The organism is Yersinia sp. 1652 StPb PI, from assembly GCF_041538345.1.
In the GTDB taxonomy this organism is placed as follows: domain Bacteria; phylum Pseudomonadota; class Gammaproteobacteria; order Enterobacterales; family Enterobacteriaceae; genus Yersinia; species Yersinia enterocolitica_E.
Genome location: NZ_JAULSM010000001.1, coordinates 2,877,466 through 2,935,136, shown reverse-complemented (window position 1 = coordinate 2,935,136; position 57,671 = coordinate 2,877,466). Strand labels below are relative to the sequence as shown.

Below are 57,671 nucleotides of genomic sequence, written 5' to 3'. Positions count from 1 at the left end.
AACTGGACGGCGATACTTTCACATTGCAGCAATTCCATTTCCATACCCCAAGTGAAAATGAGATTGATGGCAAACAGTTCCCGTTAGAAGCTCATTTTGTTTATAAAGATAAAGATGGGGCACTGGCAGTGCTCGCACTCATGTTCCAGCAGGGGGATGCAAATCCACAACTGGCACAGGCTTGGCAGCAAATGCCAACGGCGATTGACCAAATGGCGATATTAAATAAGCCTCTTGATATCAAAGCATTGCTACCCAAAAAGTTTGATTTTTATCGCTTTAGTGGCTCACTAACCACACCACCTTGCTCTGAAGGTGTCAGTTGGATGGTGCTTGAGCAGCCTGCGAGCGCTTCTGCTGAACAAATTAATCAATTCCGCTCTGTGGTTCATCATACGAATAATCGCCCTGTACAGCCACTGAATGGCCGAGTCATTATCGATTAAAACTACGTATGAGTCGCACTATCCTGTCTTCTGGCAGGTAGTGCGCGTGGCTTTTTGCCGCCTGGCCATTTTACACCATAGCCACATCAGTCAAATCCCACAAACAAAAAAACCAACCCTAACGGATTGGTTTTCTTAAGGTATTTTGGTCGGCATGAGAGGATTTGAACCTCCGACCCCCGACACCCCATGACGGTGCGCTACCAAGCTGCGCTACATGCCGATGCTATGACGGTTATACTACATTTTACCGTTATTAATGCAAGACTTGGCAAAACGTTCGCTTGTTTTTTGAGCGCACCAATGCCTGTTTTTAGAGCTAGTTCGCAATAAAACGTTTTATATCCGTCAACACTTGCAGCAGTAATGGAAGTTGAGGCTTTTCATTTTTGATTTCATTGCCTTGCTCATCATAGGTGCGGTATTCACCGTTATTATCTAATACAACGGTTTGTGTTGGCGTAGTAATAACTAACATGCCATTGTCACCGGTTGCCACCCAGTTATTATTGCGCTGTGCGGCGAACAAATCTTCCCCTTGCGAATAATCCTCAGGCGCTGTTTTGACGTGTAACAAACGTTGCATTAGCGTTGTCATGATATCTTCATGATTGGTCAGTTTATTCACGGCCTGCGCTGGCGTGCCTGGCCAATGAACCACTAATGGCACTTGCAGTTGTTGGCGATTAAAGCTGCTGCCTGCACCCCAGGTATCATTGCCGCTGTCATTAAATTCAACACCATGGGCCGCAGTAATAATAACTACGGTTTTATCGAGCTGACCGCGCTGTTTCAGTGTATCCAGAATAGTCGCAATCTGTTGATCTACATCTTTTGCGCCTGCCTGGTAGTGACGGATAAAGTCAGTCGGTAACGCAACCTTCTGCCCGATTACCGGGTCTTGTGCTTCAACTGCCCCGTTGAGGTTAATGTATGAGAACCATGGTGCATTATTGTTGAGCGTGGACAGCCATTGCTGCCACTGTGCCGTGGTTTCGCTATCCGGTTGCACTGCAGGAGTTGGTAATGTGAAATCAGCTAACAGTGCCTGGCGGTAGAGTGGTGACTCAAAACCATCGGATGAGAACAGACCAAACTGATAACCCTGCGCGCTTAATGCTGTAACAAACGCTGAGGGTTCGCGCGCGGAGAGAATACCGTCTAAATAAGTAGGCGAAATGCCATAAAACAGGCCAAATAAGCCCGTATCCTGACGGTTGCCTGAACTGTAGTGGCTGTCAAACTGAATGTTTGAACGGCCAAATTCGGCTAGGGCAGGCATGTCTTTTTGCAGGCTACTGGCACGAATACCATCAACCACAATGAGCAACAAATTATAACCACTGCCTTTATCGCTGAAGGTAATCGGGTTGAGTGGATATTCAACCGCCAGTGCATCTGGATTACCTTGTTCCACCAGGCGACGCTGATATTCCTGCTGATCGAGCAGGCCGTGTTTCTCAAGGAACTTACGGGCGGTCATCGGGTAAGAGAGTGGCAGGTTTGCGCGTTGCATACTGATTGGGCGATAAAAATTGGCATCGGCCCAAATATAAATCAGATGAGAGGCAAAGAACGCAGAAATAAACACCGCCACCAACGGCTTAACAAAGCGTTGCCGGTTAAGGCTGCGTAGTTTTTGCCAGGCCCAAGTGCCGAAAAGCATCTCGACCAGGAAAATGACTGGCACGGCAATAAACATTAATTGCCAATCACGCGCCAGCTCGGTCTGGTCTGGGTTAACCACCAATTCCCATACCACCGAGTTAAGGTGTAAATGGAAACGGGTGAAAACTTCGGTATCAACCAACAGCAGAGTCAGGCCCGCAGTGGCAAAGGCGGCGGAAAGGAAACGGAGTAGTCGCTGCGACATCACCACAAAGGTGAGTGGGAAGATCACCAACAAATAAGCAGCAAAAACGATAAAACTAAAGTGCCCGAGCCAACTGACGAGGGCATAGATACGGCCAACCAGCGATGAGGGCCAATCGGAGACAAACAGATAGCGGCTACCCAGCACCAGGCTAAACAGAATATTAAACAGGGCGAACCAGTGCCCCCAGCTGATCATCTGGGAGACTTTTTCACGATAGCGCTGACGATTTGTCACCATATTGAGATTGCAGTCTTGGCCGATAAATTAATGAGCTTTATCTTCACTTATCGAAGCTTGAAGAGCTTCAGCGAAAGAACGTGCCAATACTTTGCGCTGCGCTGGGGCCACGCTGGTATTGATCAAATTTGTTACCATATTCCCCAACACCATCAAAGAAAGATTGGTGGGAGTACGGTTTTTTTCCATTACGCTGACCAATTCTGACAGCAGTTTTTCGACTTGTTCGTCGCTATAACGGGATGATTGTGCCATAAAAAGTGTGCTCAATACCTGACAAAGTCCCACATCTTACCGTATAGAGACACGCTTTTCCGCTATTTTATAGCATTAAGAATCATTAGCCATTAATTGAGGGGCGCGAATGCTTTAGGGTTGCAGCTCTCAGGCATCAGTGATTGAATACGCCCCTAGCCAAAAGGAGTATTTATCATGAGTCTGGATATTGACCAGATAGCCTTACATCAGCTTATCAAGCGTGATGAACAAACGCTTGATGTGGTGTTGCGCGATTCTCTGTTACCTGCCAATGCTGTAGTTGAAGAAATGATGGCCGAACTGCATCGTGTTTACAGCGCCAAAAGCAAAGCTTACGGGCTGTTTAATGAGCAAAGCGAGCTGGCTGAAGCGCTGAAACGAAGCCGTAAGGGTGATGAAGACTTCCTCAGTTTTAGCCGTGCTGCCACCGGGCGTTTACGTGATGAGTTAGCCAAATATCCGTTTGCCGAAGGCGGTGTGGTGCTGTTTTGCCAATATCGTTATCTGGCGGTGGAGTATCTGCTTATCTCGGTGCTGAGCAGTTGTAATAGTATGCGAGTGAATGAGCAACTTGATCTCAGTACCACCCATTATCTCGATATTAACCGTGCTGATATTGTCGCCCGTATCGATTTAACTGAATGGGAAAATAATCCAGAATCCACGCGTTACCTTACGTTCTTGAAAGGGCGGGTAGGGCGCAAAGTATCCGACTTCTTTATGGATTTCCTCTCTGCAGCAGAGGGGCTGGATACCAAAGCACAAAATCGGGGCTTATTACAGGCGGTTGATGATTACTGCGCGGATGCTGAACTTGGCAAAAATGAGCGTCAGGCATACCGTCAGCAGGTTTATAGCTATTGTAATGAGCAGTTACAAGCCGGTGAAGAGATTGCGTTGCAGGCGCTTTCTCAAGAGCTGCCAACGCTGGGTGAGAAAGATTTTCAGCAATTCTCGACTGAACAGGGTTATGCGTTAGAAGAGAGTTTCCCGGCAGATCGCGGTACCTTGCGTCAGTTAACCAAATTTGCTGGCAGTGGGGGTGGGTTGAGTATCAATTTTGATGCATTGTTGCTGGGTGAGCGTATTTTCTGGGATGCCGCGACAGATACGTTGACTATTAAAGGCACGCCACCCAATCTGCGTGATCAGTTACAGCGTAATTCAGGCAAAAAGTAACGGTTACCACCGTGACGATAGCCAATAAAAAACGCCGCATAAGCGGCGTTTTTTATTTCGGCGTCCCGAATATCGAAAGCGACGCGATTAAACGCGAACGAAGTCGATATGAGTCAGTTTTGGCTTGAAAGCGTGACGCTGAACAGCCTGTACTTTAACTTTGGTTTCTTTACCGTCAACAACCAGAGTCAGTACGGAATCATAAAAGCCCGGTTTCAATTCAAGGTTCTTGGTGGTGTCATGGTCAAGAGCAATAGAGATAGCTGCTTCAGAACCACCGTAAATGATTGCCGGAAATTTATTTGCTGCACGCAGGCGGCGGCTCGCACCCTTACCCTGGTCGTTACGTACTTCTACATTGATAGTGGTCATTTTGTTTTCTCTTAAAGAAAATTTACCCTGCTACAGGCGACCCAGCAACAGGTTCGATACTCGGCTTTGATTGGGTAAACCCAGAGCAAAGCGGGCGGCATTCTAGCGAAATATCGGCCAGACAGCAAATAAAACTGCGAAAATCTCAGGCTAAATGCGGCTCAGGCAAGGGAGTCAGCCCGCCGGAAACGGCCCTGATAATCAAATATCTTTTCTCTAATTTGCCACCATTGCCCACGACGGCGGGCCACGACAAAATCGGGATAACGTAACAGGGCTTGTTGCGCGATGATATCGGCCGCCGTTTGCCATTTCAGTGCCACACCGGGTGCCCGTTGGTGTGGGCGCAGGAAAATTTGTTCAAATGCCATACGTTGCGCGGCGGTGGTTAAGCGAAAACGTTCGCTGGTATCAGTGCCGTCTTCGTCGTAGTAGGTGATTTTCAGCCACTCACCCTTTGCGTCATGGCCCGTCTCCAGACTCATACCGCCACAACGCAGCACCAGGGCATCTTTTAATTTTAACGCGGCTTTCAGCATATCATCGGGATCGACCAGAACTTCCTGGCACTGGTGACAACGGCGGGCGGCAATGTCATTTTCCGCCCCACAATGCGGGCAGCACTTAAAGCGAAAGCGATAATCACATTGCGCCCGCACGCCTTGTTGGTCCTCAAACCACCCCTGACAGCGGCGACCATAGTGTTCAATAATGTCACCCGACTCGGTACATTTTCCCCAGAAGATATTGGCAAAGCCGCAATCTGGGCAAAATACCTGAACCGGCTGACTGCCACTATGCGGTTTGCTGGTACCCACTTCAGGGGTAAAAAGGTCATGGGGATTGCCAGCGTAATCCAGAATCAGGCAATCTTCTTTACCCGGTGATAACCGCAAGCCTCGGCCGACTATCTGTTGATACAAACTGACCGATTCCGTGGGGCGAAGAATGGCAATCAGATCAACATGGGGGGCATCAAAGCCAGTGGTTAACACCGCCACATTAACCAAATAGCGCAGTTGCTGCTGCTTAAAGGCAGTGATTAACGCATCGCGCTCATTAGGCGGAGTAGTGGCGCTCACCAGTGCAGCCTCGTCTTTTGGCAGCAAGCCATACACCTCTTTGGCGTGTTCAACGGTCGCGGCAAAAATCATTACCCCGCGACGTTGAGCGGCATATTCAATTATCTGGTTAACAATATGCGGAGTAATTCGTTGCTGCTGCTTAAGTTCACGGTCTAAATCCGCCTCTCGGAACAGGCCGCTACTGTTGCTGGTCAGGCGACTGAAATCATACTGCACCACGGGCATATCCAACCGCTCTGGGGGGACCAGAAAACCGTGCTTGATCATGTAGCGCAAGGGTAATTCATAAATACAGTCGCGAAAAAGGGACTTTTCATCACCACGGGTAATACCGTGATAATGGAATTGATAAATCCAGCCTTTTCCCAATCGGTAAGGTGTGGCGGTCAATCCCAGCAAGCGCAGGCGGGGGTTGGTGGTACGTAAATGCTGAATAATTTGCTGATACTGGCTGTCATCGTCATCACTGATACGATGGCATTCATCAATAATCAGTAGTGAAAAGGCACTATCAAATAGGGGCAGGTTTCGTGCCACTGACTGCACACTGCCAAACACCACTTTTCCTGCGCTTTGGCGTTGCTGCAAGCCAGCGGCGAAAATATCAGCCTCTAAGTCGTAGGCGCAATATTTGGCGTGATTCTGTGCTACCAACTCTTTGACATGAGCCAGCACCAGAACGCGCCCGCGAGCCAGTTTCGCCAATTCGGCGATCACCAGACTTTTGCCTGCCCCGGTGGGTAGAACAATCAAAGCAGGCTCACTGTGGCGGCGAAAATGGGCAAGAGTGGCATCGACAGCCTCTTGCTGATAGGGGCGCAGTGTAAATGCCATTAGTGCACCTGCCCGATGGCTTTCAACCCATTCTCCCCGCAACCCTTTTCCGCGCGTATGCGTGACATTTCTCTCTCTTTATAATGAAAAACTTTTGACTATTATGCCTGTCGGAGGCGGTTGGCGCGAGGCCCCAAGTTAGCACTGATGGGGTGGCGTGATAGACGCGGCGCACTCTGGGGGTAAGTTGTTTCTCAATAACAACTTTTTACGTAACTGTTTCTAGGATGATATGGCAACCGCCGCTATACTGATGAGTCTGGTAGGCAGCAAATGATTTTCTCCCAACTGCTTCATTCATTTCACACCGTATCATGAGCATCCTGCTGTCGTTGGCGGGTGTGATTGCGGGTATCGTGCCCGTCAGCGGTACGACAAGACAACAGGCAAAGTAGATTCAATGCGATTGGACAAGTTTTTATCTCAGCAATTAGGTGTCAGCCGGGCGTTAGTCGCGCGCGAGCTGCGGGCAAAACGAGTCACTATTGATGGCGAAGTGGTCAAAAGTGGTGCGATTAAGCTGACACCGGAACAAGACGTGAGATTTGATGGCAACCCATTACAACAAACCGTTGGCCCACGTTATTTCATGCTGAACAAACCGCAGGGTTATGTGTGTTCGACAGAAGACCCAGATCACCCGACCGTGCTGTATTTCCTTGATGAGCCAGTGGCATACAAACTCCATGCCGCCGGGCGTTTGGACATCGATACCACCGGATTGGTACTGATGACCGACGATGGTCAGTGGTCGCATCGGATCACCTCACCGCGTCATCATTGTGAAAAGACCTATCTGGTGACGCTGGAACACCCATTGGCCGATGATACCGCGCAACAGTTTACTGATGGCGTACAGTTGCATAATGAAAAGTCTCTCACCAAACCGGCTCAACTTGAGGTTATAGAGCCTCAGTTGGTGCGTTTAACCCTCAGTGAAGGGCGTTATCATCAGGTAAAACGGATGTTTGCGGCGGTGGGAAATCGGGTTATAGAGCTGCATCGTGAGCGAATTGGCGACATTAAACTTGATGACGATTTGGCACCAGGCGAGTACCGCCCGTTAACCGCAGAAGAGATTGCCAGTGTCGGCGCGCCTCATCTGTAATTGATTTTCTATTACAGCGCGGGCTGTCTTGCCGTTGATATTACACTAAATAATTCGAGTTGCAGGAAGGCGGCAAGCGATAGAGTCCCAATGAGTTGACGGGAGTCAATGATTTGGGTGAAAGAGCGTAGCCAACGCACATGCGGCTTGAAGTATGACGGGTATAACCCACGGTAGGTTATTGAAGGAGTTGTTGAACGTGCATGCCAGTACCCAAAATGAAGAGAAGAACCGGACATCCCACGTTGGCTTGATCTTTATCCTCGGTTTGCTATCGATGCTGATGCCTTTGGCAATTGATATGTATCTGCCGAGTATGCCGATTATTGCACAGGAGTTTGGCGTAGAGAGTGGTGCGGTGCAGATGACTCTAAGCGCCTATGTGCTGGGGTTTGCCATCGGACAAATGTTCTATGGGCCAATGGCTGATAGCCTCGGGCGCAAGCCGGTTATCTTTTGGGGTACGCTAATATTTGCGCTCGCGGGTATGGCTTGTGCCATGGCGCAATCAATCGAACAATTGATTAACTTGCGTTTCCTGCATGGTTTGTCTGCCGCTGCCGCGAGTGTGGTGATTAATGCATTGATGCGCGATATGTTCACTAAAGATGACTTCTCTCGCATGATGTCTTTTGTGGTGTTGGTGATGACCATCGCACCCTTGCTGGCACCGATTATCGGTGGTGCATTGTTAGTATGGTTTAGCTGGCACGCCATCTTCTGGACCATGGCGGGTGCTGCATTGGTCGGCGCGATTTTGGTTGCACTGTTTATTAAAGAAAGCTTGCCACGAGAGAAACGGCAACGATTCCATTTGCGCACCACTATTGGCAATTTTGCCACGTTATTCCGCCATAAGCGGGTACTGAGCTATATGTTAGCGAGCGGCTTCTCTTTTGCTGGGATGTTCTCATTCCTCAGTGCCGGTCCCTTTGTTTATATCGATTTAAACGGCGTCTCTCCACAAAACTTTGGCTATTACTTTGCGCTGAATATCGTCTTCTTGTTCTTGATGACATTGATTAATAGCCGCAATGTACGCCGCTTCGGAGCGCTTAAAATGTTCCGATTTGGCATGCTAGTGCAATTTGTTATGGGGATCTGGTTGCTGGTGGTTTGCGCCACCGGGATGGGGTTCTGGGCGTTGGTATTGGGTGTCGCGGCTTATGTCGGTTGCATCGCCATGATCACCTCGAATGCGATGGCGGTTATTTTGGATGATTTCCCACATATGGCCGGTACTGCGTCTTCTCTGGCAGGGACCCTACGCTTTGGTATTGGTGCGGTGGTAGGAACGCTGTTGTCGATGGCGCCATCCCGCAGTGCCTGGCCAATGGTAAGCTCAATGGCATTTTGTATTATTGTGGCCATGTTGTTGTATCTTTATGCCAGTCGCCCACATAAGGATGCGGTGAAATAACTATCGTCGTAATAACTATCGTCGTAATAACTATCGTCGTAATAACTATCGTCGTAATAACTATCGCCGCAATCATTATCAAGGCTAAGTTGCTGGGGCTTATCAGTTAATGGTTATTGCAAGAAGGTGAGGGGCGTCTTAGGGCGTTCCCTTCATTCACATTATTTATCGTCAATGTACTCATTATTTATTCAATTATTTTCCTCGTCGACTCATTTACTCCCGTCAATATCGCCCGAATTGCCACTTAAAAATGCGTGGTTCTTGCGTTCAATCAATATAGTAAGCATGCATATCATTATTTATTGCATAGTTATGATTGGCACCATATTGTTAACTTTTTGAGCGAACATATAAAAAATCGCAAATTGTTATTGAAGCGTTTTTATCAGATATTTCTGTCAGTTGAATAGTTACGTATGTTAGTAAATTTATATATTTATCAATTAATTAATTTAATTTTGAGCTATAGAGATAACATGTGATTGTTCATTAAATGTAAAAATTTAGCGGGCAATAAGTAATGGGTTTGCAAGAAAAATGGTTGAGATGGTCGCCATAAAGGTATAAATATAACGAAAAATGGGATCTAAATCTCAAACCGGTAGTTTCAGTCTGGATATGCAGGGCTGACACACGATTAAAAAAACAACACAAAAATGGCTTTGTTGGTTTTAAGTTTCTAAATTGTTATCAATGTTGTGTTTTGATGAGGGGTGAATCAGGCACAATGCCAAGTTAGCGGCTATAACTTTAGTGAGTGTGAGTCATTGTGGTGCTTTTGTAATTTTTGAATTTTTATTTTTACTAGGAAAAACACGTGAATAATATCCAACTTTCGGTAGTACATCGTCTGCCGCAAAGTTACCGTTGGTTATCAGGCTTTATCGGGGTCAAAGTTGAACCGATACCACTGACGGCGATAGACGATAGCAATAATGATCTTATGGGGCTGAAGTTACTCAGCCACGATGGCAGCCATGCGCAGATTATCATGCAGCGGCTCCACCTCTCTCTACAAGAGATACAAGTGGATTCCGCGATAGTCGAATGGGAAGGCGAGCCTTGTCTATTTGTTCACACTCAGGATGAGAGTGCCACTATGTGTCGCCTGAAAGATGTCGGTGTCGCCATTGCCGAAACCCTGACCGCCTTGTACCCCTTCTAATTCGCTATTGCGCGTTGGTCGGTGTCATGGCGCTTGGGTATGCCCCGCACCAGACCTCAATCTGACGTATCCGCAAATTGTAACAACTGCTGTGTATACTGCTGTTGGGGCGCGGCAAATATGGCCTGACAGTCACCTTGTTCTACTACCTCGCCTTGTCTTAATACAATCACCTGATGGCAGAGTGATCGCACTACCTGCAAGTCATGACTGATAAACAGATAGCTGAGCTGATAACGCTGCTGAAGGGATTTCAGCAAAGCCAGAATTTGGGCCTGTACCGACTTATCCAATGAAGAGGTCGGTTCATCAAGAATCAGTAACTGCGGTTGCAAGATCAACGCACGGGCAATGGCAATGCGTTGGCGCTGGCCACCAGAAAACTCGGTTGGATAACGATAACGGGTGACCGGATCTAATCCCACTTCTTCCATCGCTTTAATCACCCGTTGTTCACGATGTACCGCACTGAGTCTTTGATGAACTTCCAGCCCTTCGGCGATTATCTGCTGCACATTCAGGCGTGGGTTTAGCGCTGAGTAGGGATCCTGGAATACCACCTGAATTCGGCTGCGATAGGGCAGCATCTGTTTAGGGGTAAACTTGTGTAATGGCTGCCCGCTAAACCAAATCTCACCTTTTGAGGGTAACAAGCGCAGCAACGCCAGCCCTGAGGTGCTTTTCCCTGAGCCTGATTCGCCCACCAAACCAAGGCTCTCACCGGGATTCAGGGTGAAATTAAGATCGTGCAAAGCATAATGGTAATCAACGGTGCGTCGTAATAAACCACGTTTAATAGGAAACGCCACCTGTAGACCTTTTACTTCAAGCAGGGGTTTTAGACCCGGCGTGAGGGGCAGTGGGTCACCTTGTGGTTCGGCGTCTAATAATTGGCGGGTGTAGGGGTGCTGTGGGGTACTAAACAGCGCCTGACGGCTATTTTGCTCCACCTTGCGGCCTTCGCGCATCACTGCCACGTTATCTGCCAACCGGCGCACGATATTCAGGTTATGGGTGATAAATAGCAAGCTCATGCCCATCTCTTGCTTTAACTCTTTCAGCAAACTCAAAATCTGGGCTTGCACCGAAACATCCAGCGCTGTGGTAGGTTCATCGGCAATCAGTAATTTAGGTTGGGTCAATACCGCCATCGCAATCATCACCCGCTGGCGTTCTCCGCCGGAAAGTTGATGAGGGAAATCGCCCAAACGCCCTTTGGCATTACGAATACCCACCCGGTCGAGACATTGAATAATCTCAACTCTGGCCGCTTCCCGGCGCATACCGCGGTGCAGTGACAACACTTCTGCCAACTGTTTTTCAATGGTATGCAGTGGGTTTAGTGACACCATAGGTTCTTGGAAAATCATTGAAATCTGATTGCCGCGCACTTTTCGCAGCGTCGGTTCATCGGCATGCAGCAGAGATTGCCCGGCAAACAGAATATCACCGCCCGGGTAGACCACCGGTGGTGAAGGCAGTAAACGCAATATTGATAAAGCGGTGACACTCTTGCCCGAACCCGATTCCCCGACCAGTGCCAGTGTTTCACCGGCATTGATTTGCAATGACAGTTCGCTGACCACCTCGCGATCAATATTCGCCTGGCGAAATGCAACACTGAGATTTTGAATATCCAGAAGTGGTGAAGTCGCCATATCAGTACACCTTACTTGGGTCAAAGGCGTCACGTATTGCTTCGCCGATAAAGATCAACAGAGATAACAGCACTGCCAATACCAGGAATGCGGTGATGCCAAGCCAGGGAGCCTGAAGGTTATTTTTACCTTCTAATAACAGACCGCCTAATGACGGTGACCCCATCGGCAGGCCAAAACCGAGAAAATCCAGTGAAGTTAGCGTGGTTATCGAACCGCACAGGATAAAGGGCAGGAAGGTTAGTGTTGCCACCATGGCATTGGGCAACATATGGCGCGACATAATAACTCGATCACCCACTCCCATAGCTCGCGCTGCGCGGATGTAGTCATAATTTCGGGTACGTAGAAATTCTGCCCGCACCACACCCACTAATCCCATCCAGCCAAACAGCACGGTGATGGCTAACAGCCACCAGAAGTTGGGTTGGACGATGCTGGACAGTAGAATCACTAAAAATAGTGTTGGCATCCCCGACCACACCTCGATAAATCGTTGCCCCCACAAATCAATTTTGCCGCCGTAATAACCTTGTACCGCGCCAGCACAGATACCAATTACGCTGGAGAACAGGGTTAATGTCAGGCCGAATAACAGCGAGATACGGAAACCATAGATGACTTTGGCTAAGACATCGCCGCCAGTACTGTCGGTGCCCAGCAAGTTGGTCCGGCTAGGTGGCGAAGGGAAAGGGACATCAGTCGCAAAATTGATGGTGTTATTGCTAAAACGTATGGGTGCCCAGATGGCCCAGCCATTGTCATTAATCCGGCCAATCACATAAGGGTCTTGATAATCTGCCGCCGTGGTTAAAATCCCACCAAAAGTGGATTCGCTGTAATTAGTCATAAAAGGCATATAAATTCGGCCCTGATAGTTTACCAGCAGCGGTTTGTCATTGGCGATCAGTTCGGCAAACAGACTGATAATAAACAGTGTCAGGAAGATCCACAGTGACCAGTAGCCACGGCGATTATTGCGAAAACGCGCCCAGCGGGCCTGATTAATAGCACTTAGCCGTATCATTATTGGCGGCCCTCAAAATCAATCCGTGGATCAACCAGGGTGTAGGTGATATCACTGAGGATATTCAGCAGTAAACCAATCAGGGTGAAAATATAAAGAGTGCCAAACATCACAGGGTAATCACGCTGCAAAGTGGCGTCATAACCCAATAGCCCTAAACCATTGAGTGAAAACATCACTTCAATCAACAGCGACCCGGTGAAAAACATGCTGATAAAGGTGGCAGGGAAGCCAGCGATAACCAACAACATGGCGTTGCGAAAGACATGGCGATACAGAATTTTTTCTTCGGGTAACCCTTTGGCGCGCGCAGTCACCACATATTGCTTGCGGATTTCGTCAAGGAACGAGTTCTTGGTCAGCATCGTCAGTGTGGCGAAGCCGCCAATGACGGTAGCCAATACCGGTAAAGTGATATGCCACAAATAGTCGGTTATTTTGCCGTACCACGGCAGGGTATCAAAGTTACTGGAAACCAGCCCCCGCAGTGGGAATAGATCGAAATAACTGCCGCCGGAAAACAACACCACCAGTAAAATCGCAAACAGAAACGAAGGAATGGCATACCCGATTATAATGAGAGTACTGCTCCAGGTATCAAAAGCTGAGCCATTGCGCACCGCCTTTTTAATGCCTAATGGAATAGAAACCAGATAAATAATCAGCGTGCTCCATAGCCCAAGTGAAATAGAGACCGGCAGGCTATGTTTCACTAACGACATTACCGATTCACCCCGGAACAGGCTGTCGCCAAAATCAAAGCGGACATAGCTCCATAGCATATCGAAATAGCGCTGGTGCAGCGGCTTGTCAAAACCAAAGCGTTGTTTGATTTCGGCAATAACTTCTGGGTCTAACCCGCGTGAACCGCGATAGTTGCTATCACCCACTTGTGCCGCATTGAGGCCGACTTTAGCCCCCCCCAGCCCGCCATCACCGCCACCGGCGGTAAATCCATTGGAGTGACCCAATTCAATATTGGCAATCGCCTGATCAACTGGCCCACCCGGTGCAATTTGCACAATAAAAAAGTTGATGGTAATGATTGCCCACAGCGTGGGAATAACCAGCAATAGTCGCCGTAATAGATATCCACCCACAGCAGCCCCCTAGTGACGTTCTGTTGGCAGACGAGCTGCCTTGTTGACATCAAACCACCAGCTATCAAACCCAAGCGAATAGGTGGGGCGGTCTGCCGGCATCGAGAATTTATCCCAATAGGCAAAGCGGGCATGGTTGGAGTACCACATCGGAATCATCAGATAGTTCCAGGTCAATACCCTATCAAGTGCCCGGCCAAGGGACTGTAATGCCTCTGGCTGGTCCTGATGTTTGATAATCTCTGCGATCAATTGGTCAATAGCCGGATCTTTAATCCCGGAGGAGTTATAACTGGAATCGACATAAGCCGAGCTCCACCAAATTTGCAGATTTGGGCTAGGGTAGGGGAAGGCACTGTAAACCGTCGGGATCATATCGTAATCCCGACTGCGCAGGCGGTTAACAAACTGAGAGCTGTCAACCTCGCGGATATTCATGGTAATGCCCAAACGTTGCAAATTATGTTTAAACGGTTGAACATATTGGAAGTTACTGCCACTGAGTAACAGTAATTCAAACACAAAAGGCTTACCGGTTTTACTGTTAACCAATTGCTGATTTTTCACTTCCCAGCCTGCTTCGCTGAGTAATTCCCGTGCTTTTAACAGATTATCCCGTGAATCGCCGCTGCCATCAGTTTGTGGTGGCTGATAAATCTGCGTGAACACCTCTGGTGGTACTTTGCCCTTCAACGGACCCAGCCAAGCCAGTTCGGCACTATCGGGATAACCTTTTGCGGCATATTCAGTATTTTGGAAGAAACTATTGGTGCGTTGATAACTATTGAAATAGAAGGCTTTATTCATCCAGTCAAAGTCAAAAGCTAACGTCAGTGCCTGGCGAACTCGCCGATCGCTAAAAATCGGGCGCTGAACGTTAAATGCCAACCATCGGGTATTTTGTGCCGAGTTGTCGACAATATCCTGCTTGGCGATATAGTTTTTCGCAAAATTGCCCCCGACATATTGTGTCGCCCAGCTCTTCGGTGAGGTTTCCTCACGGAAATCGAATGCACCGGCTTTAAAGGCTTCCAAGGCGACTTTATCATCCAGATAGTAGTCGTAGCGGATGGTATCAAAATTATATTGGCCGCGGTTAACCGGCAGATTGGCTGCCCAGTAATCTCTCACCCGTTCATAGGTAATAAACTGGCCCATCTTATATTTGCCGATGCGATAAGGGCCGCTGCCAACCGGGGGCTTGCTCAGCGGATCACTCAGTTTATGGTTTTGCCAGAAATGAGCAGGCATCACCGGTAAGCCAAACAAACCTAACATTTTATCTTTATTCGGTTCCGGGAATTCAAAACGCACTGTCAGCCGGGAAATGGCTTTTACCTGTACGCCTTTATAAATAATGCGAAATTGTGGCACACCTTCGGTCATAAATTTATTGAAGGTGAAGGCGACATCCTGTGCGGTAATAGGGGTATCATCATGAAAACGGGCACGTGGATTTATATCGACTTCAATCCAGTGTAAGTCAGGCGCAAAACGTGCGGACTCGGCAATTAATGGATAGTAGCTGCCAATCTCATCGTCAGAGGTACCAAATAGTGAGTCATACAGCCGTTCAGTGCGTATCGCCGGATTACCGCGCAATGCATAACGGTTAAAGTTATCAAAGGTACCAATGGCCGATAGCGTGATATCCCCACCCTTTGGGGCGGCTGGATTGACGTAATCAAAATGGCTGAAATCGGATGAATACTTAGGTTCACCCAGTATGGCAAAAGAGACGCCTTCTTTGATGGTTTCAGCCTGTAGGCCAAAACTCAGGGCTGAAAGTACCAAGGCAGCAAATAGGCGTGGCAACATATTGGCGGTAAGCTCCTGCGTTTCATTCTGATAATAATAATCTTAAACGAAATTACCAGTTTGCAGGGGATTAAAGCAAACATTAAGCCAAATAACTTACTCGAATCAGCTCATTCGAGCTGTGTATGCGCAGTCAGACCGCAACGTCAATTACTTTGAATATGGTTTTTTGTTACTATTTTTTATTATAAAATACGACGAGATCTTTAACAGATAATGGTTTGCTGAGTAAGTAACCTTGTAAGTAGTTTACGCCATGATGTGCCAAATACTGGAGCTGTTGCTCTGTTTCAACGCCTTCAGCGACGGTTTCAATATTGAGTTTATTTGCCAGCATCAGTACTGCGTCTAATACCGGTGCTGCTACGGTATTAATGCCGATGGTGCTGACAAAACCACGATCAATTTTAATATAATCTAAAGTAAAACGTTCTAAATAGATCAGGGCGCTATGACCGGTACCAAAATCATCGACAGCAATTTGTATCCCCTGAGAACGCAGCCAGGCAAATTGTTTAATAGCGAGCTCTTCTTCAACCATACCACGCTCGGTAATCTCGAATACTGGTGCCAAGATATCCGTATTTAATTGCTTTAACATCTGAGAAACATCTTTGCGGAAGTTATCATCAGCAAGATGGACAGGGGAAATATTAAAGGCCAGTTTAGTCCCAGCCGGAAGGTGGTCTGCCATTAATTCACTGTCTTTGATGATTAACTCAAATAGATGCCGGGTTAATGGCTGAATCAGATGTTGAGCTTCCGCATAGGGAATAAAAAGATCCGGGGATATGCGCCCTTCAATAGGATGGTGCCAACGAATAAGCGCTTCAAGGCCAGATAATGAACGATCATGTGAACGAAATACTGGTTGATATTCAACGAAGAATTCGCCGCGTCGAATACCGCGCAAAATTTCAGCTTCAGCACTCTGGCTGGCAATTAAAATATAATAAGCAAGGATTCCGACCAGACCGGCAAGTAATAGCCCTCCTAATAGGGTCATGCGAATGTCATCAGCTGTCAGGCTAGTATGATAAATCAATATTTTAATCGGGTAGCCCGGTAGCTGGATCTCACGCGAGGCGCGTGCCGGTAGCTGGCTGATAGGTAAGACTTTAGAGTCAAAAGTTGTTACCGCTAATTCATCAATAATAATGGCTAAGCCGTTGACTTGATTATCTGAATAATTCAGCAATAAATAAGGGTGTAAGGTTAATTCTAATGTCGCCAATACACCGGTATTGCCGCGCCCAGCTTCACGCAACCACACCCCGACCGCCGGTTTACTGGGCATCATGGGGGTGCCTTGCTGAATTTTAAAGTCCAACGGCTGATGTAAGTTTATTTTAGGATATAGCGCACTGACAGCGACTTGCATATCACCTGTTGCTGAAGAGCAATAAGCGATACTGTCTCTAACCAATAAAAATGCTCTGACACCATTAGTAAATGCAGCCCGATAGTGGAGTGCCGGGCTGGCTTGCTCACAACTTTTGTCACTTAGCGGGATAAGTTGAGACATAGTGGTAGTCAGTTCATTTAGAAACTGGGAGGCGTAGGAGATAATATGATCACTTTGTGTTGTTAATTTACGTTCACTACTGCGATAAAGTAATGACAAAGTAATAACGACAAAGCAAATAAAAAAACAGAGTGCGAGGATGACACTTTTTTTTACAAGATGGCGTCTGGATAAAATATTGCGGGAGAACGCACTGTTTGAACCCATGTTACGCCGCTCCTCAGCATGATCGATAAAGTGTTATGAGTATAAGTTAAGTTAGCAACGCAACGCTACCAGTTTGCCAATGCGCAGGGTTAACAGTAATTAGCCGATCCAATTGAATCTCGATTCAATATAAATAAAAGATGCGGTTTAAATGCATCAAATAACTGAAACAAGCAGCGTTCATTTATACCGATATATTTTTGGCAATATGCTTCGATAAAACAAATCCCCAGCTTATTAACACGACCTATATAATTTTATAAGGATAAATCGTTGGTAAAGATCTCTGATCGCCAGAAAAGTCTCAACTAAGCGGGAATTATCTTACACAGAAAATTCTTGGATTTCGCGCCCCCCAGCCAAAAAAGGAGGTTTCCTACAAATTGACCGGAAATTGGGCTGGTAGCGGAGGGATAAGGAGGTATGTTCAGACAATAAAAAACGCTGCCAATGGCAGCGTTTTACAGTTTCGTTTGGTATCTCGGACAACAGGAATAAAAATCAGCTAACTGCGCGAACCGCTACTTAGGACACGACGGCCATCGCGATAACGCTTATTCCAATAATCTTCATTTAGGCTCGATATCGTCACACCGACACTGGTCGATGCATGCACAAATTTATCGTTACCTAAGTAGATACCTACATGGCGGCCAGTCGAACCTGCACGGAACAGCACCAAATCACCGGGGCGCAATTTAGTTCGTTGGATTGTTTTGCCAAGATCCTGCTGCTCAGAGGTTGAGCGTGGCAAATCCATACCAAATTGTTCACGGAAAGTGGTTTGTACAAATGCGGAGCAATCAATACCGCGTTTGCTGCTACCGCCTAAACGATAACGAACCCCCTTCCACCCTGCATACTGTTCTAAAATCTTCGACTTGACGTCAACGTTGCGTACCATCGCTTCGAATTCATCCTGAGAGGCTTGCAGTAAAAGCCCATCTTTGTCATTAACTGCACGCATCTCAGTTTGCGCATTATGTAAGTTCGAAGTCTGTGATGAACTACACGCGGATAACATTACCGCTGCTGCAACCGCAGGAATTACCCGCAGAATATATCTCATAATAGGTTGAGACTTGACCATTGTTGTTGTTTTCCCTTGCTGTCCTTACGACGGATGTCGCTACCAAAAAAACCAAACGAATCGAGATTATTGATTGAGATCCGATTAGACAATCACTTAACTGAATAACTGTGCTAGAACGCACAATATTAATCATGCAAGAGGCGAATGACCCAAATCCGAACACAAACGTTTTCGAGATTACCGTAATGATTAATAAAAGGCGAGACCTTTTACATCCATTATTATAGCTAAAGGTTATGTAACATAATGTAAAATTTCAGATTAAAAGTGGATAGCTGGATTTGTAGCCGTTTGGTAACAATAAATGAAGGAAAAGGTTAAGGTAAGAGAAAGGCAAAAAATGGACTTTTTTGCCTTAATATAAAGCCAATAACGCTATTGGCTTTTTGCCCCTGGCAGATTCCGGTTAATTACATCAATTATCTTGTCACTTAATGGCGTCAGCAATACCCAGCTTATCCCAACCAGCACTATCGACAGTGAGCCGACCGCAATGTCAGTAAACCAATGCGCGCCAATCATCACCCGTGGCATTGAAAAAATAACGACGATCAGTAGGGCAATGGCAAAAGCACTGCGGGAAAAATAGCGCAGCATAAAGCAGGCAAAGATCATCAGCATCATGCCATGGTCGCCAGGGAAACTATCACTGGAGGCATCTTTGGTTGGAATACCGGTTAATTCACTGACGCGATTTATATTTTCAAACGTTAGTGTCGGGCTGGGATGCGAAACAGGCAGCAGATGGCCTAGTTGATTGAGGACCACCGCAGTTAATAGCATAACAAATCCGGTGACTATCAGGCGGCGACGACCCGCGGGGGTTTCCTTCATATAGAAGTACAAATAAAGCAGCCCCATAGATATAAGGGAAATAACATCGAAAATCCGGTTGTTGGTGATAGCCACCCAATGCAGAAATGACGTGCTGGACAGCAAGTGCTGGTTAAAATAGAAGAATATTGCCGAGTCTATTTTAAACCAAACGCCATGGTGCGCCGGGATATACCAAGATAAGAACAAAGCAATCCCAAGAAAATTGAGCAGTAGTATTGTCGGTAAATTACGCCGAGTCATGCGGGGCCTATAAATTATCAATGTATGAATTGTGTAACAAATAAAAATCGAGGTATATCATACCCCTTTATGTAGTCTGATAGTCAGTAATTGATGCTGTAGCATGTTCCAATCCGCTTCAGAGGCACTAATCAGTTCAATTCGGCTGTCCAGTGGTGCTATTTGACGTGTTTCTATTTGCAAGTCAGCACCTTGCCGGTTAACCACCAAAGTGCCTTCGGCAATACGCATAACACCTTTGACCCGCTCCACTGGATTTAACCGTATCCATTCCAACAATGGAACCGTATCAAACACTGTCTCAGCATTAAATACCCAACCACAGCTCTGATAACCTTGCCCCTGATTCAGCGCCCGCCGCCAAGGTTCGATCCCTTTTAAACGGAGCGCCGCCAAGCCTTTTGGTCGCCCTGAACCGTGGTGATGGGTACCGTCAGGCAATTCATTATTATTACTGTGTGGGATATCAAGCAGGGCCGCATCTACCTTTCCTTGTTCTGCATAATAGAGTGGACGTGGCATGGATTGGCGGTCATGCCATTGCTGCAATGCACTGTAGTCTTGTGAGGTGTAGGTATCCTGCTTATTTGCCACGATGATATCTGCGGCCGCCAGTTGGTCGCGGAAGTTCTCATTTTCGGTATAACGCGGTTCACTTAACTGGCGGGCATCGACCAGACAGAGGGTGGCACGCAGGTCAATCCAGGGTTGGTAAATATCGGAGGTTAATAAAGACAAGATCTGTTTTGGATGGCCCAACCCAGTCGGTTCGATTAATAACCGATCCGGTTTTGCCTGCTGTAGCAGCATATTCAAACCCACTTGCATCGGTAACCCATTAACACAACACATGCACCCGCCCGGTATTTCTTTTAATACCGCACCGCTGTCTGCTAATAGCGCACCATCAATACCAATCTCACCAAATTCATTAACCAGTACCGCCCATTTTTCATTTTGCGGTTTTTGTGACAATAAATGGCGAATGGTGGTGGTCTTACCGCACCCCAAAAAGCCAGTAATCAAGTTCGTTTTTGTCATCAGAGGTCTCCTACCGTAAATTTATTTTCAATAACCTCTCAAGAAAAGGCTCAAAGGTGTCGATGTTATCAGAAGAGGATATAACACCAGCCAAGCTTATTATTAAACGAAAAAGGCTAAAAGGCAGACAATTTCCTAGGTATGTTAGGAACCTCGCCTAATAGCGTTGCAAGACTAAGCAATATAATTCACTTCTACGAGGAATCTTAGTGAGTTATAAACGGAGTCGGGCAATAAAAAATGCTCGCTCATTCCCATCGCTCTGGCTGGAATCCTCTATCATTTAAAATGACAGATATGAGAGTCGAGGTGGTTATGATGAATTTTCGAGTGCTAATTATCGTAGCAATAATGTTTTCATGGATAGTCTCCTTTGCTGCAAGTAGTGCGCAATCTACCCGGTCTGCTACAGGAACAATTACATTTTTTGGTGCTATTGTAGATAGTCCATGTGATACCGCTTTCATCGAGAGTATCATTACAACACGCTGTTATCGTAATGGTGAGACATTGACTCAACGGCAAGTTGTTTCTGCTAATATGCCTCTCACTGCCCGTTTACCTGGTAATTTAGCTTCTTCTCATCTGGAATGGTTGAACCCGCAGCGTAGTCTGGGAATTTTCACCGTCACTTATCTCTAATATATTCAAACAATATGACGTATTCCTACAAGCACGGCTTATCACAGTGATAAGCCGTGTTAGATGGATGATGCGATTCAAATGAAATCATCTTGTTTGGCTACAATGATATTGTTCGACCACATGATATACTAACCCTCATTCAGACACCCTTTGGTCAGGCCAATTTGGTATTAGTCACGCCAATACCTGATGCAGGAAATAAGGTTATGCGGTTATATCAGGAAGTGGGCAGTCAATTGCGTGAGGCGATTGTCAGCGGGCAATACAACTTAGGCGATCGTTTACCGCCTGAACGTGACATCGCCGAAAATTTCAGTGTCAGTCGCAGTGTGGTTCGTGAAGCACTGATTATGCTGGAGCTGGAAAAATTGGTGGAGGTACGCAAAGGTTCTGGCGTCTATGTGGTTAACGTGCCCGATATGCCAGCAAACGGTGAATCCGCAGTGACCTCTGATAGTGGTTACGGCCCATTTGAATTACTGCAAGCCCGCCAATTACTGGAAAGCGAAGTCGCCGCTTTTGCTGCCATGCAGGCGACCAAAACCGATATCATCAAAATGCGTCACGCCATCGAGCAGGAAAAGACTGCACTGGCTGCGGGGGCAGTGGATGAAAGCGCTGATGAGTTGTTTCATTGCCTACTGGCACAATCGACGCAAAATAGCGTGCTAGCCAATATGGTTACAGAGGCCTGGCAAGCGCGCAAAACCAGCGCCATGTGGCAGGTTGCTCACCGTCACACCCTGGATTTCAGCTACCGTTGGCAGTGGTTAGAAGACCATCAGAAAATCTTGCAAGCTGTGTTACGCCGTGACAGCAAAGCGGCTAAGCAAGCCATGTGGCAGCACTTGGAAAATGTAAAACTAAAACTGCTCGAGCTTTCAGATGCCAACCATCCTGATTTTGATGGTTATTTGTTTGAGTCTGCGCCGTACCAGCTTGACGAATAATTTACCCTTCGGCCTTGAAGTTGCAGCGGTGTTGGCTGCGCTCACTTACCCGAATCACTTACTTGAGTAAGCTCATCGGGATGCATTTGCTTGCCGCCTACCTGCACCTCCAATGACTTTGGGTAAACCCTTCGGCCTTGAAGCTGCAGCGGTGTTGGCTGCGCTCACTAACTCGATTGGAATTAATGAGCCTCACTCTTGAGGCTCATCCTGTGAGTGCGCTAAATTAATCCTGCTGCGCCAAACGTTTTACACTCTCTTTCGCGCCAAATTGTTGCAAGCTGAGGTAAGCCTCGGTGACTGCATCAACAAATACCGGCTGCTGTGGTAAGGACTCACCAAACAGCGACTTCAGTGATAGCAAACTCTGTACCCGGGCAACGCCATCTTCACTGCTGGCGACACATTTTTTAAAACTGTCAGCCATCGGATCACGGATATCTATGGCCTGGCCGTTATCGTCGATCCCACCTACATAGCGCATCCAACCGGCGATACCTAATGCCAGACAGCGATAAGCGCCGCCATGTTGTAAATGCCAACGCACGGAATCGAGCATCCGTTGTGGTAATTTTTGGCTACCGTCCATGGCAATTTGCCAGGTGCGATGTTTTAACGCCGGGTTGCTGTAGCGCTCAATCAATTGATCAGCATAGGCATTAAGATCCACCCCGGTGACGCGCAAGGTTGGGGCTTGTTCATCCATCATCAGGCGACGGGCGGTGAGGCGATAGTTACTGTCGGCCATACAATCATTAATATGTTGATAACCGGCGAGATAACCCAGATAGGAGAGGTATGAGTGGCTGCCATTTAACATGCGCAGCTTCATTTCTTCGAATGGCAAGACATCATCGACCAATTGCACTCCAGCCACTTCCCAGTCCGGGCGGCCCGCGACAAATTTATCTTCAACTACCCACTGAATGAACGGCTCACAAGCAATACCACAAGGGTCTGCTACGCTCAGGGTATCGGCAATTTGTTGCAAGGTTTCAGCGGTGGCGGCTGGAACAATACGGTCGACCATAGTATTAGGGAAGGTGACATGTTGACTGATCCAACTAGCCAGTTCTGGGTCTCGGGCCATAGCCAGGCCGAGGACGGCATTTTTCACGACATGGCCATTTTCTGGAATATTATCGCAAGAAAGCACAGTAAAAGGGGGTAGGCCGCGTGAGCGACGTAAGCGCAGGGCTTCTACCAGAATACCGGGGGCGGAGGTTGGCGCATCGGGTATCGCCAGATCTGCGCGGATAAACTCATTTTGCAGATCCAATTGGCCGCTACCCGGTTCGATGCAGTAACCTTTCTCAGTAATCGTCAGTGAGACAATCGCCACTTGTGGTTCGGCCAATTTTTCCAATACTTGGATGATGCCATCTAATCGGGCATGGACTGACTCGCAAACCGAACCGACAATAATGGCCTGATTACCTTGCGCCCCTTTTTCCAGCACTGAGAAGAGATGATTCTGTTGGCGTAAATTTTGAATCAAAACGTCGCCACCAAACAAGCTGACTTCGCAAATACCCCAGTCGCCCCCTTGTTTATTTAACACCCGGTCAGTGAGCAGCGCTTGATGGGCGCGATGAAATGCACCAAAGCCAATGTGAACAATGCGGCTTTTCAGTGCTGTTCTATCATAAGTAGGCTGCTGTACGGTTGAGGGAAGGGGGCTGTTGGCAATGGTGTTCATACGTGGCTCCAAAATCATTCACCCCACGATTATTACAAAGGGGCTGACATAAAAGGTGGCAAATAAAAAGTTGTTAGACCAGTTTTAGTCGGCTGTTTGTAGGAAAGAAGCCACACCATACTGACCATTTTCTTTTGCTCGTTGCCATGAATATCGGCTTGCAGTGTAAAGCCATATGACAGAAAATAAAATTGGTAAGTCCAATATTGGTTATATTCGTGAGGTGGATCAACCAATGAGGTTTTGCTTTTTGACACCCGGCGGTTAAAAAGTAAGGATAAAGCTGAGTGATACCTCTTGGAAATCGGTATAACAACATTTTTAGCACCTGAACAGTTTACGCAGAGAAGGTAAAAATAAATGGAACAAACATGGCGTTGGTATGGCCCGCATGATCCGGTGTCGCTGGATGATATCCGTCAGGCGGGTGCAACTGGAGTAGTGACAGCATTACATCACATCCCGAATGGTGAAGTATGGCCGGTGAGTGAGATCAAGCAACGTCAGGCAGAGCTTGCCGCTAAAGGTTTGGTGTGGTCGGTAGTTGAAAGTGTCCCGATTCATGAAGAGATCAAAACGCACAGCGGCAACTATCAGCAACATATTGAAAATTATCAGCAAACGCTACGTAATCTGGCGGCCTGCGGTATTGATACCGTGTGCTATAACTTTATGCCAGTGCTCGACTGGACACGCACAGATCTGGAATATCAACTGCCAGATGGTTCCAAAGCATTACGTTTCGATCAGATAGCCTTTGCTACCTTCGAACTGCATATCCTTAAACGCCCTGGTGCGGTGAATGATTACACTGCGGAAGAACAGGCGCAGGCAGCAGATTACTTCGATGCGATGACTGAAGCGGATATCGCCAAGCTGACGGGCAATATTATTGCTGGTCTGCCGGGGGCTGAAGAAGGTTATACACTGGATCAATTCCGTGCACGTTTGGCGGAGTATAACGGCATCGATAAAGCGCAACTGCGTGAAAATATGGCTTACTTTCTGCAAGCCATTATACCGGTTGCCGAACAGGTTGGTCTGCGTATGGCGGTACATCCCGATGATCCACCGCGCCCAATCCTTGGCCTACCGCGGATTGTTTCCACCATTGAAGATATGCAGTGGCTGAAAGAGACAGTTGATAGTATTCATAACGGTTTTACTATGTGCACCGGCTCTTATGGGGTGCGGGCTGACAACGATCTGGTGAAGATGATCGAAACCTTTGGTGATCGTATTCATTTTACGCATTTACGCTCGACCTGCCGCGAAGGGAACCCAAAGACCTTCCATGAAGGCGGCCATCTGCAAGGCGATGTGGACATGTATTCCGTCGTCAAAGCCATCTTGACCGAAGAGCAACGCCGTCAGGCTGCCGGTGATATGCGTCCGATCCCGATGCGCCCAGACCACGGTCATCAGATGCTGGATGATTTGCATAAGAAAACCAATCCGGGCTATTCGGCGATTGGCCGTTTGAAAGGGTTAGCTGAGGTGCGTGGTGTGGAGTTGGCGCTGAAACGGGCGTTCTTCCCTGAACTAAAATAACCCGCCATCTTTCAAACTGCAGGTGTGTTGGCTGCACTCAATAACCCGAATCACTTACTTATGTAAGCTCATCGGGGTTATCTTGCTTGCCGCCTTCCTGCATCTTGAAATCTATAGGGTATAAAACAGTTAAGGGCCGGTTTCCCGGCTCTTAACATATTGAAAAATTAAGAGTATTGGGTATTATTCAGCGCGGCCCATATAACGGCGTTCCGCAATATGAATACGGATTTTCTCACCCGGGCTGATATATTCCGGCACCTGAATAGATAAGCCGGTGCTCATCACAGCAGGTTTGTTGCGAGCACTGGCCGATGCGCCTTTGATGCTTGGGGCGGTATCAACAATTTCCATATCAACAGTCTGCGGCAATTCCAGCGCCAATAATTGACCATCCATCGTCAGAACCTGCATGCCTGGCATGCCCCCTTCAGGAATAAATAACAGTTCTTCTTCGATCTGTTCTTTTTTGAAGTTATAAGGGGTGAAATCTTCATCATCCATAAAGACGTATTCGTCGCCATCGATGTAAGAGAAATTCACTGATCGGCGGGTCAGGGTGATGGTATCGAGGATCTCATCGCCTTTAAAACGCTCTTCAACTTTTAAACCGGTCCGCACATCAGAAAACCGCATTTTATACAGGGTACTTGCGCCACGGGCGCTTGGGCTTTGCACATCAATATCTTTCACCAGCAGTAACTTGCCGTTGAGGTTGACCGCCATACCACGTTTTATTTCGTTAGCTCTAGCCATTTATTAACCGCCAATCAGGATTGAAGATAAGTTGCGACAAGTTACTCGCGCCGCCAGTTTCAGGCAAGCAAATATCGCCTCCATATTTGAAGTCGCTGGGGCTATTCGCTTGCGGCCTGGCGGCAACAGTAAACGCTTTGGAGATAGCGCTAAAAAGAGGGTTATTCCCGTGTAAAAATGACCCTATTGATAGACCGGTAACCAGCCCAATAGTGCGGCAATATGGGTAATGGCATTGATCAAACCAAACAGGATGATAAAACCAATCATCAAACGCCCGCCGGGAGCACGATAAACAGCCTGTGGGAAGCGTTTACGGCTGGCCCGCGCCATCAGCGCTGGCACTATTACCGCCCAAATGGTAGCCGCTAAACCGGCAAATCCAATGGCATATAAGAAGCCATTCGGGAACAGCAGTGCACCGAGGGTCGGTGGCACAAAAGTGATCAGTGCTGATTTAGTCCGCCCGTTACGGGTATCACTAAATTTAAAGAAGTCGGCAATATAATCAAACAACCCCAGAGATACCCCAAGGAATGAGCTAGCCAGCGCCATATAAGAGAAAGCATTGAGTAACTGGCTGGTGGCCTGACTGGTCGAAATGGTGTCCATCTGTTTTAGCAGGCTACCGATGTTGCCACCGTCAGCAATCACCTGTTTGAAGGCGTCACGGGCGATATTACCTTGAATAGCATACTGCCATAGGACATAAATGATTAACGCGATCAGGGTGCCGTACAGCAGACTGCGCACCACTGCTTTGCTGTCTTTGTGGTAGTACTTCACCAGCCCCGGTACATTACCGTGATAACCAAATGAGGTCAGCAAGTAGGGCAGTGCGGCCAGTGCATAAGGTAAATAGCGGGCGCTGCTATCAGTTTGATTGAATAGAACGGCACTTTGTACATGGCTAAACATGTCACCAACCGACATGACAAATGTAATTACCATTCCGCCGATTAATATCGTACTTAAGCGATCCACTGCGCGGGTCGATAACCAAACGATAAATGCGACCAATAACACAAAGATAAAGCCAGCACCGGTCTGACCAATCCCCACGACATTTTGTAGGGTGTGAGAAATGATTGAGCCACCGGCGGAGATATAAGCGTAGGTCAGGATGTAGAGCACAAAGGTTATCGACAATCCATTGATGGAACTCCAGATCTTACCCAGCAGGTCTTGTACCATGGTGTGAAAGCTGGCCCCGGTGGGGTAGTTCAGGTTAGCTTCCAAAATCATCAAGCCAGAAATCAGCATACAAGCCCAGGTATAAATCAGCAGTATTACTGAGCCGCTGAACCATACCCCGGCTGTGACGATTGGGATTGAGAACATCCCCGCCCCTACAGCGGTTCCGGCGACTATCATCGCCCCGCCAAGGACGGAAGGGCGTGATAACGGTTGGGATACATCCATCGACATCGGTAACTCCAAATATCCTTCATCCTTGCCGCTACAGCAGAATTTGTTGTCTTGCTGTAACGTTAATGACGCGGGCTATAAATAATAGGTTAGTGGTTCTTTTGTACTAGCTTAATGGTACATGCTGGTGAGGGTTCTGTAAACAGACGAATATACTCATGCCGATCATATGATCAGTGATTAGTCTGGTGATGGGATTAACTTGTGATTGAATATCGTACAAATTGGGATTTTAACGGTTAAAAAGTGAACTGATGGTGCGGAGGTGAAAAGCACCGCCTATGGCATGGATCGGTTATTAAACCGCCGGGCAAGGATAGTGCTGGTAGTTAATGGGGGTGATTGCTATTGTCTGCTGTTATTCCACCAGCCTACAGGAGCCTGCTGATGGACTGTCGCTCAGATTGCGGTGCCTGCTGTATTGCTCCTTCTATTTCCAGCCCGATCCCCGGTATGCCATTCGGTAAGCCTGCCAATACCCGTTGTCTGCATTTGGATGAGACTATGCGTTGCGCCATTTTTCATTCCCCTTCACGCCCGGCAGTATGTGCCAGCTTACAAGCATTGCGGGAGATGTGTGCTGATACCCGAGAACAAGCGTTGGTCTATTTGATTAAGCTGGAAGCGGATACCGCCCCTTCGTGATAGAACGGGCGGCATTATCACGACAGGTCTGATAGGGGCGTTACTTCATATTAGTCATCGGTGTTGCTTCGATGACGAGTGTTTCCAGTGGTTTTAGCGTAACAATCACCGGCTTACTGTAATCGAGCGGCAGAGTTGCATTGGTGCCATATACCCTCTTAAGTGTGAAGCTCGTTGCTTCGCCGCTCGGAGTTTCGAAGTTTTTAGTTAGATCTAAATAGTAACTTTGTTCTTTGTCGGATGGATTACGCAATCCAAATACCGCTTTATCTTTATTCCATGAGGCCCAGCCATAAACTTCCAGTGCAGTAGGGTCACCGCCAATCCAATGGGTATCAACCAGCACATCGCTATTTTTCCGTGACCATTTAGCGGCGGTCGCCAGCGTATCCCATTTGTTGTTATTTAACATGGACGGCGTGATGTAAAGCTCTTGTAGCTGGGTTCCCGTTGCAAAGTAGCTCCAGACCTGATCAGCAAAGTCATGGTCGGTCTGCACTTTTTCCAACCCAAAATAGGCATTTTCCGCGCTAACAATGCCGTGGTACATCAGCGAGTTTATCGGGAATATCCTTGTTATTTGAGGTCCAGAAAGGTTATTTGCATTTTGAGTCGGTGCTTTGAGTCTGATAATGATTAGAATTCATGATGTTACCCGACGGTAGCCGGGCAACATTTTGATGACACAAGATTTATAGCGAGGTTTCAGTTTCGGGGATTAACTTATTAGCTGATCCACAGACGATGATTTTACTGCGCACGACGTCTTTCATGGCATCCATACCGACGCGCATGTAATAGCGCGGGTCGTTACCTTCCGGGTTATCGCCAAACCATTTTTTCACCGCCGCGGCGAAGGCGATTTTCAACTCAGTTGCTACGTTTACTTTGCAAACACCCAGTTCAATGGCTCGTCTGACATAGTCATCAGGGACATCGCTTGCACCATGTAGAACCAATGGAATATCGACGGTTTCATGGATTTCTGCCAGGCGCTGGAAATCAATTTTTGGCCGTTTGGCGTACAGGCCGTGGGCTGTTCCTATCGCAACCGCGAGGCTATCGACACCGGTAAGTTCCACAAAGCGACGCGCTTCTTGTGGGTCAGTGAGAAAAGCACTCTCCTCATCGACATCCATATCGTCTTCCACCCCCCCCAGACGGCCTAACTCAGCTTCAACGCTACAATCGTGGCGATGACAAAAATCGACGACACTCTTCACCAGACCCACATTCTCAGCGAATGGGAAGTGGCTACCGTCAATCATCGCACTGCGTACACCGGCGTTGACCTTGCGGCTGATATCGTCCAGTGACTCGTGATGGTCGAGATGCAGCGCGAGCGGCATGCCATAACTTTCAGAGTAGGCTTCGCACAGTGCGTAGATTTCTTCAAAAGCGATGTGCTTAAAGGTGCCGGGCGTACCTGCAAGGATCACCGGTGATTGCATCTCTTTGCAAACTTCTAGAATGGCCTGAATGGTTTCCGCGTTATGGATATTAAAAGCAGGTACGGCGTAGCGCCGAGCCTGCGCATCCTGCAAAAGATATTTGGTAGAAATAATGCTCATGTAGTGATCCTCTCAGCCTTTCCAGGGATGAATAACGACGCCTTTCACTACACGGTTTACCGTGCCGCTGGCGGAAGGCGTGTCGGGGGTGATACCTGCTTTGATAGATTCGCTGAGAGCGAAAATCTGTGTGTACATCAGGAAGCAGAACGCCTGTTCGACATCAATAAACTCTCGGGCTGCGGGTAACAAAATATGCGGGCCTGCGTCGATTTCTGGGCTGGATTCGGCACAAATCGCTACGACGCGCATCGCTTGTTGGTCGCGGCGCAACTCAGCCAGTAAGTCGAGGTCGTATTGACGGGTATAAGGGTGGCTTGAAACCAACACCACAACCAGCGTTTCAGCGTTAACCAGTGATTTTGGTCCGTGGCGAAAGCCGGTGGGGGACTCATAAAACGCCGCTAATTTACCTGCCGTTAGCTCCAGCACTTTCAGTGCAGATTCGCGCGCCACGCCTTGTAATCCGCCACTGCCGAGGTAAACAATCCGTTTAAAGGGCAGGTCACCAAATACGGCAGTGCTAAAGTCGCCCTGCGAAGTAACTATCTGCTTACAGCGCGTTGCGACATCCTGAAAACTGGTGCTGTTGATGACCTCGGGGGCGAAGACCGCCAAACAACTGGCCATCATGGTACTGATGCTACTGGTCATGGCGAAACCACGGTCATGGGTTTCGGTTGGCATTAACAGTGCCAGTGCGTTATCACTTTTCAACGCATTGTGATACAAGCTGCCGGCTTCATTGCAGGTGATGACCAGATGGTGGCACTGGCTGACAAGTTGGTTGGTTAAGTCTACTGCGGCGACGCTTTCAGGGCTGTTACCGGAGCGTGCAAAGGAGATGAGCAGTGTCGGGCGCTGGGGAGATAAATAGTCAGCAGGATTAGTAACGAGGTCCGTTGTGGGCACTGCGACAAAATTTCTCTCGCTATGGCGCGACAGCCACGGTGCAATAATATCGCCGATAAATGCTGAGGTACCGGCACCTGTCAGGACAATCTGTAGGTCAGATGTTTGCAGGAGCGGCGCAAGGAAAGTGTCGATATCGTTACGTTGACGTTCAATGTTTTTTAACGATCGGATCCAGCTTGCTGGTTGCTGGCGGATCTCTTTTTCAGTCCAGGTTGATGTGCCGCAAGTACCGGCAGATTGGGTTTCGCTCATAACTCAGTCCTTAGTAGTACATATTCAATGGGTCAGTACAAAGTAGAACATGACAATCTTTCGTTTCATTTCATTTCATCAATTTTATGTCTAAGTGAAAATCTATAGAAAAGAAAACGAAAGGTCAATATAAGAAAAGTAATAAAACGAAAAACGTGATCTGGAAGTGGGATTTATGTTTTTATTTTATTGATTTATATGGATATATTATATTTATTTAATACATGGCTTAGAGCATAAAGAAAGGAAAAGAAAGGTTTGTGGCGGAATCGGCCACAAACCAAAGTGATATATAATGAAAGGTCTACAGGGCGATTCGTTGTCCATCAATCCAAATGGTTTGTAGCATGAGCCGCGAATCAAGCGCGATAATGTTGGCTCGTTTGCCTGCCGACAGAGAACCATATGTGTGGTCAAGTCCCAACATTTTGGCAGGGTGCAGCGAGGCCATATGAATCGCATCCGCAGCAGGGACACCCACGTTATTGACCAGATTTCGCACCGCTGCATCCAACGAAAGTGTACTTCCGGCCAGCCCTCCAGAGGCAGTACGGACAATACCCTGTTGCATTGTTACTGGATGACCGCAAATCGTATAGTCGCCATCAGGCATTCCAGCCGCGCTCATCGCATCGGTTATCAGCAATACTCGAGGCTTGGCGCAGGTACAGCAAAGGCTCATTACTGCGGGGTGAACATGGTGACCATCTGCTATCAACTCAAGCCATGCTCGCTTATCGGTGAGCCCTGCGCCAACCATGCCGGGATTACGGTGATGAAGACCGGTCATACCGTTAAAGCAATGCACCAGTCCATCGGCTCCCACATCAAACGCACGAATAGTTTCTTCATAGTTCGCCGCGCTGTGGCCGAGCATGACCTTTATCCCCTGGCTTTTTAGATACTTAATCGCCGCCAGCGCACCCGATTTCTCAGGTGCCAATGCCACAACACGTAATGTGTGTTGTGACACGTCAATCAACCTGTTTAGCTCAGTAATATCCAGCTCACGGAACAGCTCCGGTGGATGTGCCCCTTTGTTCTGCGGGGTGAAGTAAGGGCCTTCAAGATAGCTACCCAACACCGTCGCACCTTGTCCACCTTGATGGTAGCGCTGCGCAATACGCCGCAGTGCACACTCTATTTCCCCAAGGGGAGCGGTGACGGTGGTCGGCAACCAGCCACCCACCCCTTCGCGTGCTTTATACAATGCCAACTGATCCAGTATCTCTGGCGAGTCATCCATGACATCGACACCATCACCGCCGTGGACATGAATATCGATATAGGCTGGGCACAGTAGTTCAAAGTCGCGCAGCGTAACCCCTGCGGGGATTGGCTCGATGGCAACGATGGTGTTGCCATCTATGCGTAACTGATGGTCGTCGAGCCAGCCATGCTCGGTCAGCACCCGTCTGGCTCGCAACAGTGCTGTCATATACCTTCCTCGACAGGGGCGGCTTCGCGATAACGGCCCATTTCGTCCACCAGACTGGTCAACCCTCGGTGACCACACTCTAGCGCCTGAAGGCGGAACTCTTTACTACTGAGGCCATCGCGCTCCAGCACCATCTCCAGCAAAAGCTGTAGATTTACTCCGGTGATCACTTCACGTTCTGCTTTCTGCATTGCCAGCGTCGAGGCCACGCGGAAGGGGGTACCTCCGAGCAAATCCGTCAAAAAAATCAGCCCTTCTTTTTCATCCAGATTAGCTAACGCCTCTTCAAACTGAGCGGTAAGCAGCGCGGTGGAGGAGCTTTCAGGAAAATCGATGGCTATCACTTGCTGTTGTTCGCCAAGTATTTGTTTCATCGCTTTTTCCAGTCCGGTGGCAAACCCACCGTGACCGCTAAGAATAATGCTTAACATGGAGTTTCCTCTTGCTTACAAAAAGTGGCCAAATTTTCCAACAACGCCTAATACCACGGTCAGCCCGATGAGTCGCAGAGGGCTCCAGCCACGGCGCACTAACCAGTACATCGTGAGGGTGTATACCAGTGGGAGGAAGGCTGGCATCAGTTTGTCGATAACATCGGTTTGCAGCTTAACCACAGCATCGCCTGCGGTGATTTCAAGCGTGGTGGACAAGCGAACGTAGGTGGCGACAAGTGCACCGATCACCGTCATCCCAACGATAGAAGCCGCTCGCCCCACTTTAAGTGTATTGGCTTTGATAAGCGGGATAGCCGCGACACCCATGCGATAGGCATAGTGAGCAAGCCCGAAACGAAGCCCAAGATGGACGACATTAAACATCACGAGAAATACGATTGCGCCGAGGATCGAACCTTGCAGGGCCAAACTGGCTCCAATACCGCCACAGATGGGGAGCAAGGTCAGCCAGAACATCGCATCACCAATTCCTCCCAGTGGCGCACCAACGGCGATTTTCGTACTTTGAATACTGTTCACATCCTGTTTTGAACGTTCCATCGCCAGTATGATGCCGATGACAAACGTCACCAGGAAAGGATGGGTGTTGAAGAACCCCATATGGCCTTTCATCGCCCGCGCCAGATCATTTTTATTGGTGTGGATCTTTTTCAGCGCGGGCAATATGCCATACAGCCAGCCGGAAGCCTGCATACGCTCATAGTTAAATGAGGCTTGCAGCAGCATGGAACGCCATGCCACGCGGTTGATATCTTTCTTTGTCAGCTCCGCACCGATACTTTGGTCTTCATAGATATTGTCGTTGCTATCAATGACCGGCTTTTCAGTGACGTTAGCGCTTGGCAGAACCTGAGTATTAGATACCATCTTCGAATTCCTCTTTCTGAGTGCTGGAAGTCTGCTGCGGAGTTGAGTCTTTACGCATGAAATCGATTAACGCCATTGCCAAGGCTGCGGCGGCAATCGCCAGTACCGGTAGTTTCAGCCAGGCCGCAGCAACAAAGCCAAGAATGAAGTAGGGGATATAAACGTTTTTCATCATTATTTTCAGCAATACGGCAAAGCCGATTGCAGGCATGATGCCACCAGCTACACCAAGGCCGTCTATCAGGCGGGCTGGCAAGACATCAATGACCGTCTTCGCATGCTCAGCACCAAAATAGATGGGCAAGAATGCGCACAGAAAATAGAACGTACCCAGAGCCAGCAAGGCCAGATAATTAACGCGTTCAATGCCGTCGGTATCCGCATTTGCCGCCATCCGGTCGCAGCGCGCCATCACACCAGACATGATAGAGAACAAGAAGGTGATGCCCATTTGCACCGCCACGGCGAACGGCACGGCAACCCCAACCGCGACCTCCGGTTTTACACCGGCAGTAATAGCAAAGGCCGTGCCGACAATAGTCCCGATAATCACATTCGGCGGTTGGGCACCGGCCAGTGGAGCAAGCCCCATCCAGACCAGTTCCAGAGTACCACCGGTGAGTATCCCCATATGAAGGTCGCCAAGGATCAGGCCAACCAACGGCCCAAGGACCACCGGGCGGTGCATATGTGTCAGGCCGTTGAACATATCCAAGCCAGCAATAAAGGCCAGAATCCCCAACGCGGATGCCTGTAATAAGCTAATTTCCATAGAAAATACCTCAGAGGAGTTTGTAGAGATCCTGAGCGGGCTCGGTCGGCACGCCCTGAATAAAACATTCCACCCCTGCTTTTCTCAGGCCATAGAAAGCGGCAATATCCTGATCATCGACAGAGACGGTTTTCGCTATTTGTTGTTTACCTTCGGCATAATGCATGTTGCCGACATTGATTCGGGCCACGGGTACGTCACCGTTGACCAGCGTTAGAAAGTCTTCGGGACTTTTGCAGACCAGTAAAATTTTCTGCCGATCGGTTGCACGATGAATATTGTCGATCACTTTTTGCAGTGGCCAGAAGCGCACGGCAATCCCTTCTGCCAAAACCATTTCCATCAGGTTTTGTTGAACCTGATCTTCGGCAACTTCATCATTGGCAACCAACACCAGATTTGCTCCGGCAAAACCAACCCATTGAACACCAACCTGGCCGTGAATCAGGCGCTCATCAATACGACTTAATACAATGTTTGGCATGTTTTATTCCTTATTATCATTGTGTTAATGGGATGACGATGTTCCCATGCAGGCTGCATGGTACTGGCGCAATACATCCTGAATATGGTCAATAATCAGTTCGTGCGGTGTTGCCGCGAGCCGGCCTTCACGGACCTTAACGTATTGAAGTGGCAGATACTGGCTGATCAACGGCAAGGGCAGTGGTTTGTCCGTTAAATTATTTACTAACCGAGCATAAGCCTGGTCAATGTGGTGATCGGGCCAGTAGTAACGAACGCGGTCAGAATAGCTGTAGCCGCGCGCCAGACGACGTTCATCGTTATTACCGTGATAATGCTGTTTCCAGTGCTCCGGGTGTTCCTGCATGACGCTTTCCAGCACATCTCGTAGCCCCGAACATTGGTATGCGGGGCGGAGTTCCTGCTCGATAGCGGCCAGTGAAAATAGCGCTTCACGTAACGCGAAAGTGAGTGCCGGACCCACTTTCAAAATGGCAAAGTGGTGCTGAACTAGCTGTTGTAGGGCGAGCGGAGTTTGGTAATCGGTGGAGTGAGCTTCAAAGACCATCGTGTCAAACTCTTCGATAGTCTGGCTCAGAGCAAGAGATTTCTCAGGTTGATAATCAATAACATGAGTATGATCGAATTCTACACCGGGTTGGACGACTAGCCCGATAATGCGTGGCCACAGGTGGTGCAAACCTTGTTGTTCAAAAGCATGACGATGAGCCTCGAGCGTTGCTTTTGCCGCTTGGGGAGAGGTGACCACCAGCGTTGACAGCGTTTCATGTGCTCCTCCTGGAACAGGGACTTCCGTTCCAATAACATAAACCAGATCAGACGAACCTTGTTTTTCCTTGCGGGTCTGTTCTGCAATTAAGGCAAGCCTTGCTGCTCTCCCGGCGACGATTTCATCTGTTAATGGCACTGGGTCATCTGCACAAGACATACTGCAATCAAGGTGAATTTTCTTAAAGCCAGCCGCGACATAATGGCGAATAAGTTCTTCTGCATGAGACATAGCCTCTGCGGCTGGGGCGTTTTGCCAGCGATTTGGCCCCAGATGATCGCCCCCTAACACCAACTGATTGCGAGGGAAGTGATGTTTATCCGCCAGTTGCTCAACAAAACCACGGAAGTCATCTGGGGTCATACCGGTATAGCCGCCATACTGATCCACCTGATTGGAGGTGGCTTCTATTAATAAGATGGATTGCGCGTCCCGGGCGTGGCGCATTGCTGCTTCCAGAACCAATGGGTGAGCAGAACAGACGGCAAAAATGCCACATCGCTTATCGTGCTTATGGTCGGCCACAAACTCGGTTAAATGTTTCACTTTCCTCTCCGTATGGGTTTTTGATTACTTGTGTCTTTCGGTTTGTTTCATTGATACTGCTTTATGGGTTTATAAAAACAAAACGAAAGATAACGGAAATGAGATCTGTTTCGCAAAAGAAACATAGTGAAAGGTTTTTTTATCGGGTGATAGCACGGTTTGGCCTAATGTAAAGACTTGCTTTCCGGCAAAAGAAAGGTGTTAATAGATGAAGTGAAATGAAACGAAAGGCTTTTGGGAAGGATCTGATATGAGCAATACCGATTCAGTAATGGACAAGCGTATAACGGGCACCAGTGAAAGGCGTGAGCAGATAATTCAGCGGCTTCGTCAGCAAGGAAGTGTTCAGGTTAATGATTTATCGTCATTCTTTGGTGTTTCTACGGTGACTATCCGCAACGATTTGGCCTTTCTGGAAAAGCAGGGGATTGCTGTACGTGCATACGGCGGTGCGCTGGTGTGTGATGCTGGCACACCTGGCGTTGAACCCACGGTAGAAGATAAAAGCTCCCTTAATATTTCTTTAAAGCGCGATATTGCTCGCGTTGCTGCAAATCTGATTAAACCTGGGCACCGCGTGATTCTGGACTCGGGCACGACCACTAATGAAATAGCGCGTCATATGCGTAATCATAAGGAGGTCATTGCTATGACAAACGGCATGAATGTGGCGAACGCGCTGCTTGAGGCTGAGGGGGTGGAATTGCTGATGACAGGAGGGCACTTACGCCGCCAGTCCCTTTCCTTCTATGGGGATCAGGCTGACCAGTCCTTGCAAAATTATCATTTCGATATACTTTTTCTTGGTGTAGACGCCATCAGTCTTGAGCGCGGTGTGAGCACGCATAATGAAGACGAAGCTCGCCTAAATCGCCGAATGTGTGAAGTCGCGGAACGCATCATTGTGGTCACTGATTCCAGTAAATTTAACCGTTCCAGCCTGCATAAAATAATTGATACCCAGCGCATACATATGGTTATCACCGATAAAGGTATTCCAGAGGAAAGTTTGAATGGATTACGAAAAGGTGGGATTGAAGTGCTCCTTGTTGGGGAATAAAAACCGTCTCTTGGCCGCCTTTTAGCCTACCGCTATAAAGTAAAGTCCCAGCCAAGAGGCCGGGACTTTGTCAGTAATTTAAGGGAAAGCGTGCTGTTCGGGCCGTAAGCGGCGCGAAACGCCGGTGTGCCTGTTGGTACGCTTAACCCTTGGTTCTTCTGGCGGCTAAGCCCCGGCAGGAACTGCATGCGCGGTGTTTTTCAGCACCGGCCCGGTATACTTCTCAATCTCAAGCTGCGCCATTTGCCCACAGTTACCCTGCGCCAGACTGGAAGAACCAATATCGAAAGTCAGGCAGTTGATATTGCCGTTCTTACAAAGAGAACCCGGTACCGCTGGATCCGCCGGGTCAAACCATGCCCCTTCGCTGATGCGCACCACCCCTGGACGTACATCTTCAGATACCACAGCACCTACCAATATCTGCCCACGGTCATTGAACGCACGGACTAAATCGCCATTAACAATGTTACGCCCCTTGGCATCCTGTGGGCTTATCAGTATCGCTTCCCGATCGGCCACGGCGTATTTTTCACGCAGTGGTGTGTTATCTAACTGTGAATGCAGCCGGTTGATTGGGTGTGCGGTGTTTAGCGACAGTGGATATTTCTTCGCTTCCACCCCGCGATACCATTCATGAGGTGGCATCCAGGTCGGGATCCCCTGACAATCAGCGTATTCCATTTTAGCGATAGTATCGGAGTAGATCTCAATCTTGCCAGACGGGGTACCCAGCGGGTTGAGCAATGGATTGTCACGATAATCAGCAAAGCGCACCCACTGCTGGTTCGCTTCGGGGATAGGGAAGCGAATGTAGTTGTTCGATTGCCAGAACATATCGAATGGCGGCAGAGCGACCCGTGCGGTACGGGCCTGAGACTTCATATCGTCGTACATCGCTTTCAGCCACTGAGTCTCATCTTTGCCCTCGGTAAAGGCATCAATCACTCCCAGCTTGGTGGCCATCGCCGCGAAGATATCAAAATCATTACGCGCTTCATGCTGTGGCGGCACGCATTGGTGCATCGGGAAGACATAAAGTTGCGAGTAATCGCCGCCCATCTCCAGATCGTTACGCTCATAGCTGGTGGTCGCCGGTAATACGATATCGGCGTGTTTAGCGGTGGCGGTCCAATAGGGTTCGTTAACCACAATGGTTTCAGGGTGCTGCCAGGCTTTCACCAGATTGTTGGTATCCTGATGCTGGTGGAAAGTATTGCCACCGGCAACGTAGACCATTTTCACATCTGGATAGGTGACTTTGGTGCCATTGAAATCAATGACTTTCCCCGGATTGGCCAGACATTCGGCAATCCGCGCCACTGGAATCGGCGATGGTGAGTTCTTCGGTGCACTCCCGGCAGAAATCCCCGGTAAAATGCCGCCCTTGGCCGTTGGGCTACCGCCAGAGGAGTAGTGATAGCTGAAGCCAAAGCCGCCACCCGGCAGGCCAATTTGGCCCAGCATTGCCGCGACGGTGACCAGTAACCAGTGTTGCTGCTCACCGTGATGCTGACGTTGAATCCCCCAACCGCCCATAATCATGGTGCGCTGTTTAGCCATATCTCGCGCCAGTTGGCGCAACACATCGGCATCCACACCACTGATATCCGCCGCCCATTCTGCGTTTTTCGGCTGACCGTCAGTTTCACCGAGCAGATAGGCCTGGAATTTATCAAAACCAATGGTGTAGGTTTTTATAAAGTCAGGATTATGCAGTTTTTCTGTTAATAGCGTATGGGCGATACCGATCAACATGGCGCTGTCGGTATATGGCCGTGGCGCAATCCATTGTGCATTGGTGAATTTAGCACTGTCGTTATGCACCGGATCAATACTGATAACTTTGGTACCTTTCTTCTTCAGCGCTTCAAAACCAGTTTGACCCACATGATCGGGGATATTCCAACTGTTTTTCAAGGTGATCATCGGGTTACAGCCCCAGAGGATCACCAGCTCGCTGTTATCTACCACGTTTGGCCAGGCCGTCTGCTGTTCGTAGACCTCCATTGACCCCATGACGTGGGTCATAATCACCTGTGCCGCACCGGTTGAATAGTCACCGGCATAGCCCAAAAAACCCCCACTCAGGTTCATTAAGCGTTGTAGTAGCGTGCGGCTGTTATGTAGCATCCCCACACTTTTCCAGCCATAAGATCCGGCGTACAGCGCTTGCGGGCCGTGGTCTTTCTGCACCCGCACAATTTCGCCGCATACCAGTTCAGTGGCTTTATCCCAACTGACACGTACCCACTCATCCCGGCCACGCAGTTCGGTATGGCTACCGGGGCCACCTTCCAACCAACTTTTACGCACCATCGGGTATTTGATGCGGTTATCCGCATGCACCTGATAGGGTGCCATAGTGATCAGGTCATTCGGCCATGGATCATCTTTGACAGGTTGCACACCGATCATCCGGCCATTCTCGACGATAGCTTCAAATGCGCCCCAATGAGCGCCGGTCAGAATACCTTTTTGCGCCTGACGCAGTGCCAGAAACTGAGGTAATGCCTGACTGATGGCTTGGGCTAATGCAGATTTGGGCCACAGGCCACCAACGATAGGCAATACAGCCAGTGCGCTGGTTCCGAGTAAGAAGCGACGGCGGCTCATTTCTAACGGTTGTTGTTCGTATTTAGTCATTTTCGCCTCTTATTTACAGCTTGGCCGGCATATCACTGGCATGTTTTTGTACATACTGTGTCATCACACGCAACTGTTCCTGAGTCAGGGAGGTGCGTGGTGCCATGCCTTTGATTACCCCAATCCATTGGTTAGCGTTGAAGCGATCCAGTGCGGTTAAACCGTGGCAGCCGGTACAGTTGGCCGACATCATATCAGCGGCATAGCGCCAAATTTTCTGTTTATCATCAACGAGTTGTTTCTTAGGTAACCACACCTGTAGTGCAACTTGATGCCAAACCAGATTGGTTTCTGCATCGGTCTGCGTGTTCAATGTTTTCAGCGCTTTTTGTGCGTCCTCGCCCAGTAATACACTCAGAATACGTTTCCCTTGTGCGGCATAGAACACTTCGGCCACCCCATCTTGCTGCCAGCCTTTAACATCAACCAACACCTGATCACCTTGCTGTTTTACCACTTCAACTTGTGTTGAGGGCATCAGGTTACCGGCGTTATGGCTGTCACCAGCACTCATAAAGAAAGGCTCGGTGGCGATGGTATATAAGGTGGTCGCCGTTGCGGGTGTTTGTGCCGCCGCCGTTGCCAACTCTGCCGCGCCAGCCTGGGTCACCTCACTCATATCCGGCAGGATATGGGCCACGCCTTTATGGCAATCGATACAGGTTTCACCTTGCTTAATAGCCACCGGATGCTGAATACGCGCTTCAGCACTTTGTCCGGTGATGTCCATCGCATCAAAGCTGTGACATGAGCGGCAAGTGGCCGAATCATTCTCTTTTAGCGTTTTCCATACCGACTGCGCCATGGCGAGCTTATGGGCTTCATATTTCTCAGGTGTATTAATAGTGCCGACCATTTCACCGTAGATATCTTTGACCGCGCGGATTTTGGTCCACAGATAATCAAGCGGTTCGTGTGGCACATGGCAGTCAGCACATTCAGCACGGATGCCTTTGGTGTTTTGGAAGTGGACACTGCCTTGATATTCAGCCAGTGGCTGTTGCATGGTGTGACAGGACACGCAGAACGCGGTATCACTGGTTTTATGAAAGACGGTGGCGGTACCTGCTAATAGTGCAGCACCAATAATGATGCCGATCAGCAGGAGCCATAACCATCCCCACCGGCGTCGCTTCACGAAGCCAGTTTGTTTCTTGCTCATAAATTGCCCCACTTAATATATCTAATAGTTATTGGTAAAACGAAGTTATCTAATGCCTCGATACTCAAAAGGCCAGATAATCTGCCAACAGACCCTTATCCACTAGCGATAAGTATTTCCCATAAAATAAGTGGGTCTATTGTAGGGGGATTTGGTGCTGATGACTAACTCGTTAGGGGTATTTAGCAATATTAGTTCAGATTTGCTGAATATAAATGCGAGGTATGAGTCAGTTTTAGCGCTATACCACAAATATCTCTCTAAATTAAAGGGTTATATACCTTGTTATATAATGGTATTTTTTAGTCGAAGGGGTAATAGAACTGCTTATTTAACCATAAATCGATGGCATGACGACTGGCTTCAAAATGAGGTTCGGGTAATTCCCGCGGATTGCACCATAGCCATTGCTGACACTTGTCAGGTTCTTTCAGCTCTGGCTGCCCACCGGCGTGTTGCGCCAACAAGCAAACGGAAACGGTATGTTTACCTTCTGCGCGCCAGGTGGCGATGTTATTGCATAATGCGATAACATTCATCTCTTTGATATTTAAGCCTGTTTCTTCGGCTACTTCACGTTTTGCGGCTTGTTCAAAAGACTCTCCGGCCTCCATGTGGCCACCGGGAATCGACCAATAAGGGGCGTGCTGACCGCAACGTTTACCCAGTAACACCTCACCTTGTTGATTGACGATAATGACACCCACACCGACTGCAACGGACATTGTACGGACTCCTGTTAAATGAAGGTCAGCAACCATCAGCTATTATGGTTTTTTTACTGCTGACGGAGTTAAATTCACCACGAAAATGTGCGGGCTGTCAAAAATCCATCAAGAATAGAAGCAGAAAACTTGCATATATTCTCAGTCGGAAACACACTACTTGAAACGTTTCAGCGTTATCTCGTCACCAAATGATAAAGGGTAACGCTCCTTTTTCTCATTAAAGCTGAAACGATTCAATTTCAGCAAGAGAGGAGATTTATGTTCCAGTTATCTACGCAAGATATCCATCTGGCTGCACAGGCAGACAGCAAAAACGCTGCTATTACTCAGGTTGCTGCAGCACTTACTCAGGCTGGCTGTGTTGCCGCCGCTTATGTCGATGGCATGCTGGCCCGCGAGCAGCAAACCTCTACTTACCTGGGTAATGGCATTGCCATTCCACATGGTACCACTGATACTCGCGACCTGGTGCTAAACACCGGTGTGCAAGTTTTCCAATTCCCGCAGGGTATTGCATGGGGCGAAGATCAAACCGCCTATATTGTTATCGGTATCGCCGCGCGTTCAGATGAACATCTGGCATTGTTACGCCAACTGACCCACGTATTAAGTGATGATGCTGTTGCTGCACGTCTGGCGAAAACCACCTCGGCTGAAGAGTTACGCAGTTTGCTGATGGGTGAGCAAAAAACCGCTGAATTCCATTTTGACACGTCACTGATCGCAATCGATGTGGCGGCTGACAATCTGATCACGCTGCAAGCACTGAATGCCGGTCGCTTGCAACAAATTGGCGCAGTAGATGCTCATTTTGTTAGCGATGTCATTACCCGTGAGCCACTCAATTTGGGACAGGGTATCTGGCTGAGCGACAGTACCGAAGGTAATTTGGTCAGTGCTGCCACAGTAAGCCGCCCGGTAGCTGCATTTGAGCACCATGGCGAAAAAGTGGCGCTGTTGCTGACGCTCTCCGTGGCCGATGACCAACCGCTGTCGGTATTGAACTATTTAAGTGATTTACTGTTGGCGAAAAAAGCTGACGTTTTGCTGAACGCTGATGCTGCCGCCTTGCTAGCCTTGCTCACCAGTGAGTATGTCGAGCAGAATGAAGTATTAAGCGCGGAGTTTGCTATCCGTAATGAACACGGGTTACATGCGCGCCCAGGGACGATTTTAGTCAATACAATCAAACAGTTTACCAGTGAAATCACCGTGACCAATCTGGACGGCACCGGTAAACCCGCTAATGGACGTAGTCTGATGAAAGTTGTGGCTTTAGGGGTTAAAAAAGGCAATCGCCTGCGCTTTACCGCCAGTGGTGAAGATGCACAAGCAGCATTGGATGCTATTGGTGAAGCTATCGCCGCCGGTTTGGGCGAGGGGGCAGCATGAGCAGAAGAGTTGCAACCATCACGCTGAACCCGGCTTATGATCTGGTGGGTTTTTGCCCTGAAATTGAACGCGGTGAAGTTAATTTGGTGAAAACTGCCGGCCTGCATGCCGCGGGTAAAGGGATTAATGTTGCCAAGGTGCTGAAAGACCTAGGGATTGATGTCACGGTTGGTGGCTTCCTGGGTAAAGATAACCAAGACGGTTTTCAACTGTTATTCAGCGAGCTGGGTATTGCTAACCGCTTTCAGGTGGTACCGGGCCGTACTCGCATTAACGTCAAACTGACAGAAAAAGATGGCGAAGTGACCGATTTCAACTTCTCCGGTTTTGAAGTCAATAAGCCGGATTGGGATCGTTTTGTCACTGACTCGCTGAGCTGGTTGGGGCAATTCGATATGGTCGCGGTCAGTGGTAGCTTGCCCGAGGGCGTAAACCCTGATGATTTTACCGATTGGATGAAACGCCTGCGTAGCCAATGCCCGTGCATTATTTTCGACAGCAGTCGTGAAGCATTGGTCGCAGGCCTGAAAGCCTCCCCTTGGTTGGTGAAACCCAATCGTCGTGAACTGGAGATCTGGGCGGGTCGTCCATTGCCTGAATTGGGTGATGTGGTAGAAGCCGCACATGCTCTGCGTGATCAAGGGATTGCTCATGTGGTGATTTCTCTCGGGGCTGAAGGGGCATTGTGGGTCAATGCGTCGGGTGCCTGGTTGGCAAAACCACCTGCCTGTGAAGTGGTCAGTACCGTCGGTGCCGGTGACTCCATGGTCGGTGGCCTGATTTATGGTTTGTTAATGCGCGAGTCCAGCGAGCACACGCTGCGTCTGGCAACAGCAGTTGCAGCTTTGGCGGTGAGCCAGAGCAATGTTGGTATTACGGATCGCCCGCAGTTGGCAGCCATGATGGCAAGAGTCGACCTGAAACCCTTTAATTAATCCCTGGAGGCGAAATGAAAACGCTACTAATAATAGACAGTTCGCTCGGGCAGGCCAGAGGCCACCTTGCGACACTGATGTTGGGTGCTGCGGCGGCAAAAGCAGGACTGAGCTGGGTTGAGAATGCCACTGATGCAGAACTGGTGATTGTCGCCGGGCAATCAGCCCCGGCTGACAGTGCGCTGAACGGTAAAAAGCTCTATATCGGTGATGTGGAAAAAGCGGTGCGCGATCCTGATAGTTTCCTGGCGCAAGCCATTGCGCAGGCTAAACCTTACCAGGCTGCGGTTGCTGTCGCACCCGTGACCACCGCGGTGGCTGGCCCGAAACGTATTGTGGCTATTACTGCTTGCCCGACAGGTGTAGCACACACTTTTATGGCTGCTGAAGCCATTGAAAGTGAAGCGAAAAAACGTGGCTGGTGGGTGAAGGTTGAAACGCGTGGCTCGGTTGGTGCCGGTAATGCGATTACACCAGAAGAAGTGGCTGCGGCTGATCTGGTGATTGTTGCTGCGGATATTGAAGTGGATTTGGATAAGTTTGCGGGCAAACCGATGTACCGTACCACGACAGGTTTGGCGCTGAAGAAAACCGTACAAGAACTGGATAAAGCACTGGTTGAAGCTGAAGTCTATCAGCCTAAAACCGGCAGCAGCACCGGTACCAAAAAAACAGAAACCGGTGGTCCTTATCGTCACCTGCTGACCGGTGTGTCTTACATGTTGCCAATGGTGGTTGCTGGCGGCTTGTGTATTGCCCTGTCATTTGTGTTCGGTATTAAAGCCTTTGAAGTGAAAGGCACATTGGCTGCCGCCTTGATGCAAATTGGTGGCGGTTCTGCTTTTGCGCTGATGGTACCTGTTCTGGCCGGTTTCATTGCATTCTCAATTGCTGATCGTCCGGGTCTGACCCCAGGTTTGATTGGCGGGATGTTGGCAGTGAGTACCGGGGCTGGTTTCCTCGGCGGTATTATCGCAGGTTTCCTGGCCGGCTATGTGGCGAAAGCCATCAGCACTAAGCTGCGTTTACCGCAAAGTATGGAAGCACTTAAACCGATACTGATTATTCCACTGGTAGCGAGTCTGATAGTGGGTTTGATTATGATTTATGTGGTCGGTACGCCGGTGGCAAAAATCATGGCAGGTCTGACTAACTGGCTGCAATCCATGGGTACCGCCAATGCCGTGTTGTTGGGGGCTATCCTCGGCGCCATGATGTGTACCGATATGGGGGGGCCGGTGAACAAAGCCGCCTACGCGTTTGGTGTGGCACTCCTGAGTTCTTCTGTTTACGCGCCGATGGCCGCTATCATGGCCGCAGGGATGGTTCCTCCGCTGGCGATGGGACTGGCCACACTGTTGGCACGTCACAAGTTTGACAAAGGTGAGCAGGAAGGGGGCAAGGCTGCGCTGGTTCTGGGGCTGTGCTTTATCTCTGAAGGGGCAATTCCGTTTGCCGCCCGTGACCCGATGCGTGTCTTGCCGTGCTGTATCGCCGGTGGTGCGCTGACAGGTGCATTGTCTATGGCATTCGGTGCGCAACTGATGGCCCCACACGGTGGTTTGTTCGTGTTATTGATCCCCGGGGCAATTCATCCGGTGCTGCTGTATCTGGTGGCAATCATTGCCGGTACCGTATTGGCAGGTGGTCTGTATGCGATGTTGAAACGCGCTGATGTTGTGGTCGCAAAAGCGGCATAAGCGCGGCATCATAAGCTTCACTCATAAAAAACCGGCCTTATGCGCCGGTTTTTTTATGTTTACTCACAGTGATTCGGCTAAACGCCATTCAGCTAGACTTTAGCTTGTGAGTTCAGCTTGTGACTTCAGCCAGGCTATCTCTTCAGCCCAAATATCAGGATTGACCGTTTCTAAAATCAGCGGGATATTATCAAAACGGGGATCACGCATAATATAGCTGAACACGGTTTTACCAATATTGCCCTCACCGAGACTGTGGTGTCGATCGACCCGGCTGTTAAATTCACTTTTCGCATCATTAAGATGCATACCGCGCAGATACTGAAACCCGACGATATCGCTAAGTTGCTTGAAGGTATGTTCGCAATCTTCTTCCGTGCGCAGATCATAACCGGCAGCAAAAGCATGGCAAGTATCAATGCAAACACCGACGCGGCTCTTATCTTCCACCCCATCAATGATGGCGGCCAGATGCTCAAACTTAAACCCCAGATTACTGCCCTGACCGGCGGTGTTTTCAATCACCGCTGTCACCCCTTCACTGACATCGAGCGCCATATTGATAGATTCGGCGATACGTGCCAGACACTTATCTTCATCAATTTGCAGTAAATGGCTGCCTGGGTGGAAATTCAGTAATGACAACCCCAGTTGTTGACAGCGGGCTATCTCGTCGATAAAGGCTTCGCGGGATTTCTCCAGCGCTTCAGTGACGGGATGGCCCAGATTAATCAGATAGCTGTCATGTGGCAGAATTTGAGCGGAGGTATAACCGTATAGCTCACAAGCTTGCTTGAACTTCTCTATCACATCTTCTGCCAGCGGTGCGGCACGCCACTGACGTTGATTCTTGGTAAACAGGGCAAAGGCGGTGGCCTCAAGTTCGTGCGCCCGAATCACAGCCTGGTCTACACCACCTGCTGCGCTGACATGTGCACCGACAAATTTCATTCCATTCTCCTTTGATAACTGGGCCATTATGGCACTGATAACGCCATGATTGAATGGGCGAAGCTGCAAGGAAAAGAAAAGGGCCGCGAGCGGCCCTGAAGTGACATGTTTTATGCCGCGATATGTTGCACCAGCAAATTGATGCCGGTCCCACCGACTATCAGCCAGACAAACAGCAGCAGTGCCAATAATAGCGGTTTTACCCCGGCCTGACGGATAGAGCCCACATGGGTGGTCAGTCCGAGAGCGGCCATCGCCATCGCCAGCAAAATGGTGTCCAGTGTAATCAGGTGATTCACCCATGCCGCAGGTAATAGATTCAGTGAGTTAAACCCGGCCATCAGAATAAATATCACTGCAAACCAAGGAATAGTGATGGCACTTTTTTCCCGTTTTTCACCACCGGTGTTGAGGTTGCAACGCGCCAAATAGGCTGAGAGTAACAACAGGAACGGAGCCAGCATCATCACCCGGATCATTTTAGTAATCACGGCGGCGTTTTCAGCCTGAAAACCGATGGCATGTCCGGCGGCAACCACCTGTGCGACCTCATGAATCGTTGAACCGGCAAAAATACCAAAGGTTTCCTGACTAAACGGCAACCATTGGTAATGCAGGTTTAGCTGATACAGCCATGGGTAGACAAAAATGGCGAGCGTGCCGAAAATCACCACAGTGGCGACAGCAACCGCCACTTTACTGGCATCAGCTTTTAGCACCGGCTCGGTGGCCATAATAGCTGCGGCGCCACAAATACTGCTACCGGCACCAATTAACATCACGGTTTGCTGGTCCAGACCAAATACCCGTTTACCCAGCCAGCATGCCAGCACAAAGGTTGAACTGAGGGTCAAAAGGTCAATAACCATACCGGTAGCCCCCACATCCGCCACTTGTTGAAAGGTCAGCCGGAAGCCGTATAAAATGATACCCAGTCGCAGTAAATGCTGTTTGGCGAAGACGACGCCATCAGAGCAGACGGGTTGTACCCACGGATACAAGGTATTGCCGACCACGATGCCAAACAAAATGGCCAGCGTCAGTGCCCCCAACCCCATATTGATAAACCACGGCATATCACCCACGTTGAGCGCCAACCCGGTAATCACGCCGGTTAACACCAAGCCCGCAATGTAGCGGCTTAGGGGGAACTGATGTGTTCGAGGGAGTTCTTTAGTATGAGAAGTCGCCATGTTTGTGTCCTGTGTTCTGTAAAGATTGCACACAGTTTAACGCCTTCAATCTTAATAGATAAATTCATTATATATTTATAATTAATCTATATAAGTGGTAAGGGCGGTGATGGCAGCGCCCAACACCTGATTTTGCCTATCTCTGTGGGGGAGCGTGAATGACCATGAAGTTTGGTATGATATACATAACGGAAATGTACACGGGCGGGGGTATCCCCATAACCGTCAAGGCAGCAGTTTTGATATGAAGAAAGCAAAACATGAAAAGTCGCTGTGGGTGATATTGGTGATTGCCTCACTTATTTATTTGTTGATCCCTCCTTATTTGATCGCTTATTTTTTCAAGTTATATAACTTGAATCCTTTTCATATTGTCCCGCTACCCCATTTTAATCCCTTCAAGAGTGAACGTGGGATTCCTTTATCTCAAACGTTTAGCTATTTATTATTTATCTGGTTGATTTTTAACGCATTCATCAGCACTATAGTGGCTATTATTTACCGCATATTCTTTTATTCAGATGATAATGAATAGTATTCTTACTGCTTAATTTCATCCGCCGATAACCTCCCGATTTTACTCAAAGGTGTTAGTCTTATACGGTAATAGAGGCTATATACCCGCCATCGTTCATGTTGCAGGTGTGTTGGCTGTGCTCGCTCACTCGAATCACTTACTGGTGTAAGCTCATCGAGGGTTCTGTTGCTTGCCGCCGGCCTGTATTTTGAAATCTATTGGGTACACTTTTGTCCGTCAGTTATTGTATTAACAACTAATTAGGCAGCTCGTTTCATCCAGTCACTGACGAACAGAGTGATGATAGCGTCCTCCATTTTTTACTACAGAGACCGTTATGCACATAACCTTACGTCAACTTGAAGTCTTTACTGAGGTGCTAAAAAGCGGCTCTACGACCCAAGCCTCGGTTGTGCTCGCGCTTTCACAATCGGCAGTCAGCGCTGCGTTGGCGGATTTGGAAGGGCAATTGAGGGTGCAACTGTTTGATAGGGTCGGTAAGCGTTTAGTCACCAATGAGCATGGGCGGTTGCTTTATCCCAAAGCATTGGCATTGCTGGATCAGGCAATTGAAATAGAACAACTTTTTTTGCAGGACTTAGGCGCGTTGCGGATTGCTGCCAGCAGCACTATTGGCAACTATATGTTACCGGGCATGATTGCCAAATACCGGCGTGACTTTCCCGACACACCGCTGGAATTGAATATCGGTAACAGTCAGGATGTGATTGAAGCAGTGGCAGATTTTCGCGGTGATCTGGGGCTGATTGAAGGGCCGTGCCATATGCCGGAACTGATGACCAAAGCCTGGCAACAGGATGAGTTGGTGGTGTTTGCGGCCCCAGATAATCCGTTATGCCATAAGATGCTGACACTGGAGGAGCTGGCCGATGCAGCTTGGATCCTACGTGAGCGCGGTTCTGGCACCCGCGAAGTGCTCGATCACTTACTGTTGGCAAAATTACCGCATTTCAAGTTGGTTATGGAGCTTGGGAATTCAGAAGCGATTAAGCGGGCGGTGCGTTATGGCATGGGAATCAGTTGTTTGTCGCGCCGGGTGATTGCCGATCAACTGGCCAACGGTGAACTGATCGTACTCAACATCCCTTTGCCACCACTGATACGAACCTTATATTTGATTCATCATCGGCAAAAACATATCTCTAACGCCTTGCAGCGCTTTCTCAGCTACTGTCAGGAAGAGGTCTGAACCGCAGAATTAGCCGAGAGCGAGTTACCCCTGTAGGGATAAGGTTTTTAAGCGTTTTACACCAATGATATTGGCTATTGCGGCAAGAATACCCGATAGAGAGAGGCTTTTACTGGCAAATGAGCTTTTGCTAATAATTGCACCGGGATCATGAAGGTATCTTATATCAGCGCATTGTTACTATCCGAGTCGGTGGGATTTGTTACAATCCCGCCTTATTTTTTAAGGGTGGATTAGGGTAAGAATGACTCAGCAAAATACTAAAATCCCAGTGCAGCAGGGTGCGCAGCGTTTACGTCGGGAGCTTAAATCACGGCACTTAGCCATGATTGCTATCGGTGGTTCTATTGGTACCGGTTTGTTTGTTGCCTCAGGGGCAACGGTATCGCAAGCAGGCCCGGGTGGAGCATTGCTCTCCTATGCATTGATTGGCCTGATGGTTTATTTCCTGATGACCAGTCTCGGTGAGCTGGCGGCGTTTATGCCGGTATCAGGCTCATTTTCAACTTATGGTTCCAAATACGTCGAGGAAGGCTTTGGTTTCGCCCTTGGCTGGAACTATTGGTACAACTGGGCCGTCACTATCGCTGTTGACTTGGTTGCGGCACAATTGGTGATGAATTACTGGTTCCCAGACGCACCAGGCTGGATTTGGAGTGCGCTGTTCCTCGCCCTGATGTTTTTACTGAACTACATCTCAGTAAAAGGCTTTGGTGAAGCGGAATACTGGTTCTCACTGATTAAAGTCACCACAGTCATTATCTTCATCATTATTGGTGTAATGATGATTAGCGGCATTATGAAAGGCGGTGAGAGCGCGGGTTGGCACAACTGGACCATTGGTGATGCACCCTTTGCCGGGGGCTTCTCGGCGATGATTGGTGTGGCAATGATTGTTGGTTTCTCTTTCCAAGGCACTGAACTGATTGGTATTGCGGCCGGTGAATCAAAAGACCCAGGTAAAAATATTCCACGCGCAGTGCGCAAGGTGTTCTGGCGTATTTTACTGTTCTATATCTTTGCCATTTTGATTATCAGCCTGATTATTCCGTATACCGATCCAAGTCTGTTACGTAATGATGTCAAAGATATCAGTGTTAGCCCATTCACGCTGGTATTCCAGAATGCAGGTTTGCTGTCAGCGGCTGCGGTGATGAATGCGGTTATCCTGACGGCAGTGTTGTCAGCGGGTAACTCGGGGATGTATGCCTCAACCCGTATGTTGTTTACCCTGGCCTCAGAAGGTAAAGCGCCACGTATCTTTGCCAAGCTGTCTGAGGGCGGGGTGCCACGTAATGCTCTGTATGCCACCACGGTAGTGGCCGGATTGTGCTTCCTAAGTTCAATGTTTGGCAACCAAACTGTGTATCTGTGGTTACTTAATACCTCAGGTATGACTGGCTTTATTGCTTGGTTGGGTATTGCTATCAGCCATTATCGTTTCCGCCGTGGCTATATGATGCAAGGCCGTGACTTGAACGACTTACCGTATCAGTCTGGTTTCTTCCCGATAGGGCCGATTTTCGCCTTCGTACTGTGTTTGGTTATTACTTTGGGGCAGAACTATCAGGCTTTCTTGCAAGACCGCATTGATTGGTATGGTGTGACTGCAACCTATATTGGTATTCCATTGTTCCTGGTGATTTGGTTTGGCTACAAATTGAGCCGTGGCACTAAGGTTATCAAATACCAAGAGATGGAATTCCCGAAATGGCGTGATGACAGTGAAGATAATCCTGAGCCGACAAAGCCGGTGATGACAGCTGACTAGTTTTTAGCGCTAATCAAAATTAAGCCACAGTGATGGCAGGGCGATAATCTTATCGCCCTTTTTTTGGGCTGTAAGCTGGTGATTATTTAAGCAAAGTTAAGCAAATAATTTCGCTAACTTCTCTTTATGGCCCTTTTGAATACGGGGATGAATCAGGCTTATTGATTAAATAATATTATAAAATAAGGATTTACAGCGTATTGCACTTAATTGTTTATCGCAATCTTATTGATAAGTATTATCGTTTGTTTTATTGTTAGCGCCATCTTGTAAGGAACGATAAGGGGGAGCGGTGCAACAGTCATCACGGAGCATGGCCAAAGGGGGGGTTAGCGATGCTGGTTCACCTGACTCACTTACTCGTCTAAGCGCATCGGGACGCAGTTCACCCGTGACTCTAATTACTTTGGGTATATTTTGGCAGTAACAGATTTCATAAAATAATAATTAGGCAGAAAGAGCCGGAAGCGATATTTCTGCTGTGGTGAGCTATTGCCGACATTAATAAAAAATAAATTTTCACCTGTCCGCCAGGCGGCATTGCTGCAAGTAAAAAACGCCTGCGGAAAAGGTTGTTGATAAATTTACACCTCATGGAGATCGTGTAATGGTTAAGGTTAACAAGGGTTTTAGAAAATCTCACTGTGCGGCATTAGTGATAGCTGCAATTATCTCATCTCAGGCATCCGCCGCTGAAACAAAAAATACCACGGCAACCGACACCATGGTTGTCACGGCATCCGGTTTCCAACAACGCATTCAAGATTCTGCGGCATCTATTTCTGTGGTTACCCGCGAGCAGATTGAAAATAAAGCCTACCGTGATATTACCGATGCGCTGAAAGATGTTCCCGGCGTTGTTGTCACCGGTGGTGGTAGCCACAGTGATATCAGTATTCGTGGCATGTCCGCTAAATACACCCTGATTCTGGTGGATGGTAAACGTGTTGATACCCGTGGCACCCGCCCTAACAGCGACGGTTCAGGGATTGAGCAAGGCTGGCTGCCACCACTTGCCGCCATTGAGCGTATTGAAGTTGTACGTGGCCCGATGTCCTCTTTATATGGTTCGGATGCCATGGGGGGGGTAATCAACGTCATTACCCGGAAGGTGGGTAAAGAGTGGCAAGGCACGGTGCGCGCAGATGCCACCTTGCAGGAGGATTCAGACTCCGGCGATATATATCAGACCAATGCTTACGCTTCTGGTCCATTAATTGATGGCTTGCTGGGATTGAAAGTTAGCGGGCTTCTCTCGCATCGTAGCGAAGATAAGATAATAGATGGCTACAATGAACAGCGCATGAGAAACGGTGCGGCAACATTTACCCTGACTCCTGATGATAAAAACGAATTTGATTTTGATATCGGCCATTATGTGCAGGACCGAAACTCAACCGCCGGGCGTTCAGTGGCATTAACCGGTAAAAGCAGTGACGTGCAATATGACCGTAATAATTATGCGATTACCCACCACGGTTATTATGATTTCGGTAATTCAACCAGCTATGTTCAACGAGATGAAACCCGTAATCCATCACGTGACATGAAGAGTGTTGATAATATCTTTAATAGCCAAACCTCATTCCTGTTCGATAGCCATACTTTAATTCTTGGCGGTCAATATCGTTATGAAGAGCTGAATGACAAGGGTAATCAATTAGCCTCCGCCAAAGATTTGACTAAATTGACCCGTTGGAGTTGGGCGTTATTTGCAGAAGATGAATGGCAGATGACCAATGATTTCGCGCTGACCGGCGGTGTCCGTATGGATCAGGACGAAAACTATGGTACTCACTGGACACCACGTCTGTACGGTGTCTGGCATCTGGCTGAACAATGGACATTAAAGGGCGGGGTATCCGGTGGCTATCGTTCACCTGATTTGCGTCAGGCCACGGAAAACTGGGGGCAAATCACCGGCGGTGGTCGGGGTGACCCTGCTATCATTGTCGGTAATGCCAACCTGAAACCAGAAAGAAGTCTCAGCCAGGAAATTGGTGTGCTGTGGGATGATCAGGAAGGTATGAATGCCGGTGTGACACTGTTTAATACTGATTTTAAAGATAAAATCACCGAGGTACGCCGTTGTACTGATACCACGGGCAATGCGTCCGGCCAATGTATGATCAATGGTACCAGCTATAAATTTATTAGTGATCGCACCAACGTGGATAAAGCCATGACCCGTGGTGTGGAAGCGACTTTCGGTTGGGAAATCAATAAAGCCTGGTCACTGACATCGAACTACACCTTTACTCAATCTGAGCAGAAAAGTGGGCAATTCTCGGGTCAACCGTTGAACCAGATGCCTAAGCACATGTTGAACGGTACGCTGAACTGGCAGGCAAATGAAGAATTAGCCACCTGGGTTCGGGCTAACTACCGGGGTAGAACATCAGAGTATCTTGATCGTACCAGTATGGGCAATAAAACGCCGTCTTACACTTTTGTCGATTTAGGGGCTAACTATCAACTGACCAAAGAGTTCCGTTTGATGGGCGGCGTGTATAACGTACTGGATAAACGAGTGGATATCGAAGTTAACGATAAAGTGCTGGATGGGCGCCGTTATATGGTTGGTGCCAGCTACGATTTCTAATTTCCCTTTGTCCTTGAAGCCACAGGGGTGTTAGCGGCGTTCACTCACCCGAATCACTTGACTGAGTAAGCTCATCGGGATTTGTTCGCTTGCTGCCTACCTGTGACTCCAATGACTTTGGGTACTCCCTTTGTCCTTGAAGCCACAGGGGCGTTAGCTCACCCGAATCACTTACTTGTGCAAGTGATTCGGGATTAAGGAGCCTTTTGAGGCTCCTTCTACATAATTAACTCAGGCCAATATCAATCACTTTTTTGAATGCAGCGCGTTGTGACACGCTGTGATACCACCGCTGTAAACTTGGCAGTGGTGGACGTTCGATCGACAGGTTAAACCAGGCATAGGCCAGGCACCCTAACGGGATATCCCCAATACCGAATTTATCGCCAGACAGATACGCTTGTTTCTCAAGTGCGTGATCGGCAATTGCCATCAGGGTATTGAGTTGTGTCATACCCTGAGCAATTTTCACTTTATCCTGCTGTTCTGGTGGGGTGCGTACCAACCCGATAAACACCGCTTTAAACGGCTCCACCATGCTGGAGGTGGCCCAATCCATCCACTTTTCTGCCCCTGCGCGTAACTGTGCATCAGGTAAATAAAGTGCACTATCGCCGTATTGTGCGGCCAGATAGCGGACAATCGTATTGGACTCCCACAGGATGAAGTCTCCATCTTGCAGGCAAGGGATCAGGCCATTTGGATTCATTGAGCGATACAGGGGGTCATTGAGTTTGCCATATTGGCCACCGACATCAATGCGCTGATAGCTGATACCCAGTTCTTCTAAACACCAAAGTACTTTTTTGACATTGGTCGAGTTATTCCTACCCCAAACAGTCAGCATATAATTCTCTCTATTTATTTGATTTTTATCTACCAACGCCCCTGAAACAGCGTTATTTAACGCCGTTGCCAATGGTGGATATCCCAGTCATGCAATATTGCCAAATCCACTAATTCATTACCGGGATTAATCACTGCCGCATGATCAACATATTCCAGCAGCGGCTTGTCATTAATCGAGTCGCTGTAACCGTAGGTATGCTGAAAATCTAACTGAGGCGACGCCATGAGCCACTGTTTTAACCGTTCTACTTTGCCTTCACGGTAAGTCAGGGTGCCATAGGTCTTGCCGGTGTAGCGGTTATCCTCCACCGCAACACCGATAGATAATGCTGCATTGGCAGAGAAATGCTGCGCAATAGGGGTAACCAAATGTTCGCCGGTAGCTGAAATAATCACGATGTAATCACCGCGATTACGGTGCCAGGCCAGTAGCTTCCTGGCTTGCGGATAGATTCGTGGCAGAATATCTCGCTCGATAAAACGCTCAACCCAGCCAGCAACTTCAGCCGTATGTTTGCCGATTAAGGGCGACAATGTTGATTCCATATAACAGGACATCGACATCTGCCCTTGATAGTACTGTTTCATCAAATACTGTTCTTGTTCTGCCAGCTCAGCAGGAGCCAGCCCTTTATCAACCAGCCAGCGTAACCAAAGGCCGGAGCTATCATCGCTGATCAGCGTTTCATCGAGATCAAACAGGGCCAAATCCATTAAGCCACCTCCCGGCTGACAGAAAGATTGAAGTGAAACTTAACAGTGCATGTGCTGGACATCTGAAATTCCCCGACGGAAAAAAGGGTATCAACCGTTAAGCTAATACTTTCTAGCAAAACATGGAAGCTTACTTAGCACGGCAGGGTTGCTAGCTCACCCCTATACAGTTATGGATGGCAGATTATCTGAATATTAAGACAACGTAATGACTCTGGTTTTCGATGTTGCAGGGCTGGTGATACGGCATTGTTATCAGTAATGAAAGAAATAACATAGAACGGATTGATATTGGTGAGTTACTCAGTTTCGGTGTTAATTGTTTATATCGTTTGGATATAGATTGTTAAGTATCTAGTCGAGAACGCTCTTAAAACTGCTTTTTATCCTTAAATGACAGGTTATTAACGCGGTTTGTCACTAAACGCCCGATGGCTAAAGAAAGAGTGTTGTCGTCTGTCTGCTTTCACCCCACAGCCCAGGAGCTGATTATGCTGATTATTCGTTTATATGGTTGTCCAGTTTTCATTGGTTCTGAGCAAAAAAAGCAACCGACTGAAAATCCTGGAGTGAAACATGAGTCATCAAACACTAAGCAACCCATTATTTGTTAACCCAACCGCGGTTAACCCATTATCTGCCAACACATTACCACTATTGGATCTTTCCCTGCTTAATGGCAGTGAAACTGAACGTCAGGCATTCTTAGTCGATTTACGCCATGCCGCACGAGATATCGGATTCTTTTATCTCACCGGACATGGCATTGACCCCGCGTTATTACAACAAATCCAAACCTTATCCCGTGAATTTTTTGCCTTGCCTGATGAGGACAAACTGGCGGTGGCCATGGTGCGCTCGCCACATTTTCGTGGCTATAACCGTGCGGCCTCTGAGTTAACACGAGGCCAGCCGGACTGGCGTGAACAGTTCGATATTGGTGCTGAAAGAGCCCCATTACCGCAAACGCCGGGCACGCCAAGTTGGGCACGGCTACAAGGGCCAAACCAGTGGCCCGAGGCTCTGCCGGAATTAAAACCAACAATACTGCAATGGCAGCGGGAAATGACCGGCATGGCGCTGCGTTTGCTGCGGGCTTTCGCTCTGGCATTGGAACTGGATGAACATGCATTTGATGAGTTGTATGGCGATAAACCCAATGAACATATCAAGCTAATTCGCTATCCGGGGCGTGAAACCACGCAAAGCGGGCAGGGGGTCGGTGCGCATAAAGACTCCGGTTTCCTCAGTTTCTTATTGCAAGACCAGCAACGTGGCTTGCAGGTGGAGGTGGAGGACGGGCGCTGGATTGATGCCACACCACGACCCGGCACCTTCGTGGTCAATATTGGAGAGCTGCTGGAGCTGGCCAGTAATGGTTATCTGCGTGCTACGGTACACCGGGTGGAAACACCTCCTGCCGGTACAGACCGGTTATCTATCGCTTTCTTCCTGGGGGCGCGTCTGGATGCGGTGGTTCCGTTGTATCAACTGCCAGCGCCGCTGGTGGCGCAAGCGCGTGGGCCTGCCAGTGATCCTCATAACCCGCTGTTTCGTGATGTTGGGCTTAATTATCTCAAGGGCCGTTTGCGCTCTCACCCCGATGTTGCCGAGCGTTACTACCCTGCGCAATTGAAGCTGTAGGGGCTGGATAAGTTCATCGCGGATCGTCTGCTGGCAATCTGCCTGGCGCGCGGATTTTTGGGTAGCTTGAATTAAAAACTTTATTTTTGGGATGATGATAATGACTAAAACACGTATTTCCGGCCTGATTAGTGCCACCTTACTGACTGCATGGGTGTCTTCTTTTAGTTTGTCAGCACAGGCAGCCGAAGCGCTGCGGGTAGCCGCCGATCCGGTTCCTCATGCAGAAATTCTGCAATTTGTGCAAAAACTCGATCCCTCTCTGAATCTGAAAGTCATCGAGATCCCCAATGGTGTGAACTCGAATGAGTTGCTGGCTCACG

Annotated in this window: 49 protein-coding genes, 1 tRNA gene and 1 pseudogene (2 of these 51 only partly in view); 19 read left to right on the top strand and 32 right to left on the bottom strand. The window is 48.5% G+C overall.

What is annotated here, in order from left to right; genetic code table 11:
• Window positions 1–446, top strand: partial view of a carbonic anhydrase gene (locus tag Q2T71_RS13455; RefSeq protein ID WP_372559404.1) — the 3' portion only. The gene continues 289 nt to the left of window position 1, outside the view; 446 of the gene's 735 nt are visible here — the last part of the coding sequence; its start codon lies beyond the left edge, outside the window; it ends in the stop codon at window positions 444–446.
• A gap of 146 nt (window positions 447–592) precedes the next feature.
• Here the strand turns inward: Q2T71_RS13455 and Q2T71_RS13450 are convergent.
• The 3 genes from Q2T71_RS13450 to Q2T71_RS13440 all read right to left on the bottom strand — a co-directional run bounded on the left by Q2T71_RS13450 (window position 593) and on the right by Q2T71_RS13440 (window position 2,814).
• Window positions 593–669: transfer RNA gene (locus Q2T71_RS13450), tRNA-Pro, on the bottom strand.
• 96 nt (window positions 670–765) lie between these two features.
• Window positions 766–2,559, bottom strand: a complete 1,794-nt coding sequence (gene yejM, locus Q2T71_RS13445; protein WP_372559403.1) for an LPS biosynthesis-modulating metalloenzyme YejM — start codon at window positions 2,557–2,559, stop codon at window positions 766–768.
• 27 nt (window positions 2,560–2,586) lie between these two features.
• Window positions 2,587–2,814 carry a YejL family protein gene (locus Q2T71_RS13440; protein ID WP_372559402.1) on the bottom strand — a complete coding sequence of 76 codons (228 nt, stop codon included), beginning with the start codon at window positions 2,812–2,814 and terminating at the stop codon, window positions 2,587–2,589.
• Window positions 2,815–2,991: 177 nt separating this feature from the next.
• On the opposite strand from Q2T71_RS13440, the gene yejK reads away from it, so the two are divergent.
• Window positions 2,992–3,996 carry a nucleoid-associated protein YejK gene (yejK, locus tag Q2T71_RS13435; RefSeq protein WP_372559401.1) on the top strand — a complete coding sequence of 335 codons (1,005 nt, stop codon included), beginning with the start codon at window positions 2,992–2,994 and terminating at the stop codon, window positions 3,994–3,996.
• Window positions 3,997–4,083: 87 nt separating this feature from the next.
• On the opposite strand, the gene rplY is transcribed toward yejK, so the two are convergent.
• Together rplY and Q2T71_RS13425 are read right to left on the bottom strand one after the other, a co-directional pair.
• Window positions 4,084–4,368 carry a 50S ribosomal protein L25 gene (gene rplY / locus Q2T71_RS13430; RefSeq protein WP_004700538.1) on the bottom strand — a complete coding sequence of 95 codons (285 nt, stop codon included), beginning with the start codon at window positions 4,366–4,368 and terminating at the stop codon, window positions 4,084–4,086.
• 161 nt (window positions 4,369–4,529) lie between these two features.
• Window positions 4,530–6,287, bottom strand: a complete 1,758-nt coding sequence (locus Q2T71_RS13425) for a DEAD/DEAH box helicase (protein WP_372559400.1) — start codon at window positions 6,285–6,287, stop codon at window positions 4,530–4,532.
• 400 nt (window positions 6,288–6,687) lie between these two features.
• On the opposite strand from Q2T71_RS13425, the gene rsuA reads away from it, so the two are divergent.
• The 3 genes from rsuA (at window position 6,688) to Q2T71_RS13410 (ending at window position 9,983) form a co-directional block, all read left to right on the top strand.
• Complete coding sequence (gene rsuA, locus Q2T71_RS13420) at window positions 6,688–7,395, top strand: 16S rRNA pseudouridine(516) synthase RsuA (RefSeq protein ID WP_372559399.1); 708 nt, start codon at window positions 6,688–6,690, stop codon at window positions 7,393–7,395.
• Window positions 7,396–7,594: 199 nt separating this feature from the next.
• Window positions 7,595–8,815, top strand: a complete 1,221-nt coding sequence (locus tag Q2T71_RS13415; protein WP_083158350.1) for a Bcr/CflA family multidrug efflux MFS transporter — start codon at window positions 7,595–7,597, stop codon at window positions 8,813–8,815.
• An 820-nt stretch (window positions 8,816–9,635) separates the two neighbouring features.
• Complete coding sequence (locus Q2T71_RS13410; protein ID WP_083158351.1) at window positions 9,636–9,983, top strand: YejG family protein; 348 nt, start codon at window positions 9,636–9,638, stop codon at window positions 9,981–9,983.
• A 56-nt stretch (window positions 9,984–10,039) separates the two neighbouring features.
• Here Q2T71_RS13410 and yejF read toward each other — a convergent pair whose 3' ends face one another.
• From yejF to Q2T71_RS13370, 8 genes are all read right to left on the bottom strand, one after another.
• Window positions 10,040–11,641 (bottom strand): microcin C ABC transporter ATP-binding protein YejF, encoded by a 1,602-nt coding sequence (gene yejF / locus Q2T71_RS13405; protein WP_372559398.1) that lies wholly within the window; start codon window positions 11,639–11,641, stop codon window positions 10,040–10,042.
• Between the two features lies 1 nt (window position 11,642).
• The gene (locus Q2T71_RS13400; RefSeq protein ID WP_372559397.1) at window positions 11,643–12,668 is read right to left on the bottom strand and encodes an ABC transporter permease; all 1,026 of its coding nucleotides are present in this window, start codon (window positions 12,666–12,668) and stop codon (window positions 11,643–11,645) included.
• Window positions 12,668–13,768 (bottom strand): microcin C ABC transporter permease YejB, encoded by a 1,101-nt coding sequence (locus tag Q2T71_RS13395; protein ID WP_372559396.1) that lies wholly within the window; start codon window positions 13,766–13,768, stop codon window positions 12,668–12,670. Before Q2T71_RS13395 ends, Q2T71_RS13400 begins: the two co-directional genes overlap by 1 nt.
• A gap of 9 nt (window positions 13,769–13,777) precedes the next feature.
• Window positions 13,778–15,586 carry an extracellular solute-binding protein gene (locus Q2T71_RS13390; RefSeq protein ID WP_372559395.1) on the bottom strand — a complete coding sequence of 603 codons (1,809 nt, stop codon included), beginning with the start codon at window positions 15,584–15,586 and terminating at the stop codon, window positions 13,778–13,780.
• Window positions 15,587–15,761: 175 nt separating this feature from the next.
• Window positions 15,762–17,318: a cyclic di-GMP phosphodiesterase gene (locus Q2T71_RS13385; protein WP_372559394.1), complete on the bottom strand. Its 1,557-nt coding sequence runs from the start codon at window positions 17,316–17,318 to the stop codon at window positions 15,762–15,764.
• Between the two features lie 505 nt (window positions 17,319–17,823).
• Window positions 17,824–18,408: a bifunctional murein DD-endopeptidase/murein LD-carboxypeptidase gene (mepS, locus tag Q2T71_RS13380; protein ID WP_083158357.1), complete on the bottom strand. Its 585-nt coding sequence runs from the start codon at window positions 18,406–18,408 to the stop codon at window positions 17,824–17,826.
• 378 nt (window positions 18,409–18,786) lie between these two features.
• A complete protein-coding gene (locus tag Q2T71_RS13375) occupies window positions 18,787–19,488 on the bottom strand; it encodes a phosphatase PAP2 family protein (RefSeq protein WP_372559393.1) in 702 nt (233 codons plus the stop codon).
• Between the two features lie 57 nt (window positions 19,489–19,545).
• Window positions 19,546–20,529: a GTP-binding protein gene (locus Q2T71_RS13370; RefSeq protein WP_372559392.1), complete on the bottom strand. Its 984-nt coding sequence runs from the start codon at window positions 20,527–20,529 to the stop codon at window positions 19,546–19,548.
• A 315-nt stretch (window positions 20,530–20,844) separates the two neighbouring features.
• Here Q2T71_RS13370 and Q2T71_RS13365 point away from each other — a divergent pair, with 315 nt between their 5' ends.
• Window positions 20,845–21,171 carry a hypothetical protein gene (locus Q2T71_RS13365; RefSeq protein WP_083163547.1) on the top strand — a complete coding sequence of 109 codons (327 nt, stop codon included), beginning with the start codon at window positions 20,845–20,847 and terminating at the stop codon, window positions 21,169–21,171.
• Window positions 21,172–21,380: 209 nt separating this feature from the next.
• Window positions 21,381–22,124, top strand: coding sequence for a GntR family transcriptional regulator (locus Q2T71_RS13360; RefSeq protein WP_372559391.1), 744 nt, complete (start codon window positions 21,381–21,383; stop codon window positions 22,122–22,124).
• A gap of 226 nt (window positions 22,125–22,350) precedes the next feature.
• Here the strand turns inward: Q2T71_RS13360 and Q2T71_RS13355 are convergent, their stop codons facing one another.
• A complete protein-coding gene (locus Q2T71_RS13355) occupies window positions 22,351–23,823 on the bottom strand; it encodes a mannitol dehydrogenase family protein (RefSeq protein WP_372559390.1) in 1,473 nt (490 codons plus the stop codon).
• Between the two features lie 360 nt (window positions 23,824–24,183).
• Between Q2T71_RS13355 and uxuA the strand changes: the two genes are divergently transcribed.
• Window positions 24,184–25,374, top strand: coding sequence for a mannonate dehydratase (gene uxuA / locus Q2T71_RS13350; RefSeq protein WP_372559389.1), 1,191 nt, complete (start codon window positions 24,184–24,186; stop codon window positions 25,372–25,374).
• A gap of 183 nt (window positions 25,375–25,557) precedes the next feature.
• On the opposite strand, the gene yeiP is transcribed toward uxuA, so the two are convergent.
• Window positions 25,558–26,130 (bottom strand): elongation factor P-like protein YeiP, encoded by a 573-nt coding sequence (yeiP, locus tag Q2T71_RS13345; RefSeq protein ID WP_005193072.1) that lies wholly within the window; start codon window positions 26,128–26,130, stop codon window positions 25,558–25,560.
• Between the two features lie 183 nt (window positions 26,131–26,313).
• Window positions 26,314–27,558, bottom strand: a complete 1,245-nt coding sequence (gene mtr / locus Q2T71_RS13340) for a tryptophan permease (protein ID WP_372559388.1) — start codon at window positions 27,556–27,558, stop codon at window positions 26,314–26,316.
• A 387-nt stretch (window positions 27,559–27,945) separates the two neighbouring features.
• On the opposite strand from mtr, the gene Q2T71_RS13335 reads away from it, so the two are divergent.
• Window positions 27,946–28,203: a YkgJ family cysteine cluster protein gene (locus Q2T71_RS13335; protein ID WP_083158365.1), complete on the top strand. Its 258-nt coding sequence runs from the start codon at window positions 27,946–27,948 to the stop codon at window positions 28,201–28,203.
• A gap of 40 nt (window positions 28,204–28,243) precedes the next feature.
• On the opposite strand, the pseudogene Q2T71_RS13330 reads toward Q2T71_RS13335, so the two are convergent.
• The 9 genes and pseudogenes from Q2T71_RS13330 to kbaZ all read right to left on the bottom strand — a co-directional run.
• Window positions 28,244–28,774: pseudogene (locus tag Q2T71_RS13330) on the bottom strand (enterotoxin); the annotation flags it as partial.
• A gap of 121 nt (window positions 28,775–28,895) precedes the next feature.
• Window positions 28,896–29,774 carry a tagatose-bisphosphate aldolase subunit KbaY gene (kbaY, locus tag Q2T71_RS13325; protein ID WP_372559387.1) on the bottom strand — a complete coding sequence of 293 codons (879 nt, stop codon included), beginning with the start codon at window positions 29,772–29,774 and terminating at the stop codon, window positions 28,896–28,898.
• Between the two features lie 12 nt (window positions 29,775–29,786).
• Window positions 29,787–30,941 carry an SIS domain-containing protein gene (locus tag Q2T71_RS13320; RefSeq protein WP_372559386.1) on the bottom strand — a complete coding sequence of 385 codons (1,155 nt, stop codon included), beginning with the start codon at window positions 30,939–30,941 and terminating at the stop codon, window positions 29,787–29,789.
• 304 nt (window positions 30,942–31,245) lie between these two features.
• Window positions 31,246–32,379 (bottom strand): N-acetylglucosamine-6-phosphate deacetylase, encoded by a 1,134-nt coding sequence (nagA, locus tag Q2T71_RS13315; protein WP_372559385.1) that lies wholly within the window; start codon window positions 32,377–32,379, stop codon window positions 31,246–31,248.
• Window positions 32,376–32,810 (bottom strand): PTS galactosamine/N-acetylgalactosamine transporter subunit IIA, encoded by a 435-nt coding sequence (agaF, locus tag Q2T71_RS13310; protein WP_005193054.1) that lies wholly within the window; start codon window positions 32,808–32,810, stop codon window positions 32,376–32,378. Before agaF ends, nagA begins: the two co-directional genes overlap by 4 nt.
• Before the next feature lie 15 nt (window positions 32,811–32,825).
• Window positions 32,826–33,701 carry a PTS N-acetylgalactosamine transporter subunit IID gene (gene agaE, locus Q2T71_RS13305; RefSeq protein WP_372559384.1) on the bottom strand — a complete coding sequence of 292 codons (876 nt, stop codon included), beginning with the start codon at window positions 33,699–33,701 and terminating at the stop codon, window positions 32,826–32,828.
• Window positions 33,691–34,473 carry a PTS N-acetylgalactosamine transporter subunit IIC gene (agaW, locus tag Q2T71_RS13300; RefSeq protein ID WP_005193049.1) on the bottom strand — a complete coding sequence of 261 codons (783 nt, stop codon included), beginning with the start codon at window positions 34,471–34,473 and terminating at the stop codon, window positions 33,691–33,693. Before agaW ends, agaE begins: the two co-directional genes overlap by 11 nt.
• Before the next feature lie 10 nt (window positions 34,474–34,483).
• A complete protein-coding gene (gene agaV / locus Q2T71_RS13295; protein ID WP_083158371.1) occupies window positions 34,484–34,957 on the bottom strand; it encodes a PTS N-acetylgalactosamine transporter subunit IIB in 474 nt (157 codons plus the stop codon).
• 24 nt (window positions 34,958–34,981) lie between these two features.
• A complete protein-coding gene (kbaZ, locus tag Q2T71_RS13290; RefSeq protein WP_372559383.1) occupies window positions 34,982–36,274 on the bottom strand; it encodes a tagatose-bisphosphate aldolase subunit KbaZ in 1,293 nt (430 codons plus the stop codon).
• Between the two features lie 250 nt (window positions 36,275–36,524).
• Here kbaZ and Q2T71_RS13285 point away from each other — a divergent pair, with 250 nt between their 5' ends.
• The gene (locus tag Q2T71_RS13285) at window positions 36,525–37,334 is read left to right on the top strand and encodes a DeoR family transcriptional regulator (RefSeq protein WP_083158372.1); all 810 of its coding nucleotides are present in this window, start codon (window positions 36,525–36,527) and stop codon (window positions 37,332–37,334) included.
• 165 nt (window positions 37,335–37,499) lie between these two features.
• Here the strand turns inward: Q2T71_RS13285 and torA are convergent, their stop codons facing one another.
• The 3 genes from torA to Q2T71_RS13270 all read right to left on the bottom strand — a co-directional run bounded on the left by torA (window position 37,500) and on the right by Q2T71_RS13270 (window position 41,867).
• Complete coding sequence (torA, locus tag Q2T71_RS13280; RefSeq protein ID WP_083158373.1) at window positions 37,500–39,980, bottom strand: trimethylamine-N-oxide reductase TorA; 2,481 nt, start codon at window positions 39,978–39,980, stop codon at window positions 37,500–37,502.
• Window positions 39,981–39,993: 13 nt separating this feature from the next.
• Window positions 39,994–41,142, bottom strand: coding sequence for a NapC/NirT family cytochrome c (locus tag Q2T71_RS13275; protein ID WP_372559382.1), 1,149 nt, complete (start codon window positions 41,140–41,142; stop codon window positions 39,994–39,996).
• A 302-nt stretch (window positions 41,143–41,444) separates the two neighbouring features.
• Entirely contained in the window at window positions 41,445–41,867 is a 423-nt protein-coding gene (locus tag Q2T71_RS13270; protein ID WP_372559381.1) for an NUDIX hydrolase, read from the bottom strand.
• Between the two features lie 261 nt (window positions 41,868–42,128).
• Between Q2T71_RS13270 and fruB the strand changes: the two genes are divergently transcribed.
• From fruB to fruA, 3 genes are read left to right on the top strand one after another with little or no spacing between them, the layout of a single operon-like run.
• A complete protein-coding gene (fruB, locus tag Q2T71_RS13265; protein WP_372559380.1) occupies window positions 42,129–43,262 on the top strand; it encodes a fused PTS fructose transporter subunit IIA/HPr protein in 1,134 nt (377 codons plus the stop codon).
• Window positions 43,259–44,197: a 1-phosphofructokinase gene (gene fruK / locus Q2T71_RS13260; protein WP_083158377.1), complete on the top strand. Its 939-nt coding sequence runs from the start codon at window positions 43,259–43,261 to the stop codon at window positions 44,195–44,197. Before fruB ends, fruK begins: the two co-directional genes overlap by 4 nt.
• A gap of 14 nt (window positions 44,198–44,211) precedes the next feature.
• Window positions 44,212–45,897 carry a PTS fructose transporter subunit IIBC gene (gene fruA / locus Q2T71_RS13255; RefSeq protein ID WP_372559379.1) on the top strand — a complete coding sequence of 562 codons (1,686 nt, stop codon included), beginning with the start codon at window positions 44,212–44,214 and terminating at the stop codon, window positions 45,895–45,897.
• Window positions 45,898–45,996: 99 nt separating this feature from the next.
• On the opposite strand, the gene nfo is transcribed toward fruA, so the two are convergent.
• Together nfo and Q2T71_RS13245 are read right to left on the bottom strand one after the other, a co-directional pair.
• A complete protein-coding gene (nfo, locus tag Q2T71_RS13250) occupies window positions 45,997–46,848 on the bottom strand; it encodes a deoxyribonuclease IV (RefSeq protein WP_372559378.1) in 852 nt (283 codons plus the stop codon).
• A gap of 110 nt (window positions 46,849–46,958) precedes the next feature.
• On the bottom strand, window positions 46,959–48,041 hold the full coding sequence (locus tag Q2T71_RS13245) for a YeiH family protein (protein WP_372559377.1): 1,083 nt from the start codon (window positions 48,039–48,041) through the stop codon (window positions 46,959–46,961).
• Between the two features lie 154 nt (window positions 48,042–48,195).
• On the opposite strand from Q2T71_RS13245, the gene Q2T71_RS13240 reads away from it, so the two are divergent.
• The 4 genes from Q2T71_RS13240 to Q2T71_RS13225 all read left to right on the top strand — a co-directional run bounded on the left by Q2T71_RS13240 (window position 48,196) and on the right by Q2T71_RS13225 (window position 54,141).
• Window positions 48,196–48,576, top strand: a complete 381-nt coding sequence (locus Q2T71_RS13240; RefSeq protein ID WP_372559376.1) for a hypothetical protein — start codon at window positions 48,196–48,198, stop codon at window positions 48,574–48,576.
• Between the two features lie 319 nt (window positions 48,577–48,895).
• On the top strand, window positions 48,896–49,768 hold the full coding sequence (yieE, locus tag Q2T71_RS13235) for a DNA-binding transcriptional regulator YeiE (RefSeq protein WP_372559375.1): 873 nt from the start codon (window positions 48,896–48,898) through the stop codon (window positions 49,766–49,768).
• 244 nt (window positions 49,769–50,012) lie between these two features.
• Entirely contained in the window at window positions 50,013–51,539 is a 1,527-nt protein-coding gene (locus Q2T71_RS13230) for an amino acid permease (protein WP_083158382.1), read from the top strand.
• Between the two features lie 607 nt (window positions 51,540–52,146).
• Window positions 52,147–54,141 (top strand): ligand-gated channel protein, encoded by a 1,995-nt coding sequence (locus Q2T71_RS13225; protein WP_372559374.1) that lies wholly within the window; start codon window positions 52,147–52,149, stop codon window positions 54,139–54,141.
• 226 nt (window positions 54,142–54,367) lie between these two features.
• Here Q2T71_RS13225 and Q2T71_RS13220 read toward each other — a convergent pair whose 3' ends face one another.
• Window positions 54,368–54,988, bottom strand: a complete 621-nt coding sequence (locus tag Q2T71_RS13220; RefSeq protein ID WP_372559373.1) for a glutathione S-transferase — start codon at window positions 54,986–54,988, stop codon at window positions 54,368–54,370.
• A 56-nt stretch (window positions 54,989–55,044) separates the two neighbouring features.
• On the bottom strand, window positions 55,045–55,704 hold the full coding sequence (locus Q2T71_RS13215; protein ID WP_372559372.1) for an HAD family hydrolase: 660 nt from the start codon (window positions 55,702–55,704) through the stop codon (window positions 55,045–55,047).
• Window positions 55,705–56,280: 576 nt separating this feature from the next.
• Between Q2T71_RS13215 and Q2T71_RS13210 the strand changes: the two genes are divergently transcribed.
• Together Q2T71_RS13210 and Q2T71_RS13205 are read left to right on the top strand one after the other, a co-directional pair.
• A complete protein-coding gene (locus Q2T71_RS13210) occupies window positions 56,281–57,348 on the top strand; it encodes an isopenicillin N synthase family dioxygenase (protein ID WP_372559371.1) in 1,068 nt (355 codons plus the stop codon).
• A gap of 100 nt (window positions 57,349–57,448) precedes the next feature.
• On the top strand, window positions 57,449–57,671 hold the 5' portion of the coding sequence (locus Q2T71_RS13205) for a MetQ/NlpA family ABC transporter substrate-binding protein (protein WP_083158386.1). The gene runs 602 nt beyond the window's last position; the window shows 223 of its 825 coding nt (coding positions 1–223); the start codon lies at window positions 57,449–57,451; its stop codon lies off the right edge, out of view.

What these genes read in the sequence shown, in the direction of transcription:
- Q2T71_RS13210 (WP_372559371.1), top strand. Translation starts at nt 56,281, where the DNA reads ATGAGTCATCAAACACTAAGCAACCCATTATTTGTTAACCCAACCGCG.
- Q2T71_RS13440 (WP_372559402.1), bottom strand. Translation starts at nt 2,814, where the DNA reads ATGGCACAATCATCCCGTTATAGCGACGAACAAGTCGAAAAACTGCTG.
- yejF (WP_372559398.1), bottom strand. Translation starts at nt 11,641, where the DNA reads ATGGCGACTTCACCACTTCTGGATATTCAAAATCTCAGTGTTGCATTT.
- nfo (WP_372559378.1), bottom strand. Translation starts at nt 46,848, where the DNA reads ATGAAATTTGTCGGTGCACATGTCAGCGCAGCAGGTGGTGTAGACCAG.
- uxuA (WP_372559389.1), top strand. Translation starts at nt 24,184, where the DNA reads ATGGAACAAACATGGCGTTGGTATGGCCCGCATGATCCGGTGTCGCTG.
- fruA (WP_372559379.1), top strand. Translation starts at nt 44,212, where the DNA reads ATGAAAACGCTACTAATAATAGACAGTTCGCTCGGGCAGGCCAGAGGC.
- Q2T71_RS13425 (WP_372559400.1), bottom strand. Translation starts at nt 6,287, where the DNA reads ATGGCATTTACACTGCGCCCCTATCAGCAAGAGGCTGTCGATGCCACT.
- Q2T71_RS13275 (WP_372559382.1), bottom strand. Translation starts at nt 41,142, where the DNA reads ATGAGCAAGAAACAAACTGGCTTCGTGAAGCGACGCCGGTGGGGATGG.
- Q2T71_RS13360 (WP_372559391.1), top strand. Translation starts at nt 21,381, where the DNA reads ATGCGGTTATATCAGGAAGTGGGCAGTCAATTGCGTGAGGCGATTGTC.
- agaF (WP_005193054.1), bottom strand. Translation starts at nt 32,810, where the DNA reads ATGTTAAGCATTATTCTTAGCGGTCACGGTGGGTTTGCCACCGGACTG.
- Q2T71_RS13225 (WP_372559374.1), top strand. Translation starts at nt 52,147, where the DNA reads ATGGTTAAGGTTAACAAGGGTTTTAGAAAATCTCACTGTGCGGCATTA.
- Q2T71_RS13370 (WP_372559392.1), bottom strand. Translation starts at nt 20,529, where the DNA reads ATGACAAAAACGAACTTGATTACTGGCTTTTTGGGGTGCGGTAAGACC.
- yejM (WP_372559403.1), bottom strand. Translation starts at nt 2,559, where the DNA reads ATGGTGACAAATCGTCAGCGCTATCGTGAAAAAGTCTCCCAGATGATC.
- fruK (WP_083158377.1), top strand. Translation starts at nt 43,259, where the DNA reads ATGAGCAGAAGAGTTGCAACCATCACGCTGAACCCGGCTTATGATCTG.
- Q2T71_RS13355 (WP_372559390.1), bottom strand. Translation starts at nt 23,823, where the DNA reads ATGAACACCATTGCCAACAGCCCCCTTCCCTCAACCGTACAGCAGCCT.
- Q2T71_RS13385 (WP_372559394.1), bottom strand. Translation starts at nt 17,318, where the DNA reads ATGGGTTCAAACAGTGCGTTCTCCCGCAATATTTTATCCAGACGCCAT.
- agaV (WP_083158371.1), bottom strand. Translation starts at nt 34,957, where the DNA reads ATGCCAAACATTGTATTAAGTCGTATTGATGAGCGCCTGATTCACGGC.
- yejK (WP_372559401.1), top strand. Translation starts at nt 2,992, where the DNA reads ATGAGTCTGGATATTGACCAGATAGCCTTACATCAGCTTATCAAGCGT.
- Q2T71_RS13320 (WP_372559386.1), bottom strand. Translation starts at nt 30,941, where the DNA reads ATGAGCGAAACCCAATCTGCCGGTACTTGCGGCACATCAACCTGGACT.
- Q2T71_RS13220 (WP_372559373.1), bottom strand. Translation starts at nt 54,988, where the DNA reads ATGCTGACTGTTTGGGGTAGGAATAACTCGACCAATGTCAAAAAAGTA.
- Q2T71_RS13270 (WP_372559381.1), bottom strand. Translation starts at nt 41,867, where the DNA reads ATGTCCGTTGCAGTCGGTGTGGGTGTCATTATCGTCAATCAACAAGGT.
- Q2T71_RS13230 (WP_083158382.1), top strand. Translation starts at nt 50,013, where the DNA reads ATGACTCAGCAAAATACTAAAATCCCAGTGCAGCAGGGTGCGCAGCGT.
- agaE (WP_372559384.1), bottom strand. Translation starts at nt 33,701, where the DNA reads ATGGTATCTAATACTCAGGTTCTGCCAAGCGCTAACGTCACTGAAAAG.
- Q2T71_RS13285 (WP_083158372.1), top strand. Translation starts at nt 36,525, where the DNA reads ATGAGCAATACCGATTCAGTAATGGACAAGCGTATAACGGGCACCAGT.
- kbaY (WP_372559387.1), bottom strand. Translation starts at nt 29,774, where the DNA reads ATGAGCATTATTTCTACCAAATATCTTTTGCAGGATGCGCAGGCTCGG.
- Q2T71_RS13365 (WP_083163547.1), top strand. Translation starts at nt 20,845, where the DNA reads ATGATGAATTTTCGAGTGCTAATTATCGTAGCAATAATGTTTTCATGG.
- fruB (WP_372559380.1), top strand. Translation starts at nt 42,129, where the DNA reads ATGTTCCAGTTATCTACGCAAGATATCCATCTGGCTGCACAGGCAGAC.
- rplY (WP_004700538.1), bottom strand. Translation starts at nt 4,368, where the DNA reads ATGACCACTATCAATGTAGAAGTACGTAACGACCAGGGTAAGGGTGCG.
- Q2T71_RS13245 (WP_372559377.1), bottom strand. Translation starts at nt 48,041, where the DNA reads ATGGCGACTTCTCATACTAAAGAACTCCCTCGAACACATCAGTTCCCC.
- agaW (WP_005193049.1), bottom strand. Translation starts at nt 34,473, where the DNA reads ATGGAAATTAGCTTATTACAGGCATCCGCGTTGGGGATTCTGGCCTTT.
- Q2T71_RS13375 (WP_372559393.1), bottom strand. Translation starts at nt 19,488, where the DNA reads ATGACTCGGCGTAATTTACCGACAATACTACTGCTCAATTTTCTTGGG.
- yeiP (WP_005193072.1), bottom strand. Translation starts at nt 26,130, where the DNA reads ATGGCTAGAGCTAACGAAATAAAACGTGGTATGGCGGTCAACCTCAAC.
- Q2T71_RS13215 (WP_372559372.1), bottom strand. Translation starts at nt 55,704, where the DNA reads ATGGATTTGGCCCTGTTTGATCTCGATGAAACGCTGATCAGCGATGAT.
- Q2T71_RS13335 (WP_083158365.1), top strand. Translation starts at nt 27,946, where the DNA reads ATGGACTGTCGCTCAGATTGCGGTGCCTGCTGTATTGCTCCTTCTATT.
- Q2T71_RS13400 (WP_372559397.1), bottom strand. Translation starts at nt 12,668, where the DNA reads ATGATACGGCTAAGTGCTATTAATCAGGCCCGCTGGGCGCGTTTTCGC.
- mtr (WP_372559388.1), bottom strand. Translation starts at nt 27,558, where the DNA reads ATGTCGATGGATGTATCCCAACCGTTATCACGCCCTTCCGTCCTTGGC.
- Q2T71_RS13390 (WP_372559395.1), bottom strand. Translation starts at nt 15,586, where the DNA reads ATGTTGCCACGCCTATTTGCTGCCTTGGTACTTTCAGCCCTGAGTTTT.
- nagA (WP_372559385.1), bottom strand. Translation starts at nt 32,379, where the DNA reads ATGACAGCACTGTTGCGAGCCAGACGGGTGCTGACCGAGCATGGCTGG.
- torA (WP_083158373.1), bottom strand. Translation starts at nt 39,980, where the DNA reads ATGACTAAATACGAACAACAACCGTTAGAAATGAGCCGCCGTCGCTTC.
- rsuA (WP_372559399.1), top strand. Translation starts at nt 6,688, where the DNA reads ATGCGATTGGACAAGTTTTTATCTCAGCAATTAGGTGTCAGCCGGGCG.
- yieE (WP_372559375.1), top strand. Translation starts at nt 48,896, where the DNA reads ATGCACATAACCTTACGTCAACTTGAAGTCTTTACTGAGGTGCTAAAA.
- mepS (WP_083158357.1), bottom strand. Translation starts at nt 18,408, where the DNA reads ATGGTCAAGTCTCAACCTATTATGAGATATATTCTGCGGGTAATTCCT.